Origin of the sequence: Paraburkholderia fungorum, from assembly GCF_003610895.1 — a bacterium.
GTDB lineage: Bacteria > Pseudomonadota > Gammaproteobacteria > Burkholderiales > Burkholderiaceae > Paraburkholderia > Paraburkholderia fungorum_B.
The window spans coordinates 171,757-229,427 of sequence record NZ_MCAS01000003.1 but is presented as its reverse complement, the minus strand read 5'-3'; the positions used below and the strand labels follow the sequence as shown (position 1 = coordinate 229,427).

General features: G+C 60.5%; 51 protein-coding genes (1 of these 51 running past the window's edge). 23 read left to right on the top strand and 28 right to left on the bottom strand.

Annotated elements, in window-relative coordinates; genetic code table 11:
* Nucleotides 1-44: 44 nt before the first annotated feature.
* The 5 genes from BCY88_RS05035 to BCY88_RS05015 all read right to left on the bottom strand — a co-directional run bounded on the left by BCY88_RS05035 (nt 45) and on the right by BCY88_RS05015 (nt 6,840).
* Entirely contained in the window at nt 45-2,225 is a 2,181-nt protein-coding gene (locus BCY88_RS05035) for a xanthine dehydrogenase family protein molybdopterin-binding subunit (RefSeq protein WP_120343188.1), read from the bottom strand.
* 3 nt (nt 2,226-2,228) lie between these two features.
* Complete coding sequence (locus tag BCY88_RS05030) at nt 2,229-2,723, bottom strand: (2Fe-2S)-binding protein (protein WP_120343187.1); 495 nt, start codon at nt 2,721-2,723, stop codon at nt 2,229-2,231.
* 34 nt (nt 2,724-2,757) lie between these two features.
* The gene (locus BCY88_RS05025; RefSeq protein WP_147408499.1) at nt 2,758-3,822 is read right to left on the bottom strand and encodes a porin; all 1,065 of its coding nucleotides are present in this window, start codon (nt 3,820-3,822) and stop codon (nt 2,758-2,760) included.
* Between the two features lie 372 nt (nt 3,823-4,194).
* Nucleotides 4,195-5,577 (bottom strand): MFS transporter, encoded by a 1,383-nt coding sequence (locus tag BCY88_RS05020; RefSeq protein ID WP_120343185.1) that lies wholly within the window; start codon nt 5,575-5,577, stop codon nt 4,195-4,197.
* A gap of 102 nt (nt 5,578-5,679) precedes the next feature.
* Nucleotides 5,680-6,840: an alpha/beta hydrolase family protein gene (locus BCY88_RS05015; protein ID WP_120343184.1), complete on the bottom strand. Its 1,161-nt coding sequence runs from the start codon at nt 6,838-6,840 to the stop codon at nt 5,680-5,682.
* Nucleotides 6,841-7,053: 213 nt separating this feature from the next.
* Here BCY88_RS05015 and BCY88_RS05010 point away from each other — a divergent pair, with 213 nt between their 5' ends.
* From BCY88_RS05010 to BCY88_RS04995, 4 genes are all read left to right on the top strand, one after another.
* Nucleotides 7,054-7,983 (top strand): IclR family transcriptional regulator, encoded by a 930-nt coding sequence (locus BCY88_RS05010; protein WP_120343183.1) that lies wholly within the window; start codon nt 7,054-7,056, stop codon nt 7,981-7,983.
* A 194-nt stretch (nt 7,984-8,177) separates the two neighbouring features.
* Nucleotides 8,178-8,465: a high-potential iron-sulfur protein gene (locus tag BCY88_RS05005; protein ID WP_259461242.1), complete on the top strand. Its 288-nt coding sequence runs from the start codon at nt 8,178-8,180 to the stop codon at nt 8,463-8,465.
* A gap of 108 nt (nt 8,466-8,573) precedes the next feature.
* Nucleotides 8,574-9,596 carry an XdhC family protein gene (locus BCY88_RS05000; protein ID WP_120343181.1) on the top strand — a complete coding sequence of 341 codons (1,023 nt, stop codon included), beginning with the start codon at nt 8,574-8,576 and terminating at the stop codon, nt 9,594-9,596.
* A 125-nt stretch (nt 9,597-9,721) separates the two neighbouring features.
* Nucleotides 9,722-10,627, top strand: a complete 906-nt coding sequence (locus tag BCY88_RS04995) for a LysR substrate-binding domain-containing protein (protein ID WP_120343180.1) — start codon at nt 9,722-9,724, stop codon at nt 10,625-10,627.
* Nucleotides 10,628-10,733: 106 nt separating this feature from the next.
* Here the strand turns inward: BCY88_RS04995 and BCY88_RS04990 are convergent, their stop codons facing one another.
* The gene (locus tag BCY88_RS04990; RefSeq protein ID WP_120343179.1) at nt 10,734-11,033 is read right to left on the bottom strand and encodes a DUF4148 domain-containing protein; all 300 of its coding nucleotides are present in this window, start codon (nt 11,031-11,033) and stop codon (nt 10,734-10,736) included.
* A gap of 383 nt (nt 11,034-11,416) precedes the next feature.
* Here BCY88_RS04990 and BCY88_RS04985 point away from each other — a divergent pair, with 383 nt between their 5' ends.
* Complete coding sequence (locus BCY88_RS04985; protein WP_120343178.1) at nt 11,417-12,052, top strand: isochorismatase family protein; 636 nt, start codon at nt 11,417-11,419, stop codon at nt 12,050-12,052.
* A 128-nt stretch (nt 12,053-12,180) separates the two neighbouring features.
* Here the strand turns inward: BCY88_RS04985 and BCY88_RS04980 are convergent, their stop codons facing one another.
* Together BCY88_RS04980 and BCY88_RS04975 are read right to left on the bottom strand one after the other, a co-directional pair.
* Complete coding sequence (locus tag BCY88_RS04980; protein WP_120343177.1) at nt 12,181-13,734, bottom strand: methyl-accepting chemotaxis protein; 1,554 nt, start codon at nt 13,732-13,734, stop codon at nt 12,181-12,183.
* Between the two features lie 74 nt (nt 13,735-13,808).
* On the bottom strand, nt 13,809-14,144 hold the full coding sequence (locus BCY88_RS04975; protein WP_120343176.1) for a MoaF-related domain-containing protein: 336 nt from the start codon (nt 14,142-14,144) through the stop codon (nt 13,809-13,811).
* Nucleotides 14,145-14,469: 325 nt separating this feature from the next.
* Here BCY88_RS04975 and BCY88_RS04970 point away from each other — a divergent pair, with 325 nt between their 5' ends.
* Complete coding sequence (locus tag BCY88_RS04970; protein WP_120343175.1) at nt 14,470-14,787, top strand: DUF4148 domain-containing protein; 318 nt, start codon at nt 14,470-14,472, stop codon at nt 14,785-14,787.
* A gap of 84 nt (nt 14,788-14,871) precedes the next feature.
* Here BCY88_RS04970 and BCY88_RS04965 read toward each other — a convergent pair whose 3' ends face one another.
* The 8 genes from BCY88_RS04965 to BCY88_RS04930 all read right to left on the bottom strand — a co-directional run bounded on the left by BCY88_RS04965 (nt 14,872) and on the right by BCY88_RS04930 (nt 20,619).
* Nucleotides 14,872-15,207 carry a cupin domain-containing protein gene (locus BCY88_RS04965; RefSeq protein ID WP_120343174.1) on the bottom strand — a complete coding sequence of 112 codons (336 nt, stop codon included), beginning with the start codon at nt 15,205-15,207 and terminating at the stop codon, nt 14,872-14,874.
* Nucleotides 15,204-16,181, bottom strand: a complete 978-nt coding sequence (locus BCY88_RS04960) for a quinone oxidoreductase family protein (protein ID WP_120343173.1) — start codon at nt 16,179-16,181, stop codon at nt 15,204-15,206. Before BCY88_RS04960 ends, BCY88_RS04965 begins: the two co-directional genes overlap by 4 nt.
* Before the next feature lie 11 nt (nt 16,182-16,192).
* Nucleotides 16,193-16,729 carry a gamma carbonic anhydrase family protein gene (locus BCY88_RS04955; protein WP_120343172.1) on the bottom strand — a complete coding sequence of 179 codons (537 nt, stop codon included), beginning with the start codon at nt 16,727-16,729 and terminating at the stop codon, nt 16,193-16,195.
* Nucleotides 16,726-17,607: a beta-keto acid cleavage family enzyme gene (locus BCY88_RS04950; protein WP_120343171.1), complete on the bottom strand. Its 882-nt coding sequence runs from the start codon at nt 17,605-17,607 to the stop codon at nt 16,726-16,728. Before BCY88_RS04950 ends, BCY88_RS04955 begins: the two co-directional genes overlap by 4 nt.
* Nucleotides 17,608-17,631: 24 nt before the next feature.
* Complete coding sequence (locus tag BCY88_RS04945; RefSeq protein WP_120343170.1) at nt 17,632-18,381, bottom strand: SDR family NAD(P)-dependent oxidoreductase; 750 nt, start codon at nt 18,379-18,381, stop codon at nt 17,632-17,634.
* A gap of 14 nt (nt 18,382-18,395) precedes the next feature.
* Nucleotides 18,396-19,310, bottom strand: coding sequence for a dioxygenase family protein (locus BCY88_RS04940; protein ID WP_120343169.1), 915 nt, complete (start codon nt 19,308-19,310; stop codon nt 18,396-18,398).
* A gap of 278 nt (nt 19,311-19,588) precedes the next feature.
* Nucleotides 19,589-19,891, bottom strand: a complete 303-nt coding sequence (locus BCY88_RS04935) for a DUF3331 domain-containing protein (RefSeq protein ID WP_120343168.1) — start codon at nt 19,889-19,891, stop codon at nt 19,589-19,591.
* Nucleotides 19,892-19,914: 23 nt separating this feature from the next.
* On the bottom strand, nt 19,915-20,619 hold the full coding sequence (locus BCY88_RS04930; RefSeq protein ID WP_120343167.1) for a response regulator transcription factor: 705 nt from the start codon (nt 20,617-20,619) through the stop codon (nt 19,915-19,917).
* Nucleotides 20,620-20,908: 289 nt separating this feature from the next.
* On the opposite strand from BCY88_RS04930, the gene BCY88_RS04925 reads away from it, so the two are divergent.
* Nucleotides 20,909-21,355: a nuclear transport factor 2 family protein gene (locus tag BCY88_RS04925; protein WP_120343166.1), complete on the top strand. Its 447-nt coding sequence runs from the start codon at nt 20,909-20,911 to the stop codon at nt 21,353-21,355.
* A 152-nt stretch (nt 21,356-21,507) separates the two neighbouring features.
* On the opposite strand, the gene BCY88_RS04920 is transcribed toward BCY88_RS04925, so the two are convergent.
* The 4 genes from BCY88_RS04920 to BCY88_RS04905 all read right to left on the bottom strand — a co-directional run bounded on the left by BCY88_RS04920 (nt 21,508) and on the right by BCY88_RS04905 (nt 27,349).
* Nucleotides 21,508-22,290 carry an alpha/beta fold hydrolase gene (locus BCY88_RS04920; RefSeq protein WP_120343165.1) on the bottom strand — a complete coding sequence of 261 codons (783 nt, stop codon included), beginning with the start codon at nt 22,288-22,290 and terminating at the stop codon, nt 21,508-21,510.
* A 238-nt stretch (nt 22,291-22,528) separates the two neighbouring features.
* Entirely contained in the window at nt 22,529-25,246 is a 2,718-nt protein-coding gene (locus BCY88_RS04915; protein WP_183081282.1) for an ATP-binding protein, read from the bottom strand.
* 493 nt (nt 25,247-25,739) lie between these two features.
* A complete protein-coding gene (locus BCY88_RS04910) occupies nt 25,740-26,240 on the bottom strand; it encodes a MarR family winged helix-turn-helix transcriptional regulator (protein WP_120343163.1) in 501 nt (166 codons plus the stop codon).
* A 203-nt stretch (nt 26,241-26,443) separates the two neighbouring features.
* A complete protein-coding gene (locus BCY88_RS04905; protein ID WP_120343162.1) occupies nt 26,444-27,349 on the bottom strand; it encodes a LysR family transcriptional regulator in 906 nt (301 codons plus the stop codon).
* 154 nt (nt 27,350-27,503) lie between these two features.
* Between BCY88_RS04905 and BCY88_RS04900 the strand changes: the two genes are divergently transcribed.
* The 9 genes from BCY88_RS04900 (at nt 27,504) to BCY88_RS04860 (ending at nt 35,059) form a co-directional block, all read left to right on the top strand.
* Complete coding sequence (locus BCY88_RS04900; RefSeq protein WP_120343161.1) at nt 27,504-28,466, top strand: dioxygenase family protein; 963 nt, start codon at nt 27,504-27,506, stop codon at nt 28,464-28,466.
* A gap of 46 nt (nt 28,467-28,512) precedes the next feature.
* Nucleotides 28,513-28,728 carry a tautomerase family protein gene (locus BCY88_RS04895; RefSeq protein WP_120343160.1) on the top strand — a complete coding sequence of 72 codons (216 nt, stop codon included), beginning with the start codon at nt 28,513-28,515 and terminating at the stop codon, nt 28,726-28,728.
* Between the two features lie 5 nt (nt 28,729-28,733).
* The gene (locus tag BCY88_RS04890) at nt 28,734-29,555 is read left to right on the top strand and encodes a 2-keto-4-pentenoate hydratase (RefSeq protein ID WP_120343159.1); all 822 of its coding nucleotides are present in this window, start codon (nt 28,734-28,736) and stop codon (nt 29,553-29,555) included.
* A complete protein-coding gene (locus BCY88_RS04885) occupies nt 29,555-30,322 on the top strand; it encodes a 2-keto-4-pentenoate hydratase (RefSeq protein ID WP_120343158.1) in 768 nt (255 codons plus the stop codon). Before BCY88_RS04890 ends, BCY88_RS04885 begins: the two co-directional genes overlap by 1 nt.
* A gap of 54 nt (nt 30,323-30,376) precedes the next feature.
* Nucleotides 30,377-31,336 (top strand): acetaldehyde dehydrogenase (acetylating), encoded by a 960-nt coding sequence (locus BCY88_RS04880; protein ID WP_120343157.1) that lies wholly within the window; start codon nt 30,377-30,379, stop codon nt 31,334-31,336.
* Complete coding sequence (dmpG, locus tag BCY88_RS04875) at nt 31,336-32,376, top strand: 4-hydroxy-2-oxovalerate aldolase (RefSeq protein WP_120343156.1); 1,041 nt, start codon at nt 31,336-31,338, stop codon at nt 32,374-32,376. The genes BCY88_RS04880 and dmpG overlap by 1 nt, the downstream gene beginning before the upstream one ends.
* 70 nt (nt 32,377-32,446) lie before the next feature.
* Nucleotides 32,447-33,898 (top strand): aldehyde dehydrogenase, encoded by a 1,452-nt coding sequence (locus BCY88_RS04870; RefSeq protein WP_120343155.1) that lies wholly within the window; start codon nt 32,447-32,449, stop codon nt 33,896-33,898.
* An 86-nt stretch (nt 33,899-33,984) separates the two neighbouring features.
* Nucleotides 33,985-34,482, top strand: a complete 498-nt coding sequence (locus BCY88_RS04865; RefSeq protein ID WP_120343154.1) for a RidA family protein — start codon at nt 33,985-33,987, stop codon at nt 34,480-34,482.
* 124 nt (nt 34,483-34,606) lie between these two features.
* The gene (locus BCY88_RS04860; protein WP_183081281.1) at nt 34,607-35,059 is read left to right on the top strand and encodes a DoxX family protein; all 453 of its coding nucleotides are present in this window, start codon (nt 34,607-34,609) and stop codon (nt 35,057-35,059) included.
* Between the two features lie 141 nt (nt 35,060-35,200).
* On the opposite strand, the gene BCY88_RS04855 is transcribed toward BCY88_RS04860, so the two are convergent.
* From BCY88_RS04855 to BCY88_RS04845, 4 genes are all read right to left on the bottom strand, one after another.
* Nucleotides 35,201-36,355, bottom strand: coding sequence for an ABC transporter substrate-binding protein (locus BCY88_RS04855; RefSeq protein ID WP_120343152.1), 1,155 nt, complete (start codon nt 36,353-36,355; stop codon nt 35,201-35,203).
* A 38-nt stretch (nt 36,356-36,393) separates the two neighbouring features.
* Nucleotides 36,394-37,764, bottom strand: coding sequence for a DUF6351 family protein (locus tag BCY88_RS04850; protein WP_183081280.1), 1,371 nt, complete (start codon nt 37,762-37,764; stop codon nt 36,394-36,396).
* A 552-nt stretch (nt 37,765-38,316) separates the two neighbouring features.
* Entirely contained in the window at nt 38,317-38,445 is a 129-nt protein-coding gene (locus BCY88_RS40245) for a hypothetical protein (RefSeq protein WP_259461241.1), read from the bottom strand.
* A gap of 135 nt (nt 38,446-38,580) precedes the next feature.
* Nucleotides 38,581-39,162, bottom strand: coding sequence for a PaaI family thioesterase (locus BCY88_RS04845; RefSeq protein WP_259461240.1), 582 nt, complete (start codon nt 39,160-39,162; stop codon nt 38,581-38,583).
* A gap of 22 nt (nt 39,163-39,184) precedes the next feature.
* Here BCY88_RS04845 and BCY88_RS04840 point away from each other — a divergent pair, with 22 nt between their 5' ends.
* A complete protein-coding gene (locus BCY88_RS04840; RefSeq protein ID WP_120343150.1) occupies nt 39,185-40,525 on the top strand; it encodes an aminotransferase-like domain-containing protein in 1,341 nt (446 codons plus the stop codon).
* A gap of 221 nt (nt 40,526-40,746) precedes the next feature.
* Here the strand turns inward: BCY88_RS04840 and BCY88_RS04835 are convergent, their stop codons facing one another.
* The 3 genes from BCY88_RS04835 to BCY88_RS04820 form a co-directional block, all read right to left on the bottom strand.
* Nucleotides 40,747-42,144 (bottom strand): aspartate aminotransferase family protein, encoded by a 1,398-nt coding sequence (locus tag BCY88_RS04835; protein ID WP_120343149.1) that lies wholly within the window; start codon nt 42,142-42,144, stop codon nt 40,747-40,749.
* A 41-nt stretch (nt 42,145-42,185) separates the two neighbouring features.
* Nucleotides 42,186-43,709, bottom strand: a complete 1,524-nt coding sequence (locus BCY88_RS04830; RefSeq protein ID WP_120343148.1) for an NAD-dependent succinate-semialdehyde dehydrogenase — start codon at nt 43,707-43,709, stop codon at nt 42,186-42,188.
* Nucleotides 43,710-44,679: 970 nt separating this feature from the next.
* Complete coding sequence (locus BCY88_RS04820; protein ID WP_120343147.1) at nt 44,680-45,384, bottom strand: winged helix-turn-helix domain-containing protein; 705 nt, start codon at nt 45,382-45,384, stop codon at nt 44,680-44,682.
* Between the two features lie 617 nt (nt 45,385-46,001).
* On the opposite strand from BCY88_RS04820, the gene BCY88_RS04815 reads away from it, so the two are divergent.
* Nucleotides 46,002-46,625, top strand: coding sequence for a cold shock domain-containing protein (locus BCY88_RS04815; protein WP_120343146.1), 624 nt, complete (start codon nt 46,002-46,004; stop codon nt 46,623-46,625).
* A 71-nt stretch (nt 46,626-46,696) separates the two neighbouring features.
* On the opposite strand, the gene BCY88_RS04810 is transcribed toward BCY88_RS04815, so the two are convergent.
* Complete coding sequence (locus tag BCY88_RS04810) at nt 46,697-47,587, bottom strand: alpha/beta fold hydrolase (protein WP_120343145.1); 891 nt, start codon at nt 47,585-47,587, stop codon at nt 46,697-46,699.
* A 135-nt stretch (nt 47,588-47,722) separates the two neighbouring features.
* Here BCY88_RS04810 and BCY88_RS04805 point away from each other — a divergent pair, with 135 nt between their 5' ends.
* From BCY88_RS04805 to BCY88_RS04785, 5 genes are all read left to right on the top strand, one after another.
* The gene (locus tag BCY88_RS04805) at nt 47,723-48,604 is read left to right on the top strand and encodes a LysR family transcriptional regulator (RefSeq protein WP_120343144.1); all 882 of its coding nucleotides are present in this window, start codon (nt 47,723-47,725) and stop codon (nt 48,602-48,604) included.
* 107 nt (nt 48,605-48,711) lie between these two features.
* Nucleotides 48,712-49,212, top strand: coding sequence for a hypothetical protein (locus BCY88_RS04800; RefSeq protein ID WP_120343143.1), 501 nt, complete (start codon nt 48,712-48,714; stop codon nt 49,210-49,212).
* 839 nt (nt 49,213-50,051) lie between these two features.
* Entirely contained in the window at nt 50,052-51,299 is a 1,248-nt protein-coding gene (locus tag BCY88_RS04795; protein ID WP_120343142.1) for an efflux RND transporter periplasmic adaptor subunit, read from the top strand.
* Between the two features lie 15 nt (nt 51,300-51,314).
* Entirely contained in the window at nt 51,315-54,446 is a 3,132-nt protein-coding gene (locus tag BCY88_RS04790) for an efflux RND transporter permease subunit (RefSeq protein WP_120343141.1), read from the top strand.
* Nucleotides 54,443-57,671, top strand: the 5' portion of a protein-coding gene (locus tag BCY88_RS04785) for an efflux RND transporter permease subunit (RefSeq protein ID WP_120343140.1). 83 nt of this gene lie beyond the right edge of the window; only the first 3,229 of its 3,312 coding nucleotides appear in the window; the start codon lies at nt 54,443-54,445; its stop codon lies beyond the right edge, outside the window. Before BCY88_RS04790 ends, BCY88_RS04785 begins: the two co-directional genes overlap by 4 nt.

The following is a 57,671-nucleotide window of genomic DNA, read 5'->3' as shown; positions in this document are numbered from 1 at the left end:
AAGTAGCGTGATTGCAAAGCAATTCGTACAGCAATTCGAAACCGTCAGGCGAGCACATATCCGTGCTTCGCCAGCGGCAGCGAATGTATCCGCTCGCCCGTGGCAGCACCTATTGCGTTAACTAGCGCAGGAATCAGTACGGACAGCGGCGGTTCGCCGACACCACCCCAGAAACCGCCAGACGGCATCAGGAGCGATTCGACAGGCGGCATGTGGTGCATCATCATGACGGGGCAGTCCGCAAAGTTGCTTTGCACAACTTTGCCGTCCCGAATGTTGACTTCACCGAGAAACGCCGCACTCATCCCAAAGACCGCGCAAGACTCGATCTGCGCGATTACCGTATCCGGATTGACGATATATCCACAGTCGATTGCAACGATTGCGCGCTCCACTTTCACCGTCTTGTCCGGCGACACGGAGACCTCGACAGCGGCCGCTACAAAAGTGTTATCCATTTCGTTGACAGCGACGCCTGCACCCCGCCCCGTGTCGCGCGGCATATTCCATCGCGACGCGTTTGCCACGGCATCCAGTAGAGCAACGAGTTTCGGGCGTTCAGCGAGTAACTTTCGGCGATAGGCAACCGGATCCTGCTGCGTGGACACGCAGATCTCGTCGATAAAACATTCGCGCGCAAACGGATTCTGCGAGTGGTACACGGCGCGCCAGAAACCGACTGGAACCGCGGTATTACGCATCGCATACCTGACATCGAGATTCGACACCGTGTAAGGCATGTCGCGAAAGCCATCGGTCGGCATCAGGTCAACTCCGTCTTTCAGTGCCGCGGGCCGCAAAACACCGAGCACTGACGGTGACACCACGTCGATTTTCCACGCCGTCATCTGCCCGTTTTCATCGAGCGCGACACGTTGCCGAACGATTGACGCGGGCCGATAGAAGTCGTGTTGTACGTCCTCTTCCCGGCTCCAGACCATTTTGACGGCCCGGCCCGGCATCTGCTTCGCGATCAGCATGGAGAGCCGGACGTAGTCCTGACTGATTCCGCGCCGACCGAATCCTCCGCCAAGATAAAGACGGTGAACCGTCACGTTCGCCTTCGGTACGCCGGCAATATCCGCAGCGATGCCAAGCGATATGTCGGGACCTTGGGAAGGCGCCCATAAGTCCACCTTGTCCCCATCGATGCGAGCGGTGCAGTTTTGTGGCTCCATCGTCGTATGCGCGAGGAACGGCGAGAAATATTCGCTTTCAAACGTTCTGGCCGCGTTGCTGAAGACGGCCGTGGCGTCCCCGTCCTGTCGCATGGGTTTCAGATCACCTGCAAACCCCGCTTCAAGAAACGCGCGAATACTTGCGTCGTCGGTTTTCTCGTGCCCGCCGAAATCCCAGGTGATCTTCAGCGACCTGGTTGCCTGCTGTGCCCGCCACCAGTTGTCGCCGATCACCGCCACGAAATTATCGATCTTCAGCACCTTCACGATGCCCCGCTTGCCGTCTACCTCGCTGCTGTCAACCGAAACCACTTTCCCGCCGAACACAGGACACTGCACAACCGCGGCGTAGAGCATGCCCGGCACGCGAACGTCCATGCCGAACTGCGCCGTACCGTTCACTTTTGCCGGCAGATCGAGACGCTGATGGGACTTCCCCAGCAAGGTCCACGTGGATTGATCCTTGAGCTTCACATCTTTGGGAACCGGCAGCGCGCCGGCCATCGCGGCCAGTTCTCCATAGCCGAGATGGCGCCCACTTTTTGCATGAAGCACCCGGCTTCTGCTTGCGGTACATTCTTCAAGGGGGACATGCCAGCGCTGCGCCGCAGCCTGCCTGAGCATGACGCATGCGCTCGCGCCCGCCTGCCGCAGATATTGCTGTGAATCGCGAACGCTGCGGCTATCGCCCGTAATCATCGTCATGAATACATTGTTGCGCGCGACGTTCTCGGACGGCGAGGCGAACACCATCCGCACGTCTTTCCAATCGCACTCGAGTTCTTCGGCGATCAGCATCGGCAATGCGGTGGCAATACCCTGCCCCATCTCGACGCGGGCAACCTCAAGGGTAATATTGCCGTCAGGGGCAATGCGAATCCACGCATTGATTTCCACCGGATCGCCGTCCGCGGCAACGGCCGTGCCCGCTCTTCCAGCCAACGCGGCGGGCAGGTGGAAACCGAGCACGAGGCCCGGAACTGCAGCGGCCGAGGCTTTGAGAAAGCGCCGACGGGACCGCCTGACTGATTCAGGGTTCACCGTCATGCTTTATCCTTTGACCCGTTTTTTCACGGCGCTTTTTTCGTGGCCCGAGGCAGAGTCCTTGCCGCTCGCCACCAGATGGATCGCCGCCTTGATTCGGGCATACGTGCCGCACCGGCAGATGTTCGCCATTGCGGCGTCGATCGCCGCATCGTCAGGATGCGGGTTACGGGCCAACAGGTCGGTGGCGGCCATCAGCATGCCACTCTGACAATAGCCGCACTGCGGCACCTGAATGCTGATCCATGCTCGCTGCAGTTCGGCGCCTTTTCCCGAGAGCCCTTCGATCGTAGTGATCTTGCGGCCCTCGGCGCTTGATGCCGGAAGAATGCAGGAACGCACGAGTTGGCCGTCGAGATGAATTGAACACGCACCGCACGCGCCGATGCCGCAGCCGAACTTCGTACCAGTTAGTCCGACTACATCCCGTATGGCCCAGAGCAAAGGCATTTCTGGTTCAATATCAGCCTCATACCCGTCGCCATTGATGGTCAATTTCATCCGCCGCTCCCACCCGTGCCGATTCCGTCCAGCGTTAAAAGAAGTGCCGCACGCCAATCATCAACCCAGTCTGATTGATACCCGGACTGGAAGGAAACACGCTTGCGATACCGACCTGACCTTTCGAATGGTTGCGTGCGATGCCGCCTTCAGCGTACAGATCCGTCAGCTTCGACAGGTAGTGATGTATGCCGAGTTTGAAATAGCTGCCGTCTCTAGCCGCAACCTTGTCCGCGAGAAAGGTATAGTCCGCGACGATATCGTTCACTGGAGAGAGGTGGTAGGTGCCCCCAAGCGAATAGAACGTCTGATTCGTATCGAGCACGGGGTTCTTGAAATTCGCGGCATTGAGGCTGACCTTGAAATGATCGCCCGTGTACACCGCACCCACCGTAAAGGATCGTGCCACCAGCTTGTCATCGCTGGTGCCTCCCGGATCGTTGGCGTCGAGGTACGCTCCGTTCAATGCAAAGGGACCATACGTGTAGAAAATCGCCGCCGATCTCACGCGTCCGGCCGCGAAATCGCCGGCCACGCCACCGAGACTTTGCATCAATTCAGCGCTCAGACCGCCGAATGTCGGCGAGATGTACTTGATCGCATTGTTGCTCCACGTGTACTGCGCGCCGGTTATCCCTGTCAGATTCTGGTAGATCGTGTTGGAGAGCGACGCGAAATTCGCATAGCCGCTCGCGTCCGATCGATACAGCACATCGGCGAGAGGTGTAAAACTGCGGCCCAGCTGCACGGATCCGAAGCTACCTCTAAGACCGACCCACGCGCCGCGATCGAACATGTATGTTCCCGCGGAGGCAGGAAGACGGGCATTGGTGTATGCCCCATTGCCGAGCAGGAAACCGGAAGCAAGGTAGAAGTACGCTGAATAGCCGGCGCCCAGATCTTCTGTACCACTGAACACGATCTGACTGGTTTGCACGGCACCTGACTGGAAAGCCCATTGGGTGCTATTGTTGGCGCTCGCGCCGGTCCGAAACCCGATCCCTCCATCGATAATGCCCGCGAGCGTTACGCTCGACTGCGCATTTGCCGTCCCGATCAATGGAACCAGGACTGCCGATGCTAGCAGACACTTCCTCATCTTGATCTCCGATATGCTTTTGGTTTTACTTTCGTCGTTGACGTCGGAACGCTGAAATTCATCCTGCCGATAGCGTTCCGTCTGTTTGCTACGATTCAAAGGTACGCTAGCGAATAAAACACCATTAGCCCGATTGTCTGGAAAGTTACCATCTGGTCCGATTGCCAATCGAAATGTCTTTGTCTGACAAAACTGCACCAGTACATGACGTGAAATGCCCGCCTGCTTCGCCCGAGAGACGCATTACGCAAGCTGGAAAAGCGATGTGAAGTGCAGCGGATGGCCTTCAGAAAACAGCTCACGTGACTCAGTGCCCAGTGCGGCAAAACATGCACCTGACGTGCGGCCAATCCGCAGGTGAATTCGCCATCGTCAACCGACAGAGAACGCGTCACGGCCTGATCTGGCGCGGCTGCTTGCGCTGTGCCGCAGGAGTATCACCAGAACCGCAGCACACAGACACGGGACACTCAGCGCGAGATAGATGTCGCGAACGCTCCAGTCGAGCGAGAGCAGGTGCCCAGCAAGCAACGGGCCGACAATCGAGCCAATTCGACCTACGCCGATTGCCCAGCCAATACCCGTCGATCGAATCGACACTGGGTATGAACCCGCGGCGATTGCAATCAGGCCCGCGCAACTCGCCGACAGGAAAAATCCCGCGAGCGTCGAACTGATTGCCACGTGGCTGAAAACGGCGGTGAACACGCCGAGCGCGCCGACTGCCCAGGCCGATGCAAAGAAACTCAGGATCAGAACTCTAAAGTGACCGAAGCGGTGCATCAGCGATCCGATCAATACCGTGCCGACAACGGCGCCAATATTATTGAACAGCAAGGTAGCGGCTGCCGCGGACGCCGAGAAGCCAACGTTCTGAATCAGCGTAGGGGTCCAGAACGAAACCACGATCAGCGCCATCCATGCCATGAAGCACAACGCCCACAAATACAGCGTCGGTACCGCACGCCCGCGCGCGAAAAGCTCTTTCAGCGAAGCACCCTGTGCTTCCGGTGTGTCGACGATGAATCGATCTTCATGCTTTATCGCAGCGCGCGTCAATTTCTCGACAATGGCGCGCACTCTCGCAGGCGAAGCACCTTGCGTTACAAGAAAGCTGATCGATTCGGGCAGGAAGAAAATCAGCAGCAGCGCAACAAGAAGCGGGACAATGCCGCCGATGTAAAACGACGCCTGCCAGCCCGCGGTCTGAATCAGCGCCGTACTTGCGGCCGAACCCAGCATGCCGCCGAGCGGTACAGCGGCCCACAGTATCGTGACGAATTGAGTGCGCCGTTGCAGCGGTAAATACTCTGCCGCGAGGCCGATGAAACTCGGCGAAGCACCGCCCAATGCCAGGCCAACAATAAACCGGTACAGCAGGAGCGAGCCAAACGAATGGGCCAGTGCCGTGAACAGTGTAAAAATCGCAAACACCGACGTTGTCGCGATAAGCAGCCGGCGGCGCCCCCAGCGGTCGGCGGCAGGCCCAAAAACCAGCGCTCCGATGAAAAACCCGACCTGTGAGGCACTGAATATGGAGCCAAAATCGGCTACCCGAAGATCGAGCGATTGAGCAATCGAGCGCGCGGCCGGCCCGAGTAGCTGGCTATCAAAACCATCAATCAACGCCACCAACGCACAAAGACCGAAGACCCGGATCTGGAAGGCGCCCAGCGGGCTCTCTTCGATCAGCTTGACGACATTCACACCTTCCGTGCTCGCCAAAGCTGCGGCTTGTTCGGATTCGTAGTTCAATGCTCAATCCCTCGATTCTGATCGCGTGACCCGACGGCCCCGCACTGCCGACTAGCGCCGGAAGGCAAGACCGCCGGGACGAACCTCACGGCACCTCGGGAATCAGAGGTGATCCACCATCCAGTCCGCAATCAGGCTCACCGCCGGCTCCTGCCGATCCAGCTGGACGTGCGCCGCACCGCCTTCAGCACGCGTAAACACCCGCAGCGCCTTGTTCTTCGACCCGATTTCATCATAGAGTTTTTGCGCATCCGACAATGGTGTTTGCTTGTCGTCCTCGCCGTGCACGAGCAGGATATCGCACGAGATATTGTGTGCCACACCCTTCAGGGTGAACGATTCGAACTTCTGCAGAGCCTGATCGAAATCCGTTGCGCCGATAATATTCAGCAGGTGCTTGCCGGTCGTTCCCAGCGCGGCGCGATAGTCGACCGTTGCCTTGGCGCCCGGTTGCAGATTGAGTCGGCGCAGCCAGACAGCGTGATAGTCATAGATCGCGCCCCACGCAACGCATGCCTTGACACGCTTCTCGAAAGCAACCGCACGCGGGGCGTAATATCCGCCCATGCTCGCCGCAATCAAACCGACCCGCTTTGCATCGACGACGTCGCTGCGGCTCGCGAGGTAGTCGTACGAAGCACCGGCGGCCACCTCTGAATCGTGGCGCGCTTTAAGCCCCTTTAGCCGCAGCGTCGCGCCCTGCCCAGGATTGTCCACGGCCAGGCAGGAAATACCGCGCGCGGCCAAAGCCTGCGCCATCAACACCATTTCCTCTTTGGTGCCGTCCAGACCGTCGGAAAGGATCACCGCCGGCGCCGGGCCGGACACGCCCTCGGCCTTGACGAAGTAAGCTGAGAGGCTGGTGTCTCCAAACGGAACTTCGACCACTTCGATCGGATTCGGCAGCAAACTGCCTGAATCGCGGAAGCAGGTCAGGTGACGCTCGTACGACTTCGCAGCACGGTCATCGTCCGGATCGACAAAGGCTTCCGCCCATTGCCAATAGTGCGTAGCACGCATCAGCGCTGACGCGGCGGTCTGTTTCTTACCCGATTCCAGCGCGGTACGGCCGATCTCTTCCACTTGAATCGCAAGCTTTTTCCATGCGGCATGCCACGCTTCGTTGTCGCCTTGCGGGGCAACGTTGGCTGCGTCCTGCAGATCTTGCAGCGCCCAGTGAATCTCACCGAAGTGACCGCCGCTGGCAAGACAGCGCATTACCGCGAGGGACCACATGTAGTTATCGGGAAAGTATTTAAACATTTCGAAATCCTTATATATATCTTGGAAACCAGGTGCGACAGCCGTTGCTGGGACCGTTGAACGAGAAGTCGAGTCCATCGTACGGGACGTGGTCCGTCGAACGCTTACCCGAATGTCCCGCGACTGCTCCGATTGTCCTTTTTACCTTTCCCGAACTCGCGTCTGCGCCCCGATGGCTGGGCCTCAAACGCGACAACTCATGATTTCCACCAGATGGACATCAATGTGAAATCGCGAAACACCATATTCCATGGGGTTTCAAATCGGTCTCTCCACTCACCCGTACCTTCGGCCACTTCTCAATCGCTCGAACCGGCACTAGACTTCCGCGCTATAGAAGCACTGAGGAAGTACTGGGGGAGAGACATGGTTGCCACCTCGAGATCGGTAGAGCGCGCGTTGCATCTTGTGCGCCTGCTGGCCGCGTCCGGACGTCGAGGCCTTGCGTTAACAGACCTGGCGCGTTTGACGGACATGCCCCATTCAACTGTCCATCGTCTGCTGCAGCGTCTGATATCCGAGCGGCTCGCGCAGCAACTGGAAAGTAGCAAGCGCTATGCGCTTGGGTCGCTCGCGTTCGAACTCGGAATCGCCGCAGCCGCGCAATTCGACATCTGGCAACCCGCCCGTGCCTTACTGCGCACATTCGTCGATGAAGTGGGCGACACCGCGTACCTGGTCGTTCGCAGCGGGATGGAAGCTGTGTGCATCGAACGTGTAGAAGGCCCCTCTCCTGTGCGCGTTCTGACGCTCGAAGCCGGCAGTCGCCACCCGCTCGGACTCGGCGCAGGCGGCCTTGCAATACTCGCGGCGCTACCGGACGACGAACGGGAAGACACGATAAGCAGCATTGCGCCCGATATTCTCGTGCAAGGAAAGTTGACCGAAGCAGGTTTGTATGCATCGATCGCCGACTGCCAGCGCAACGGATACGCGCATGTACGCAACCGGGTGACGCTTGGAACATCTGCAGTTGGAGTTCATATCCGTGACGCACTGGGAAACCCGATCGCGGCCATCAGTGTTGCAGCGATCGACTCACGCATGAGCCGCCAGCGCATCGCCACTTTGGCAACGCAATTGCAAGGCACAGCAAAGCAGATTCAACATACCTTGAAGAATGCTTCGACATCGCTGGGCTAACTGTACCTTCAATGATCGTTCAATTCGCCGGACGATGCGTCCAACGATCTGTACGTTTCGCATGGAAGGAGCCCCCTTTATCATCGAATTCGGTCCTCGTAGACGCATCCATTCATTTCTGGTCGTACCCCCCACAACTACATAGGTATATCAACATGAAGAGTGTAGATTCGCATCGCCGCAGTTTCCTGCTCATGAACGTCGCTATCGTTTCGACCGCGCTTCTTGCGAAGCTCCCCCAGGCCCACGCCGCGGACAATCAGGTTCAGGACAGTGACCCGATGGCTCAGGCCATGGGCTATCGCACCGACGCGGCCAATGTCGACAAGGCCAGGTACGCCAAATTTGCCGCCGGTCAGAACTGCGGCAACTGTTCGCTATACCAGGGACAAGCTGGCGCTGCTTCAGGCGGATGCCCCATATTCGCGGGGAAAACTGTCGCGAGCACGGGCTGGTGTAGCGCCTACGCAAAGAAAAGCTGAACCTTGGGGAATCTGCGAACCCTCCCAAATGGAGGTTCGCAGATTCGCAAAAATCGCCGCGGCCATGGTTCCGGAGTTCATCGGCACTCAGGCGAAAGGGAGTAAATCATGGACAGCGTAGATCTCGAGGTCATAAGGTCGTGCGCGCGGTGGCTCGAAAACGGACATCGCGCGCTGCTGGTGACCGTTGTGAAAACATGGGGTTCATCACCGCGTCCTGAAGGCGCGATGCTCGCCGTGCGCGACGACGGCATCGTTGTCGGCTCTGTCTCCGGCGGTTGCATTGAAGACGATCTGATCGAGCGTGTGCGGCAACGCGGCATCGAGCAAGCGCGACCCGAGACGATCAAATACGGCATCACCGCGGAAGAAGCGCATCGTTTCGGTTTGCCGTGCGGCGGTACGATCCAGTTAGTGCTCGAACCGCTATCACGGAATAGCCGCATGGCCGACCTGTGCCGCCTGGTGGAAGACGGCCACCTCGTCGCACGTCACGTCGATATGACAACCGGCGCTGTACGGCTCGTCCCTGCACCGGTTGTCGGCGGCGTCGATCTGAACGAGCAGCGGCTGCTGACCGTTCACGGCCCGCGCTATCGGATGCTGGTGATTGGCGCAGGGCAGCTATCGCACTACCTCTGCCAGATCGCCGTGGGTCTCGACTATCAGGTGACCGTCTGTGATCCACGCGAGGAGTACACCGATGAGTGGGATGTTCCGGGAACGAAGATCGTACGCACAATGCCGGACGATACGGTACTCGACATGAAACTCGACGCGCGCTGCGCGGTAATCGCCCTGACTCATGATCCGAAGCTTGACGATCTCGCGCTTATGGAGGCATTGAAGACAGCCGCATTTTACGTAGGCGCACTGGGATCACGCCGCAATAATGCTGCGAGGCGCGAGCGACTCAAGGAATTTGATCTGGACGATAGTGAACTGGCAAGATTGCGTGGGCCAGTGGGTATCTACATCGGTAGTCGCACACCACCGGAAATCGCCGTGTCTATTCTGGCCGAGGTGACCGCGGCGAAAAACGGCGTATCGTTGCCGACGCTGCTGCAGGTCGAAGGGGCGAAGGCTGCTCGCGAGATTGCTTCGAGCAGAGCGACGGCCTGCAGCGTGTAACGAAAGTCCTGGTGCACAAACTCTCTTTTATTAGGTAAAAGCAGAGAACATCCGCGAGGAGAGGCGCACCCGGGCCGATGCCCCGGGTCACCCACTGGCATGGCTCACACAAGGACTGTTGCTCAATGCTCGATCTGAACGCTTTCTATTACTTCGTCCAGGTGGTGGATCACAGGGGCATCACAGCGGCTGCACGCGCGCTCTCTGTCCCGAAGTCGACGATCAGCAATCGCATCCAGCAGCTTGAGACCGCCCTCGACGCCCGCCTGATCAATCGCACGTCCCGGCAATTCGCCGTCACCGACGTCGGCGCCGAGTTCTATACGCAAGCGGCATTGGTGCTCCAGGCAGCAGAGGTTGCGGAGAGCGGAGTCAGACGCAGGATGACGGAACCCAGCGGCCCAATCCGACTCTCCGTGGCGGTGGCCATGGCACAGTTTGCAATGCGGGATCTGCTGCCGGAGTTCAGCCTGAGGTATCCGAAAGTAACCATTGTGCAGCAATCGTCTGACCAGGAAGTAGACATCGTTGCCGAGGGTTTCGACCTCGCAATCAGAGCACATACTGCACCGCTGCCTGATTCCCAACTGGTCCAGCGGCCACTCGCACTTACCCCGTGGATGCTGTTCTGCGGCGCAGACTATGCCGCACAGGCCGGCCTGCCCGCCGCGCCGGAAGAGTTGTCGAAGCGCCCCGCTCTTTTCATGGTGCGTGAAGGTGTCCCCCACCAATGGACCTTACGTCACGCGGATCAACGAGAATGTACGGTGCGTCTGGAGCCACGACTGATGACGGACTGCATGGCGAGCCTGAAGCAGGCCGCAAAGATGGGGCTGGGGATCGTGGCGTTGCCAGGCTATGTGTGCCGCGACGAGGTTCGCGCAGGCAGTCTGGTTCGCGTTCTTCCGGAGTGGACAGCCGCCGAAGCCAGGATCACTGCGCTGGTGCCAAACCGCCAGGGGCTGCTGCCGTCTGTGCGCGCATTGCTGGATTTTCTTGTGACTGAGATGCCTAAGGCAGTGGCCATCTAGCACGCGATCCTTCGCTCAGCGGCATTTTTCCGATATCGCCAATTCTTCAGTGCAATTAGCCTGCTTCGCCGGCGCGCAGTCCGCGCCGGTCGATCTGCTCATACGGTTACTGTACGCCGGCAGGCGTGGCTGAAGCGCCGGAACGGGACGATCCATCCATCGCCGCACCATAGCCGCTTGCGCCGCCCGCCGCGGCCATTTTCTTCACAGCGACCTGGTTCTCCGCAGCGCGAAGGTTCGAAGGATAAGTGGGATCGTTTTGAGTGGGCTCATATCCTGCCTTCTCAAGCTGGACCAGTTCGTCGCGAACTTGAGCGCGGCTCACCGGTGCCGAAGATTGTGCGAACGAGCTGAAAGAAGCGGCAAGTGCCGAAGCAAAGACCACGGTGTAAGCGAGTTTTTTCATTTTTACGTACCTCTGATGGTTTTGAAGTTTGGGCAGGCGGCGAACGTCGAATCGATCCGCCGCAACTGTTAGCGGCAGTTTAACGAGGCCCCGACATCGGGTTAATACGTAAACGAATAACGCATCGTTGCGCAGACGACGTCAATGCGCTTTTGCGACCGACTTACTCGTTCTCCTTATCCTTTCCAACGTCAAAATTTCGCTTTTCCGCTTGCTTTTTCGCATGACCATTCGATATCCGAACTTAAATCCGCTTCCGAATGCTTCCTGCTTCTATCGTCCAGAACTTAGGAAACTGAGTCCGGTACGTTGGCCGACAAAGACACGTTCCGGCATAGATGGCATGTCAGAATTATCGCTACCTACAACCCAAGGAGAACGTCATGACAGGACAGCTGCCGGTTAAAGAAAAGCTCACCAGGCACAACGCAGTTCTACTACACGTCGATCATCAGGAAGGGCTCTACACGGGCGTGCGCGACATTACTCCCCTGGAGCTCAAGCATCACGTGGTCGGCCTTACCAAGGCTGCTCTCGCGCTCGATATTCCTATCGTTGTAACCACCACGACTGAAAGCCTTTGGGGTCCCATGATTCCTGAGTTGGCCGCCGCGCTCGAGAACCACGAGGTTATCGAACGAACGACTGTCAGCGCATGGGATGAGCCCCGGGTTGTCCGTGCAGTTCAGGCAACCGGGCGCAAGCACCTCATCGTGACGGGCGTCTCCACCGACGTATGTTTGGCTCTCCCGGCACTCGCCGCGCTACGCGACGGATATACGACCTACGCCGTCATCGACGCTTCCGGCGGTTTTTCGCAGGCACAGGTGGACCTTGGCGTCGCCCGTATGGTGCAAGCCGGTGTTGTCCCGGTGGGATACTCGACGGTTGCCGTCGAGTTGCTCGGCGACAACGCAGCACCGGAAGCTCAGGCTGTCTACGCGGGTCTGAGCATTCCGTTCAGCAACATGGTATTTGGCTTGAAGCAATACTGGGAATCGTCGAAGCAGACGCGCTGATCGGCCAATAAAAAACTGGCCCTCAGGCAGGGTGATCCGGCGAGATTGCAGCGCAACGCGCTCGCCGGCCTGTCCTTTTCACGTCACCATTTTCCTTGACTCGATGTCGCAATCGAGCGGGCAACGTGCTACTCAAGCCTGAATATGCCAACCGCTTCAGACAGACTCTGCACCTGAGCGTCGAGTGACGCTGCTGCTTCGGCCACCTGCAGCACCACGTTGGTGTTTCGCTGGGTCGCCTCGTCGATGTATGAGATTGCCTCTGACACCTGAGAGATTCCCCGGCTCTGCTCTGCCGACGCCTCCGATATCTGCGACAGATTCGATTCGATTCCCTTGATGTGCCGAACCAGGCTGGCCATGCCCTCTCTCGCGCGCTGCACCATGCCATTACCGCTTTCGACGTTGACCAGCGCCTCGTCGATCAATCCGGAAATGGCAGTGACCGATTCGTTTGCGCGCCGTGCAAGCTCGCGCACTTCCGATGCGACTACTGCAAAGCCTCGCCCCTCCACACCCGCACGGGCCGCCTCGACCGCCGCGTTCAACGCAAGGATATTTGTCTGCGCTGAAATTCCCGACACGACGGAAACAAAATCGCGCATGCGCTGCGCGCTGCCGGTGATCCTGGACATGCCCACGACAATCTGATCGATGTGCTCGTCCGCTGTCGACACCTGCTTGACGGCCACCCTTGCAAGATCCGTGGCGTGCACGACGCTTTCGGCATTCTGCTGTACCGTCGCCGTCAATTCCTCGACACTTGCTGCGGTCTGCTGGAGTGCTGCCGCCTGTTGCTCGGAACGATGCGAGAGATCGTCGTGTCCTTGACGCAATTCTCGCGTACCCGCCGAAATCGATTCGGTGGCGTGGTGAATCTTGCGGAGCATGGCATACAAATTGTCGGACATGCGCAGCACCGACGAGGCAATGCTCGAGTCCTGCGATGGCTTGCCGCCCTCCATAGGGCCGCGCGCAACCGATGCACTGGACAGATCGCCCTGCGCGATACGACGCGCCACATCCGCCACATCGCGCGGTTCACCGCCGATCGCACTCTGGACGTTTCCGATCAGCCGATAGCCCATCAGGAACAGCAGCACGGCGGTGACCGTCAAAGCGATAAGTGTTTGCCTCGCAGCACCGTAAAACTCGGCGTCCATATCGTCCGTGAAAAAGCCCGTGACGATCCACCAGTTCCACGGCTTGAATTCGGTCATGCCGTTGAGCTTCTCCGAGAAGCCGGCTTCGCCCGGTTTTTTGAAGGCGACCGAAATAATCGATACGCCGTTCGAACCCATCGCATCGCGCCATGCGTCGTAATCGGAATGGCCGTCGAGTGTTTTTCCAAGGGAAACCGTTCCCACCTGCTTTGGATCGGGATGCTCCAGCATCACGCCGTCAGGTGAGCGCACGATGTAATAGCTTTTTGGTGCGTTAGCCAACCTGGCCAGCGTGTCCAATGCCGCTCGCTGCGCCTCGCCGTGCGTCAATGCCCCCCGCTGCTCCTGTTGAGCATAGTAGGTAACAAGATTGCGCGCCGAGTAGAGCATATTGGTAATCTCGGCTTTTCGCGCGTCACGCATCGAGGTCTTGAGCGTCCAGAGCGACGACCCTCCGAGGCCGGCCAGACCGACCATGGCAATGCCGATCAATAGCCAGAGCCGGGTAGACATTTTCATTCCTGGTTTTCCTTCGGAGAGCGGTGCATCAGACGGGCACCTTTTTTATAACGCCCCGGTTTTGTCCGGAGGTATTACGCGAGCTCGACAAGCGAGCCGAGCATTCGCACAAATTCGTGAGTTGCCGTTGTATAGAAGGCACGCGAAGTGCCGGCGGAAAAATCATCCAGATGCACCACGGTTCCCTTGTCCGCCTCTTGCCACGACAGAACATAGGTACCGTCTCCAACCTGGAGCGCTTCATACACCACTTCGGCGGTTGCGCCTTTGAACGGACCCTCCGTCACTTCATAACGCATCGTCTTTCCATCGTCTGCGTAAATATTGAGTGCAGTCAGATGGTCGCCGTAGCTGACGAGAAATGTTCTGCCTGCAAACGGCAGTGTTGTCGACGTATCCTGATTGCTCATGGAGTACTCATCCGGTTCGTGATGCCACAGTTAAAACATTCGGCGACAAGTCGACGGGCATGCACATTCCAGTGCACTACTGGCGACTTCGCCGCCATCGTAATGCATGGCGCGGCGGCATGATCGTCCAGAATGACGAACGCTGAATCCGCCCAAAGTGACCTCGCTGGCCAGCTATCCGCCTGTTGGGGATTGTCCCAATCCCTGGCATGATTCGTATTGACCCGCTGTTAGGCGTTCTGATGGATTGCGATCGGGTCGTCAGTATGTGAGACTTGATCTCGCCGCAATCATTTTTGGTTCCCGGCTTAAAACGGAGAAAAACATGACGTTATTGCAGACAAGGAAACTGTTGGTGTTGCTCGCATCAGGCATCTTGATGGCAGGTTCAGTCGCTCCCGCACTAGCCCAGTCTGGCGGCAGTTCCGCAACCGACAGCGCGCCCGCTTCAGCGTCTGCTACCAAGGCGCAACGAAAGGCGGAGCGAAAAGCGGCCCGCAAGCAGGCGCGTGCGAAGAACACGGCGGAACTGAAAAAACTGGAAAGCAACGGATATCAACCGGCTCAGAACGATCCGAACTACCCGCAGAACCTGCAAAACGCACAAAAGAAGGCAAATGCAGGACAGGCGGCGAGCCAATAGACCGGCGTGCAGGCGCGTTTAAGCCACGCGCCTGACTTCAGCGCCTGCACGAAGCACAGCGCGTGCTGACCACTGGCCGCAAATTCAAGCGAACGGCATGGCCAGCAATACGGATACGGGCGCGGAAGACCGATTGTGCAATGCGCGCCGCTCACCCGGCGCGAGCCGGCAAGAGTCGTGCGCGCGTAGCACCACCGTGCCCTCGTCTGTCTGCACGGTGAGCTCGCCCGCCAACACAACATAGTGCTTCTCGACTGCGGAAGCAGATAGCGTCGTGTAGCCACCAGGCTCGATAGTTGAAACGCCCATCCACAGCGATTCCGCCGGCCCCGCTTCGTGCCCCTGAAGCCTCACACAACGCATCAGGAAATGGTTGTCCGGGAAATACTCCGGCGCCGCATCAAAACGGGTAACGTTCATGGTTTAAGCAACACACGGTTGGTGCTGCCACGCAGCACGGCCTGATACGCAAGCGCGGCGTCGTCGAGCGAGAAGACCGATTCACGATCAATCGGAAATGGCTTCAACGCACCGCTTTCAAATGCAGGCAGCAACTGGTCCAGAATTTGCGCGTTATCAATGCAATCAAACGCAAGCGTGTCGACACCGACATACGTGTGTTGACCGCGATAGAACGAGAAGATGTCGAACGGTACTGCACGGTCGATCGTCGAAATGAAGATCTGCGTGCCGCGTGTTGCCAACGCCTTGTTAGCCTGCTCGAAATAGGGGCTGCCAACCGTGTTGTACACAATGTCGGCGCCATGGCCATCGGTCAACTCGCGAACAACCTCATCGATTTGCTGTGACGATGCGTCGATCATCGTGACCTCGCCGCTCGCATGGCCCTGATACGCCTGACGCGTACGCTCAACGCCGAACACTTTCGCGCCGGCCATGGTTGCGAGTTGGATGGCTGCTTGTCCGACTTTGCCATTCGCGCCGAGCACGAGGAGAACGTCACCCTTCTTGGCGCCGCCCGCGCGGCGCAATCCTTCAAACGCGGTGGTGAACGGCACGCCGATCGAACCCGCCTCCTCCATCGTCAGACTTGCCGGTTTCACACGCACGCCGGTGGTAGGTACGATGAGATAGTGTCCGTGCGATCCGTTTCGCCGAATACCCAGTTCGCCGCCGATCCCCCACACCTCCTTGCCTACGAGATCCGCCGGCCCTTCGAGCACAACGCCCGCATATTCGCGGCCCGGCGTGCGTGGCCACACGGCATGCGGCATCGCGCCAAGTACGGCCTTGACATCGCTCGGATTGACGCCGGCGCTGACAACCTGCACCAGGCACTCATCCGAACCGACATCCGGCTTCGGTTGGGTCGCAATATTGAGCTCAAGCGAATCGACATTGGCGCTCGGCGCCGTGACACGGACTGCCTTCATTTCGAAATTTCCTAAAAAGTCAGAGTAACAAATTGAGCGCTTCTGTAGCGCTCCGCGAGCGCCACATAACGTGCGCTAGCCGTAACCATTCCTTCGCGCTCCTGATCGGTCAGCGTGCGCAGAAGACGTGCGGGATTGCCAGCCCACAATTCCCCCGGCCCTACCACCTTGCGCGGCGACAATACGGCGCCAGCGGCAAGCATGCCGCCCGAGCGCACAACGGCACCGTCCAACACCCGTGCTCCGAAGCCGACAAAGCCACTGTCTTCGATCGTGCACGCATGCAGAATCGCCCCGTGGCCGACAGTGACGTCATTTCCCACGATGGCAGGCAGGCCGTTAGTGGTGCCATGAATAATCGTGCCGTCCTGAATGTTGGTCCGGCTGCCGATCACGATCTTCTGCACATCACCGCGCAACACGCAGTTGAACCAGATGGACGCCTGCGCTCCGACGCTTACGTCTCCGATCAGCTTGGTGCCTTGCGCGACGTAAGCACTCGGGTCCAGCGACGGCGCAGCTGTCGCGGATGAAAGCGCCGCGTTCATCGGTTCAGCCCCAACAGATCGCGCGCCTCCCGAGCCGAAGCCAGTTCGCCGCCGAGTGAAAGCACAATGTCGCGTGCGCGCTCGACTAGCGCCGCATTGCTTTCGGCGAGGACGCCCTTCGAGATATAGATGTTGTCCTCAAGACCAACACGCACGTGACCACCCGCGAGCCACGCCTGGGCAACAATCGGGAATTCGAAACGGCCAACGCCAAACGCTGCCCAGGTCGCACCGGCCGGCAGCAGACTACGCGCGTACAGCAGCGTTTCCGGTGACGCAGCAAAGCCATATTTCACGCCCATCACGAAGGTCCACAGACCGGGGCCATCCAGCACGCCGGACTTCATCAGATCCAACGCGAGGTGCATGTCGCCGGAATCGAAAATTTCAATTTCCGGCTTGACGCCGGCTTCGCGGATAACGGCCGCCATACGCGTCACGTTCTTCGGCGTGTTGATGACAACGTCGCCGCCGGAGTTCATCGTGTTGAGGTCCAGGCTGCAGATGTCGGGGCGCAGCACGAGGATATGCTCGACGCGATCTTCCGGCCGCATCAATGTCGTGCCGGCAGCAGCAACCCGTGGCTCGTCGTCGCTGGGGATGAAGCGGCCGCCCGGGCCCGTGGTCAGGTTGATGATGAGATCCGTGTTGACCGCGCGGATGCGTTCAATCACTTCACGATAAAGTGCGATGTCCATCGACGGGCGCCCCGTCTTCGGGTCCCGTACGTGAATATGGACGACCGCCGCGCCGGCGCGTGCCGCGTCGAGCGATGCGGTCGCGATCTGCTCCGGCGTAACCGGCAGGCCCGGGTGCTGCTCGGGTTTCGTCAGATTGCCGGTCACCGCGCAGGTGATGATGGTCTTGCGTGCGTGCATTTCGTTTCCTTAAACTGGGTCAGGCTAGTTCAGCCGCCGGCCGCCGTCGACAACAAGCGTGACGCCGGTGGTGAACGTCAGGTGTGTGGCACACGCCTCAACTGCGGCGGCAATATCGTCGGGTGTGCCGATGCGGCCAAGTGGCGTGGTCGCCGCGACCTTGTCGTTGAAATCCGCGCCACGTCCTGGCACAAAGGACGTATCGACCACACCGGGCGATACGTTGACCACGCGAATGTGCGGTGCAAGTGCGCGGCCCAGCGAGGCGGCCATGATGTCCAGCCCGGCTTTTGCGGCACAGTACGCAATGTTGCTGCCGATACCCGTGGTCGCCGAGATCGACGACACATTGACGACCAGTCCGTCGCCCGAGGCAGCAAGCAATTCGCGAAACGCACGGATGACCGCGAACTGACCACGCCAGTTGACCTTGAACATGTCGTCGATCAGTTCGTCCGTCAGCGCGTCGAGGTCTGCGTGCGTGACCGGTTTCGTAAAGCCCGCGGCGTTAACCACGATGTCGGCGCGGCCGTAGCGGTCACGAACAGTTTGTGCGAGCGCGTTCAGCGTGTCGCTTTCGGTGATCGACGCGAGCGCCGCACTGTGTCCCTCGCCTGGCAGACCGCTGGCGAAGCTTCGCGCACCGTCGAGATCGTGCTGACTCACCACGACTACGCGAGCACCCACCCGAGCAAGACGCTGTGAGACGGCCATACCGATACCGCCTGTGCCACCCAGAACGATTGCCACTTTTTCATCGAGAACGTTAGACATGCGACTGATCCTTGTTATTTGATGGGCGGCGTGGGGTACGTCGGTACGCCTTCCGCCAGCACAAAGTCATATTCGAGCGTGTAGTACGCCTCATTCATATCCGGCCTCGGGCCCGTGCCTGCCTCATGGCGCTCGAATCTGCCGACGAGATCGCGGGTTACGCCGAACACGACATCTGAGTCGAGATATTCGGCGTCGTCGGCAAAGATCTGCGAAATGAGCGTTGAGTAACCCTCGGCAATCACAACAAAATGGAGGTGGGCCGGCCGATACGGATGGCGATTCTGTTCGCGCAACAGAACACCGACGGGCCCATGAGTCGGCACCGGATAGCCTGCCGGCCTTACGCTCCTGAAATGAAACGCACCGTTTTCGTCGGTGAAGAAATGGCCTCGCAGATTCATCTCGGGCTGTTCCGGGTCCTGGTTCTCATACAGGCCCACAGGCGAGGCCTGCCAGACGTCGACCATCGCGTTACGCACCGGTTCGTGGCGGATGTTGCGCACCTGCCCGTGAACAAAGAGCGGCGAACCCGGTGCATGACCCTGCACCAGGGATTCCCCCAGTTCGTAGCGGGGTGAGCCACCGCGATAGAACGGACCCAACAACGCGCCGCCCGTGCGGTCGTCATGCGCCGAATTGTTCAGCGCCTTGACGAGCGTGGAGAAGCCAAGCACGTCGGCCAGAAGCACGACTTCGTTGTGGCTGTCCGTACAGGTGAGCCCTACTTGTCTGACGAAATCCAGACCCTGCTCGAATTCTTCGTCAGTCAGTCTGATCTGCTTAAGAAACGCATGGCCATGCTCAACCAGCGCGCCCACGATTTCCTTAAGACGCGGGTTATCGGTGTTGCTCATCGCCGCGAGGACGATCTGGGTAACCGATTCGGCGTCGGTGACGATACTGCTGCGCTTTGTGACATCTGGCATGCTCGATCTCCTATGCAATCGATTGCATAATATAGCGAAGAAACGGACTTGTCAAAGCGGGATGTGTTACGTCCGATGCCGTCTAATTCGGCATTTTTACCCTATTTATCGCGGATCTCATCCATGCATCCGTTTGCATCATAGTGGATTAAGCTCGCCACAGAAGGCGGCTGCGCGGGTGACGTTCGCGGCGCCGGAGAATCAGGAATTGGTCACCTGCAAGATCGATCAACTCCTTCGTGGTCAACGACTCCGCAGGCAAACGATCTTCGGCGGCGTTACCAGATTTCATCGGTACGCGGGTTTTCGAGCACCTTCGCGATCTGATCTACCCGGATCTGCACGTCCGCATTGGATGGCGGGGGACGTCCGGCCGGTTTGAAGACCCGGTCGCCGCGCCGGATCAGCGTGCCGGACAATGCGCACTTGCCGATGCACCTCGCAAATGCGACCGACCATCTCTGCTCGCCGTAATGACAGCGCCCCGGCTCCAGCCAGCGCACCCACAGGTGCTCATCGTCACAGTCCAGTATCGAGACTTCCGCCTCCAGTCCCACCAAACGACGTCGAATGAAAGTCATGGAACCTCCTTGCGATCGGTTAGCTAGGCATAGCTGGGAGAAGGGAGCGAGGAGCGCAGCCAGGCCGATGCCTGAAGGTGCGGCTTTTTTATTCCCGACGATACGTCCGGGAGGTCGACGAGTCCGCGCTCTGTCGCGATGCGCGCCGCCTCGGTTCGGCAACTGGCATCGAGCTTGGACATGATCGATTTGACGTGGGCCTTCACGGTCCCGACCGCGATCTCCAGGTCACACGCAATCGACTTGTTGCATTGACCCATGCTCAGAAGCCGGAGCACCTCGCCTTCCCGGCTCGTCAGCGCGTCGCGCCCGGAGATTTGGGCTAGCTGCTGCGCGAGTGGCGGGCACAGGTAGATGCCACCGCGCCCAAGCGCCCGGACGCCCGCAAGGAGGTCGCACACAGGGGAACTGGTCAGCACGAAGCCGTGAATTCCCTGCTCCAGGGCACTGCGTACCGCATGCTCGCGGACCTGATCGGAAATGGCGAGGATGCGGGCATATTGAAGGCCCGGGCAGAGTTCGACACGCTGGCTATCTTCCGCAATCCTCGCCGCCGTCGAGCTTTCCGCCACCACAACATCGACACTCCGATCAACAGCAATGTAAGTTTCATTGAGGACCTCGATGTCAGGCACATCCGCAAGGGATGCGCGAACACCGGCCTGTAGCAGCGGCGCCGCAATGGACACGAGTACCGTGACCCGGCGCGCGGTTTGATGCTGACTCATTTCACCCTCTCCGGTTATGGCAAGTGACTTCGCCGTGCCTTAATCTTTGTCGAGGAAAGGAGATAGAGCGAGTTATCCGTTGTTGAGTCTTGCGAGGCCCGCGCAAACGCCAGAACCCTCACCGCTCGTGCCGTGCCGTATCGGACAAGGCTGGAAGCGCCGCACGGCCGCTCAGGCCGACAGGGTTCTGTTAGGAATAGGTCTCGGGGCATAGATGCGCTTTGACTTGAACCGGGGCGCGCTAACCAGGCATAACAATCCATAGCGTCCGTTTTGTCCGGATTGGTCCATGATGGCCATGTGTATTACTGGGCAGATCATGATGCAGCCTAATCAAGCTTCGAAGACCTGGCAGGAAACTGCCGGCAACGTGGTGGTTTCCTTCGTGGAGGCGGTGAACGCCTTTGACGCGGATAAACTCGCCGATCTCTTTGCGCAGGACGCGCACGTGAACGATCAGTTGCGCGACTTCTGGGGAATCGACGCGATCGGCAACTGGATTCGCGAAGAGATCGTCGGCATGCATTTCAGCATGGACGTGTTGCACGCCCGGAGGCATTTCGACGACCTGATATTGTCAGCCAAGGTCGCCGGGGATTTCGATAGCACAGGCCTGCCTGATCCCATGATCCTGAGCTTTATCTTCTACGTTCATACGGGAAAAATAGCGCGGCTTATCATTTTGCTGACTAGAACAGAGGAAGCGGAGCCTGACATCCGGAAGGCATCGCGATAGCTCGCGAATGGCGCGCAGCAATCTGACCGCGCTTGGTATGGCGTTTGGTGAAGTGTTCGGCACGGCATTCGGCACGACGGCACTAACGCTCGCAACCAACCGCCACGCAGGCCGGAAACGGCACGCTAGCCATGCTAGCGTGCCTGTCATGCTTACTTTGCCGAAGTGGCGGCCTTCTCGATGAGTGCCGCAACATCTGCCGGCCTCGACTCGTACACCGCATGGCTGCCCGGCGATTCCACGATGACGGCACCGGCGCGCTGGGCCATGGCACGCTGAGCGTCTGGCGGAATCATCCTGTCCTGGGTGGTCAGCAAATACCAGCTCGGCTTTGCGTGCCAGGCCGCCGTGGTGACGTCACCCCCCAGCGCATTCACTCCCCAGGGCACCTGAGCACTCGCGAGAAACGCGGCACGTGCAGGTTCCACATCACCTGCGAATGCCTGGGCGAACTTCGCTTTGTCCAGCATCAGAAAGCCGTTGACCGGCGGCAGAATCGGCGGAATTGCGGCGCCAGGAGGCGGATTGGCAATCAGTTTTTGAACAGATTCACCGCTATCCGGTGCAAACGCCGCGATGTAGACGAGGCGCGCAACTTTCGGGTCGTTGCCGGCCTCCGTGATGACCGCGCCACCGTACGAGTGTCCCACCAGAATAACCGGGCCATCTTGCGCGTCGATCACCGCTTTCGTCGTCGCCACGTCATCAGCGAGTGAGACGGTGGCGTTCTGCACGATGCTGACGTTATAACCCTTGGCCTTCAGGAGCTTGAATACGGGTTCCCACCCACCACCGTCGACGAAACCGCCGTGGACCAGCACCACATTCTTGACGGGTTGCGCTGCAGCGCTTTGCTCCACAACACCGAGAGTCGACGAGCCAATGGTCAGCAGACCAACCAGGGCGCGCCAGGAGGAGAAAGATTTGAGTTTCATTTTGTTCCTCATCTATAAAGGGTGATGGACGTGCATGGCCTCACGAATCAGTTCCGGCCGAGGGGCCAATCGCACATCTACAGTTTGGTGGAATGAGGAACGGTATTCATCGCCCAGATGGAATAGGTCTTTTGGCATAGGCCGCGGGGTGACCTTGACCTCGTCTTTAACCTTGAACTGCGCGTGCAGAGACAGCACGTCCCTCTACGTGCGATCCGTACCCGTTCGTTGAAGCGATCTAGGCGAGCAGGCTTCGCGCCAAAGAAAGGTCTACTGACGTTTCGTCGCCGGCGTCCTCCACGAGCGGACGAAGCAAGCGGTGGGCATCTTCGCGTCGCCCTGCGCCAATCAGATGCTGGGCAAGCGCGACCGCGGCCTGAACCTCCCCTGACTTCACCCCTTGCGAACGGGAAAGTTCGATAGACGCCAGATAGGTTTTCTCGGACTCCTCTGCCCGGCCTGCCGCCGCGAGACAATGCCCTCGAATAGCCAGAAGCCCCGGCATGCGGAGGAAATCACCGCAGGTCCGGATGAGTGTCTCGACCTCATCGCACATTGCAAGCGCAGCAGAATGCAGCGACATGTCGGAAAGCCCGCGCGCCAGGATGCCCATTGAAAGGCTCGTCACCATCTCGTAGCGGCACTGATGGAGTACCTCCACCGCTTTTCGAATCAGCTCGACGCCTTCAGCGGGTCGACGTCTGGCGATCAGCAACTGCCCATGCGTGATGCGTGCAACTGCGAGATATGGTGTGAGCGAATGTTGCCTCGCAACGCGCTCGACCGTATTGGCGATCTCCTCCAGGCGCTCGGCATTTCGAGCCCAGACATGCACTGAACCGGCCCAGATGAGCGCGATGCAATAGGTCACCACGTGGCCCGATTCGCGCGCCTTTTCGATGGTTTCTTCGGCAACGGCGATAGCCCTTGAATAGTGCCCGGTGAGCCACAGACTACGCGCGAGACCACACAGCGCCCGAATATGGAAGTCAAAACCGAGCGTTGACGTCGTACTGGGCGACGCCCCCCCGCTCTGAGCGAAGCATTGCTCCCAGTGCCGCATCGCCTCTCTCACATCGCCCACGAGGTGGAGCGCCACACCCATGAGGGAGGCGACGATGGCGTGCGACTCCGGATCATCGAGTTCGGACAAAAGCGACTGTGTCTTGCGAGCGGTCGCGAGGGCTTCCGTATACCGTCCATCCCGATGCAGCAGGACCACGTAGCCGTTGAGAAGATGCAAGGTGCTCCGGAAATCGCCCAACTGTTCCGCCACGTCGATGCCGCGGCGGTACGCTGCTTCAGCTTCAACGCCGCCACCCTTCGAAAACATCAGCGATTGACCCAGCGCCTCCTGCAGCCGCATTTCCACATGCGATCCGACCACCGCCGGTGGCATGCGCGAGAGCGCAGCCTGAGCCCAACGAGCGCATTCAGCCACTTTCGACAATTGAAGGAGCAGCAAACAGAATGAGGCAGCAAACCCGACAGCATCCGCGCCAGTTTCACTACCCTGGAAAAGCCATTCCAGCGCTGCCCGCAGGTTAGCCAGTTCCGGCGCCACGAGGTCCCGCGCATTCCTGTCCGGGTTTCCGGTTTCGTATTGCTGCGCCCAGGCTTTGAAGTAGGCTGCGAAGCGCTGCGAAATGGACGTTTCTTCACCGGTAAGGCATAGCTTCTTCCAGCAGTAGGACCGTGTCGTATCCAGCATCCCGTAACGAAGCGTTGCTTCGCCTGCATCCACCGTGACCAGCGACTTCGACACCAGACCCGCAATCAACTCGATAGCCAGAGATTTGTCGTAGTCAAAGCAGCAGACCTCGATCGCCGCATCGAGAGAAAACGTTCCGGCGAATACCGAGAGCCGGCACAGAACGCGCTTCTCCTCGTCGGACAGCAGGTTAAAGCTCCAGTCGAGTGTCGCTCCCAGTGTTTGCTGGCGCGGAACTGCGGTACGCCTGCCGTGCCACATCAGGCGAACACTGGCATCGAAGTGACACGTAAGCGCCTCGAGGCCTAAAGCCTCGACACGGCCGGCTGCCAGTTCAATGGCGAGCGCAATGCCGTCCAGTTCGCGGCACAACTGTGAGGCCAACGGCGCATCACTGTCCTTGAGCTCGAAGCTCGAACAGCTTGCGACCGCGCGGTCCACGAACAGCCTGACCGCCGGGTAGGCAAGTGCCTCTTCGGCGGTCATTCCTGCGCCTTCCGGCGGGAATGCCAAAGGCTGCAGGCGATAGACAAGCTCACCCTCGGCGCGCAGCGGCTCGCGAGTGGTGGCGAGAATGTGAACATTGGGGCAGTTGCGAATCAGCACCTCGGCAAGCTCCGCCGCGCCGGTGATGACATGCTCGCAACAGTCCAGAACGATCAGCGTGGTGCGGTCGGCCAGATGGGTGGCCACAGCCGGCAAGTCGTCCGAACGATTCTGCAACCCGACCGCGCTTGCTACGGACGAGCGCACGAGCTCCGTCTCCGAGATGGACGACAGGTCGATAAAGTGCACGTCGCCGCCGAATTGCCGGGCTACGGTCTGGGCGCATGCTATTGCGACGGTGGTTTTACCGATGCCACCGGGCCCGACGATCGAGACAAGGCGCCGCTGCAGGAGGTTCGCGACGAGCACCTCGACCTCTTCGTCACGCCCGACTACCGCAGTTGACGGCGCCGGCACCGATTTGAAGGTGTTGACAGAGGCAGCGCGAACTGGCGCGCTCAGCTCCAGGCGCTCGACCGGAGCAACGAACGTGTAACCCTTGCTGGTCGTGTTGATGATGTAGCGGCTGCCCCCCTCCCCCTCCCCAAGCGCCCTGCGGATGGCGACCATGTGGAAGCGCAGGCTGCCCTCTTCCACGAGCACATTCGGCCAGACGCGAGCGATCAGATCTTTCTTGCTGACGGTTTCGCCGGCGGAATCGACAAGTGCGATAAGCAGGTCGAGGGCGCGCCCGCCCAAGCGGACAGGTACACCATGCCGCTCCAGGAGGCGCTCCGTGGGCGATAAGGTGAACGGGCCAAACGAAGCGCGCCATTCGGTACGACGTCTTGGCTCTTGGTACATGGCAGAAAAAACGAGTGTCCCACAGCGATTTGCCGCCGACGTGCACTGCGCCCGTATCCATCCGGACGGTCATCACCGGCGTCATCATGGTTTCGATCAACAGCCTACACCAGACGCAGCGATGGCACGTCTCACGTACCCGAGCGATCCCGTTGACATGGTGGTCGCGCGCCCCTGGTTTCCAGTACTTCGACATGCAGAAAAGCGCGGTATGCAGGCACTTCCCGTTTTCGTCGCCGCGGACTATATCATATGCTTTATTGCATACAATGCGCCGGCAAACATACTTCTGCCAATACTTTTAGTACTTTACGCTATCGCCAATACTGACGCGCTTATTGTCCAATGGGTTGGATTCTGCGTTCACTCTGAGCCCTGCGGCACGCCATCAACTCTGACGGCGTAAGCGGGGCTTACGTGGAGCGTCTCCGTGTTCTGCCTCAGAGGGAATCAGGTATGGCTCAAGCTCCACCAGTATTTCCTGGAATTTTATGCGCAGTTCTTTGGGTACTTGCGCCATCAGTTGCGCATAAGCCTCTGTGGTGACCTGGCGCATCGCTTCTATCTTTTTCAGACCGTCAGGTGTCAGTTCGACACACTTCTGCCTGCGATCCCCGGCGGCCTCACGGCGGTCGACCAGGCCCTCCCGATACAATCCGTCGACCATGCGGCTGGCCGCGGCATGGCTCAAGCCCGTTGTCCCGGCAATTTCGGCAATGGTCTGCGAATCATGATGATTGAGGTGGAACAGGGATATGACGCGCGCAAAGGTCACGTCGCCGGTCAACATCGTCGACGCATGGTGAAACACCCGCGAGGCGACCATGCCATGCAGGAGTTCGAGTTTGCGCCCGATGCCGGTTGCACTACCTTTTGTACGTCTATCCATTTCCAGAAAATACCTGTGTGTGGCTGTTGAATCCCGAAGGCAGCCCGAAAACTTCGCATTCCGCCGCTCTTCGATATACGGAAAAACCCTTTAACCTTGATTTTCGCAGATATTCGTATGTAATACTTCAGTAGATGCGCCTGTGCATCTTATACAGATTACTCTTCCTTGCACGTCGGCATATTTATAGTTCGCCACGCTGCCTAGTATTCGATCTCGCCGCGCCTTGAGCGGGAGCATTTGACGAGCGCGAGGAATGCCTGCAAGACAGCAGACGAATCTCCACGCCGATAAAGGCAACTCAATTCGATCTGCTTGAGCGTTGGTGATTTCAAACGCTTGTACACCACGCCGGGAAGGCGAAGGTTTGCGGCTGATTCAGTTGTCACGCATATGCCGAACCGGCTGGCAACCAGCGCGATACAGGTCACCACATCCTCGACCTCCTGCTCGATGTTCAGGTTGCACCCTTCCATGCGAAATGCAGCGGCTACTTCCTGCGCCAGTCCGTAGACGGGCGCGTTGGGATAGAGAATCATCGGCTGGTCATGCAGATCTTTTAGCGTGATGATTTTCCTGGAGCACAGCGGATGCCCTTCGTAGAGCGCGACGAGGAATGGTTCTCGCTGTACCCAATCCACTGCGATATCGGGTTCATCCGGTACGAGCCGGTTGAAACCAATCGTGATACGCCGTTCCCGAAGGGCCACGATCTGTTCGGCCTTCGACATATTGTGCAGACCGATCTTGACGTTCGGGCGCTGCGTGTGAAATTCGGCAAGCAACCTGGGAATGACGTTCAGCACACCCGAGCTGAAAATGCCGACGTCGAGCCTCCCGCTCAACCCCTGCCCCGCCAGTCTGGCCAGATCGGCAGCACGCCTCGACAGCCCGAGTATGTTGGGAACCTCGGCCAGCAGCGCCTTGCCCGCCTCCGTCAATTCCGTGCCTTTGGGCGAACGCACGAATAGCGCCGTGCCAAGCTCTTCTTCGAGCGCATGGATGTTGCGCGTGAGCGGAGGCTGTGTGATGTGAAGACGCTCGGCAGCCCGGCCGAAGTTGAGTTCTTCGGCCAGCGCAAGAAAGTAGCGCATCTGTTTCAGTTCCATGATTTCGCTCCCCTGCGCCCACCGCCGTCGGGCATATGGCTCATACCGTTCCGGTATCGATTTCTCCAAATATAGCATTGGACTGGTTAGCGTCGCGCACGCACCATTGATGCCAGCAAGACGTCCATGACCCGATGCCGACAGGAGGCAGCACGTGATCATTAGCAATCAACAGGAAGTGACCGCCGCGGTACTTTCGGAGCTGGCCCGTTCGACGAATCCCCGCTTTCGCGAAATCATGTCGGCCGCAGTGCGGCATCTGCATGGATTCGCACGTGAGACGCGGCTGACCGAGGCGGAGTTTCACCAGGCATGTGCCGTGATTGCGCGGCTCGGCCAACTGAGTACGGCATCTCACAACGAAGTTGTCCTGATCGCGGGCTCGCTCGGCCTCTCTTCGCTGGTTTGCCTGCTCAATAACGGCGATAGCGGACAGACCGACACCACCGCCAATCTGATGGGACCATTCTGGCGCATGGACTCGCCACACACTGCAAACGGCGCGTCGATCGTGCGCAGCCCGACGCCCGGTGCGCCGATCTTCGTGAATGCCTGGGTGCGCGATCGGCATGGGCGTCCGGTTGAAGGCGCGGAAGTCGACGTATGGCACACCTCGGCCGACGGTTTTTATGAAAATCAGGACCCGCAGCAAGCCGATATGAACCTGCGGGGCAAGTTCACGACCGACGCGAACGGTCATATCGCATTTCGCAGCGTAAAACCGGCCGGCTATCCGATTCCCGTCTCGGGTCCCGTCGGTGACCTGTTGCGCCTGCAGGGACGCCATAACATGCGGCCGGCGCACATCCACTTCATGATCTACAAGCCCGGTTTCAAGACCCAGTTCTCGCAGGTGTATTCAAGCGACGATCCGAATCTCGACACCGACGTGCAGTTCGGCGTGACACGTGCGCTGGTAGGACAGTACGTGCTGCACGATGGCGAGAAGGCGCCGGTCAACGACGTCAAGGGACCGTGGTACTCGCTGGACCACAACTTCGTCATCGAACCCGGAGAGGCGAAATTGCCCAAGCCGCCCATTACGGGCAAGGCAGACGGCGCGCGTCCCGAGCAGATCATCCTCGAGCGGAACGCATCGCCCGCGCACAACAGTTAAGGCCACGCCGGTCTCGATCATCTGACACCAGGAGAGTATTCAAGCCATGCCCATCGTACACATTGCACTCGTCGAAGGACGGGACGACGAAGCCGTCAAGGCCTGCATCAAGGCCGTCGCCAGAACCGTTCACGAAACGCTCGGTGCGCCGCTCGCCACGATTCGCGTCTATGCGACGTCGACCCCGGCCGCTCACTGGGCCGTTGGCGATCAAACCAAGGACGAACTCGCCGAGGTTCGTCAGCCCGGCACCCGGGAGTAAGCGCCATGACGCCACAACAGATCGAACAGGCAGCGCACGCGCTTGCCGATGCGGAGCATAGCGGCATTTACATCGCGCCGCCTCGCGAAACCTACGACGGCATAAGCATCGAAGAGGCTTATGCGATTCAGCGGATCAATACGGAACGGCGTATCGAATCGGGTGGCCGTCTGGTGGGTTGCAAGATCGGCCTGACGTCGGTTGCCGTGCAGAAACAGCTGGGCGTCGACCAGCCCGACTTCGGCATGCTGTTTGACGACATGGGCTACGGCGATGGCGAACCGATCTCCATGTCGCGGCTCACGCAGCCGAAGATCGAAGCGGAGATCGCGTTCGTGATCGGCCGCGATTTAACGACGTCGAATCCGACGCTGCACGAAGTGATGAACGCAATCGACTACGCTCTGCCCGCTCTTGAGATCGTCGGCAGCCGGATCGCGAACTGGAATATCCGTATCGCGGACACGATTGCCGACAACGCATCGTCCTCGGCTTATGTGCTTGGCACGTCGCCGCGCAAGCTATCCGAATTCGATGTGCGCCTGTGCGGCATGGTGATGGAACGGCGCGGCGAACCGGTATCCGTGGGCGCGGGTGCGGCATGCCTCGGTAATCCGCTGAATGCGGTCGTATGGCTCGCCCGCAAGATGGTGGAAATCGGCACACCGTTACGCGCGGGCGATCTGGTGTTGTCGGGCGCGCTGGGTCCGATGGTCACGGTTGCGGCGGGCGACATTTTTCAGACGCGCATCCACGGCCTCGGCTCGGTGCGGGCAGTGTTCGAATCTGACATATCGGACATATCAGACGGTAAGGAGGCACGCTGATGAACCACCTCACGGAGTACGCAAGCTTGCTCGACAAGGCGGCGAGCAACGCGAAAGACGTCGCGCAGTTCGACCCCGAAGGCCGGTTGTCGCTCGACGATGCCTATGAAATCCAGTCGCAATCGATCCACCTGCGTCTTGCACGTGGCGAACGGCGAGTCGGCGTAAAGATGGGCTTCACGAGCCGCGCGAAGATGATTCAGATGGGGCTGTCCGATGTGATCTGGGGCCGGCTGACGAGCAGCATGCAGATCGAGGAAGGCAGCGTGGTCGAGTTTTCCCGTTTCGTGCGCCCGCGTGTCGAACCGGAAATCGCGTTCGTGCTGAAGCACGCCCTGAACGGCGACGTGACCGGCCCGCAGGCTCTCGCAGCAGTGGAAGCGATCGCGCCGGCGCTGGAGATCATCGATTCGCGCTATCGGGATTTCAGGTTTTCGCTGCCCGAGGTCATCGCGGATAACGCGTCGTCAAGCGGCTTTGTGATTGGCGCGTGGCAACGCCCGTCGCTCGATTTCAGCAATCTCGGCCTCACGCTCAACCTCGATGGCCGCGTCGCCCAGGTGGGGTCGACCGCCGCGCTGCTGGGCCATCCGCTGCGCTCGCTGGTCGCCGCAGCGCGCCTGTCGGCTGCCGCGGGCGAACCGCTGCAGGCGGGTTGGATCGTGATGGCGGGCGGCGCCACCTCCGCCGAATGGATTGCGCCCGGGCAGTATGTCTCGGTCGAAATGGACCAGCTCGGCAGCGCGGGTTTCCACGTCAAGGGGTAACGCCGTGCCGATTTGTGTGAGCGAGATTCTCGAAGCTGTCAGCCGGGAGGCGAGATGAGTGACAAGGTAAAGGTAGCGATTATCGGGCCGGGCAATATTGGCACCGATCTGATGATCAAGGTGATGCGCAACAGCCGGCAACTCGAAATGGGCGCAATGGTCGGCGTCGATCCGAACTCCGACGGCCTGGCTCGCGCGCAACGCATGGGCGTGGCGACGACCTCGGACGGAATCGACGGACTGCTTGAGCTCGAGGTGTTCAGGGACATCGACATCGTATTCGACGCGACGTCGGCAGGCGCGCACCGCAAACATAACGATATCCTGCAGCAACATGGCGTGCAGGTGATCGATCTGACGCCGGCTGCAATCGGGCCTTATGTGATTCCCGCAATCAATCTCGAGGATGAGAACGCGGCGAACATGAACATGGTCACCTGCGGTGGCCAGGCAACCATTCCGGTGGTGGCCGCCGTGTCGCGGGTCGCGAAAGTGCATTACGCCGAGATCGTCGCGTCGATCAGCAGTAAATCGGCTGGCCCGGGAACGCGCGCGAATATCGACGAGTTCACCGAAACGACACGCAGCGCGATCGAACAACTGGGTGGTGCGACGCGCGGCAAGGCCATCATCGTCCTCAATCCCGCCGAGCCGCCGCTCATCATGCGCGATACCGTCTTTGTTCTATCGGACGTGGTCGATGCGGGCAAGGTCGAGCAAAGCATCGACGCGATGGTGAAACGCGTGCAGGCCTACGTGCCCGGCTATCGCCTGAAGCAGAAAGTGCAGTTCGACCTGATCCCGCAGGACAAGCCGCTCAACGTGCCCGGACTCGGCCCGCAGCACGGTCTGAAAACATCCGTGTTTCTCGAGGTCGAAGGGGCGGCGCACTACTTGCCTTCGTACGCCGGCAATCTGGACATCATGACGTCGGCCGCGCTTGCGTGCGGCGACATGATGGCGCGGCGCAGGGTAGCGGCGGGCATTGCGCGTGGACACAAGGAGGTGACCTGATGAATTCCGGTGATAAAAAACTCTACATTTCCGACGTGACGTTGCGCGACGGCAGTCATGCGATCCGCCATCAATACAGTATCGAGAACGTGAAGGCGATCGCCGCCGCGCTCGACCGGGCTGGCGTGGACAGCATGGAAGTCGCGCACGGCGACGGCCTCGAGGGCTCCAGCTTCAACTATGGCTTCGGCGCGCATTCGGATGTTGCGTGGATCGAAGCGGCGCGGCAAAGCGCGGCACGCGCCAAAATCGCCACGCTTCTGATTCCCGGAATCGGCACGATTCACGATTTGCGCAATGCGTTCGACGCAGGCGCCACCGTAGTGCGGGTCGCAACGCACTGCACGGAGGCCGACGTCTCGCGCCAGCATCTGGAGTACGCGCGCAACATCGGCATGGATGCGGTGGGTTTTCTGATGATGAGCCACATGACCACACCCCGGAAGCTTGCCGAACAGGCGAAGCTGATGGAGAGTTACGGCGCAAGTTGCGTGTATGTCGTCGATTCGGGTGGCGCGCTGGGCATGAACGATGTGCGAGACCGCTTCCGTGCCTTTAAAGACGTGCTCAAACCGGATACGCAAACGGGCATTCACGCGCATCACAACCTGAGCCTTGGCGTCGCCAATTCGATCGTCGCTGTCGAAGAAGGGTGCGACCGGATCGACGCCAGCCTGGCGGGGATGGGTGCGGGTGCCGGCAATGCGCCGCTTGAAGTATTTATCGCGGCCGCGGAACGTCTCGGCTGGCATCACGGCTGCGATCTCTACCGCTTGATGGACGCTGCCGACGATCTCGTCAGACCCCTGCAGGACCGGCCCGTACGCGTCGATCGTGAAACGCTCGCGCTCGGTTATGCCGGTGTCTACTCGAGTTTCCTTCGCCATGCGGAAGTGGCGGCGAACAAGTATGGCCTGAAAACCGTCGACATTCTTGTCGAACTCGGCCGCCGGAAAATGGTGGGGGGCCAGGAAGACATGATCGTCGACGTCGCTCTGGATCTGCTCAAACAAGTACCGCATGAGCAGGCTCGTGCCTAACCCGTGATCAGCGATGCCGGTTGCTGACACGATGCATCGCTATCCATAGAACCTCCCAGGAGATTGTGAAATGAGCACTATCGACATGTTGATCGGCGGCCGCAAAGTCCAGGCCGCGGACGGCGCCGCCTTCGAGCGCCGCAATCCGCTGGACGGCGAGGTGGCCACGCGCGCGCCGGCCGCCAAGGCTGCCGATGCGAGAGCGGCGGCCGACGCGGCGGCAGCGGCCTTCCCCATCTGGTCCGCGATGGGCCCCGGCGAACGCCGCGCGCTATTGCTCAAAGCCGCCCAGGCGCTGGAAGCCAAAGCACCGGCGTTGATCGACGCCATGGCGCGCGAAACCGGCGCCTCGTCGGTCTGGGCCGAGTTCAACGCGCATCTGGGCGCCGGCATGCTGGTCGAGGCGGCTTCGCTTACCACCCAGATCAACGGTGAGGTGATCCCCTCCGATATTCCCGGCAACCTCGCGCTTGCCGTACGCGTACCCGCCGGTGTGGTGCTGGGCATCGCGCCATGGAACGCGCCCGTGATTCTGGCAGTACGCGCGATCGCCACGCCGCTGGCCTGCGGTAACACGGTCATCCTCAAGGGCGCCGAAATGAGCCCGCATACCCAGGGTCTCGTGATCGAGGCACTGCATGAAGCCGGCCTGCCCCCGGGCGTGGTCAACTTCATCACCAACGCGCCGGAGGATGCCGGCGAAGTGGTCGAGGCCATCGTGTCCCACCCCGCCGTCAAACGCGTCAACTTCACCGGCTCCACACGCGTGGGCCAACTGATCGCCCAAACCTGCGCCCGATATCTGAAGCCGGTGATTCTGGAACTGGGCGGCAAGGCGCCGCTGCTGGTACTGGACGATGCCGATCTTGACGTGGCCGTTGCCGGTACGGCCTTCGGGTCCTTTGTCAACTCGGGCCAGGTCTGCATGTCGACCGAGCGCATTGTGGTGGACGAAAAGATCGCCAACGATTTCGTCGATCGTCTCGTGGCCAAGGCCCGTAGCTTGCCGCTGGGCGATCCGCGCAAGGGACCGGTGGTGCTGGGCTCGGTGGTCGACACCCGTACCGTGCAGCACGCCAACGAACTGATCGAGGACGCCCTGGCCAAGGGGGCCACGCTGCTGTGCGGCGGCAAATCCGAAACCACGCTGATGCCCGCCACGTTGCTGGACCATGTCACGCCCGGGATGCGTATCTACCGCGAGGAAAGTTTCGCCCCGGTCAAAGGTATCGTGCGCGTAAAGGGTGACGAGGAAGCCATCGCCGTTGCCAACGACAATGAGTTCGGTCTTTCTTCGGCGGTTTTCAGCCGCGACACAGCACGCGCGTGGAACGTGGCAATGCGCATCGAGTCGGGCATTTGCCATATCAACGGCCCTACCGTGCACGACGAAGCGCAGATGCCCTTCGGCGGCGTCAAGAACTCGGGTTCCGGTCATTTCGGCGGCCGCGCGGGGATCGACGCCTTCACACAATTGCGGTGGATCACCGTTCAGACCACGCCGCGTCAATACCCGTTCTGATCCACGCACGGAGTTCACGGCGATCCTGTCTCATCGCCGTGACAATCGAATTCGATTCGAACACATTTAACTTAGGAGTCTAAATTATGCCTTCGAAAAGTATCCCCGCAATCGCGCTAATACTTGCGCTCGGAACGTCGCTGGTTTCGCTGCCCCAGCTCGCCCACTCCAAACAACGGGTCGAACTTACCGACTACCAGAAACAGTGGGGTTTCTCGCCTCTCGTCGTCACCAAAGGCGGCGAGGTTGTCTGGCTCGGCGGACACACGACCACGACGGATGAGAACGGCAAAGACATTTCCTACGACTTCAAGGCGCAGGTACGCCAGATCTTCAGGAATATCGATGCCGATTTGCACCGCGTAGGCGGCAGCGTGTCGGACCTCGTTTCGATCACCGTTTACGTGAACGATCCGCGCATGAATCAAACCGAGGCGGAAGTCATTAAAGAAGTCTTCAAGGACGGTCCGTATCCCGGCTCCGCACTTCTGACGATCTCCAATTTTGCGCGTCCCGGGATCGTTGTCGAGGTTCAGGGGATCGCGGTCATCAATGACGAACTGAACCGGCCACCCGCGAAGTAAGCGTGGCACGGACGTGACACAACGAAAGTGGGCGCACGCCCGATTTGCAGTTCAGCCTTGTTGTTCAATCCTGCTTTTCAACCAACGCACGCGAAATACCGCGCGCGCAAGAATGGAGACCGCCATGACTTCGCAACCAACGTTCCTCGCTAACCAGAAAGATGTTTCCCTGCTTCTATCCCGTATCCTGCTCGTGATCCTGTTCCTGCTGTTCGGGTGGGAGAAACTGGTGGATTATTCCGGCGCCGTGCATCTCATGAGCATGGAAGGCGCCCCCTTGCCAGCCGTGTCCGCACTGGTGGCGATCGTCATGGAGTTCTTCGTCGGCATCGCCTTGCTGGTCGGTTTCCAGACCCGGCCGCTTGCGCTGCTGCTCGCGGTTTATACGATTGGCACGGCGATAATCGGCCATCACTACTGGTCGTCGCCGTCTGCCGAGCGGTTCAATATGATGATCCATTTCTACAAGAACCTCTCGATCGTGGGCGGATTGCTCGCACTGTACGCAGCGGGGCCGGGCCGCTACTCGGTCGATGAGGGACTGACGCGGCGCAGCGAAACGCGCAGCGCCGCGTAGATTGGGCGTTGATGCAGTGTGGCGGGAGGATCTATCCGAGCGCGAACGAGACGGCCGTCCCTAAAGGCATCACCTGCCAGCCTGAAAAAGACGCCGCGCCGTCGCGCCCCCTGTCTTAACCGTCCCGCGCCGATACACGGCTCAGTCGTTGCGCAGCTTCCATCGCCCGTCGACGATCTCGACGATGACTCTCGCTCTCCGATCAAGACCATTGTGATCGGCTTTGGTCGTATTCATGACGCCATGAGACAGGGGTAAGTCCTTCACATTCTCGAGCGCCGCGCGCAACGCTTCGCGAAACTCGGGGGTGCCAGGCTGGGCCTTTTTCAGGGCCTCCGGAATCGCCCGCTGCAACATCTGACCGGCATCCCACGCATGTCCGCCGAATGTCGCCACCGAGCCCACTCCGTACGCTTTCTCATAAGCGGCCTTGTAGGCAAGCGATGACTGCTTGACCGGATTCGAATCGGACAACTGGTCCGCAACGAGGATAGGTCCAGCAGGCAACAACTCACCCTCACAATCCTTGCCGCATACACGCAGGAAGTCGTTATTCGCTACCCCGTGCGTCTGGTAGATAAGGCCCTTGTAGCCGCGCTCCTTCAGTGTTTTGGCGGGCAGCGCCGCCGGCGTCCCCGCGCCGGCCACCAGCACGGCGTCCGGTGACGCCGCCATTGTCTTCAGTACCTGACCGGTCACCGACGAATCCGTCCGGTTAAAGCGCTCATTCGCGACGATCTTAAGATGATGAGCCGCTGCCGCCGCGCTGAATACGCTATACCAGCCATCACCGTAGGCGTCCGCAAAGCCGATGTAGCCCACGGTATGCACACCGTGGGCTTCCATATAGCCGGCGATGGCGTCTGCCATCAGACTGTCGTTCTGCGGCGTCTTGAACACCCACGCGCGCTTCGCATCCATTGGCGAGATAATCGCCGCCGAAGCGGCGAGCGAAATCATCGGCGTGTGCCCCTCGGACACGGTATCGATCATCGCGAGGGAGTTCGGTGTGACCGTTGAACCGACAATCGCGTCGACGTGCTCTTCGTCGATCAGCTTGCGGGCGTTCTGTACAGCACGGCTCGTGTCGGATGCGTCATCGAGCACGATGTACTGGACGCTCTTGCCGCCGATCTCCCTCGGCAGCAATGCGATCGTGTTCTTCTCCGGTACACCGAGCGACGCTGCCGGCCCCGTGGTCGACAGCGTCACACCTATCTTGATCTGCGCCTGCGCCGCGGCCGAAAAGAACAACGTGGTCGCGAGCAGGCTCAGCATTGAGCTAGCGAGTTTCATAGGATTGCCCCGTTTTATTGGCAGGTATTCACGCATGTCTAGCTTGCGGCACAGGTGTAGCTGGCCGCGGCGCTCACGCTGCCAGAGCCTGAATAGTGCGGCACGCTCGGGTACGGGCAGTCCGGCAGGGTCGACGTCACGTTGCCGTTGGTATCGAATTTCGTCAGTAGCAACTGCCCAGGTGCGGTACCCTGCTCGACCCACGCGATCATGGCCCCGAGATAGTCTGTCTGATCAGGACCGTTGCCACCGAGTACATGACCCACCCCCGGCTCGATATAGAAGCGTGCATTGCCTCCAGCGGACCCGGCGAGCTGTACGACGGTTTGCCAGTTGCGCAGATGGTCGCGCGGCGAAATCAGCGGATCGGCCCCGCCGTTGAACGAGATCAGTTTTTTGCCGGCCATCAGATACTGCGCGATGGCTTGCAGGTTGTGATCCGCTCCCACGTTTTGCAGCCCTGCGGCAATGACCGGATACGACGTGTCGACGTTGAAGTTCGCTTGCAGACTGCCTGGTACCGTGGCGGGCAGCAACCAGTTCGCGTTGCCTGTTGCAATCGCCGCGAAGCCGCCGCCCAGGCCGCCATATGAACCGACCCCGAACATGGAGCCGAAGTCGGCCCAGTTGTACCCGGAAAACAGCAACTGACCGCTGCTTGTCGATAGTGGCGCGACTAGCCGCTGCACGGTTTGCAACTGCGCGGGCGAAAGGCAGGTTGCCGCCGGTGCGCCAGACGCACCACACTGCAAGGTCGACGGATCGAAGGTACAGGCAGCAGGATTCAGGATCACGCCGTTGGCGTTGCCGCATTGCGCGACCGCTGCGGAATACGTCGCGGTCCATTGCGCACTTGAGGGCATGGCAGCGGAACCGGCAAGCGTCGCCGTATTCAGCATCGCCGTTACCTGGGTTCCCATGTTCATGCTCTCGTCGCCGGCAATGATGCCGTCGTAATCCCCCGGCTGGTTCTGGGCCGCAAGATAGCCTTCACGGCCACCGTTCGACGCACCGTTGAAGTACGTGTATTTCGGCGCAGACCCATAAAAGGCGGTAATCACGGCTTTGGCGAAATGAACCGTGATACCCGTCGATGCATACGCGTAATCCTTCTCCGCCGTTGCGTTCGTCAGCAGATCAGCCGGATTACCGGTGCGGTTCCCGCCATTCGAAGCGGTATAGGCAATCCCGCGCGCCAGTGGCTTGATGAGCGGGAACTGTGCGGATGTCGCTTCGACGGTTGGGATGCTGCCGTCGAAACCACCGCCGCCCTGCTGGAGCAGCCGATTCGACCAGTTGTCGGGAAGATCGACCTCGATGTCGAGCGTGGTGTTGGCGGCGCCCGTTGCACTGACCTTGCAATAACCCGGGTTGCCACCTGCGGCGGCTATGCGTGAAGTTGCCGTCACAGTAATGCCATTAAACTGCTGGCCGTTTATCTTCGTGCACAGCGCTGCATAGTTGACTGGCGTCGGCGACGCCACATTGTCCGAACTGCCACAGCCCGAAAGCGCCGGGACGCACCCGCCCACAGCCAGTGCGATGACGAGTCGCCTGGCACTGCATTCAATCCAGCTCTTCACGTTGGTATCTCCAGATATAGGTGTCGTATTTATTGCCGTCGTGGCCGGAGAATCGGGTTCTTCGCTTTCGTCGGCACGAGCAGGATCGCTGCCCGGCGACGGGAAGTAGATGGGTAATCTAAAGGAACACATCCGCCTGATCGATCGAGCCAGATATTAATAAACCGTCCGGTCGTTCAATCAATGTGTGTAACGTTAGGATCGTTTCGGCGCGCCGCCAAGCGGGGTTAACCCGCTTGAAGGGCGAAATATGCGATTACGCGGCGAATAGCCTTACCAGGCTTACCTGAAGAATGCTTATACACAAGTACCACCTTGACGCAGTATATGTGTCTATGCATGTAATTGAGGGAACCTGTCCGGCAGAGAGCCGGAGTCTCACGCGGCCTGAACGCCGCGAAATATCTTGCCGACCGTAACAATGCCGCTTCCTATACCGGCGCCTGCCTTAATAAAGAACATGTCTTCCACATGCGGGAAGTTCTGGCGATCTTCGTAGATCGTCATCAGGTTCACGCCGCTTTGACATGGATTCATGCGTCAAAGCACGGGAGCAGCCGGCCGAACGCGGCTCACTGCACGCCTACCCGTCGTTGCCCACACCCTCAGCACCAACACAATCATTTTCACCGGCCTAAGCGCTCAGCGTCCGTGGGCATGTTCGCCCCGCAGCGTCATCACTGCGCTGGCGATGCTCGCCACGACCTTGCCGTCTTCCCGCTGAATGTCGCACTGGTAATGGCTAATCGTCCTGCCCTGATGCGCAACCCGGGCATGGGCGCGCAGCCGGGATTGCCAGACCGGCCGCAGGAAGGTTGCTTTCAGGTCAATGCTGGTGAAGGTTTCGCCGATCTCCATCAGGGTCGAATGCGCCGTGCCGATGGCGGCATCGGCCAACTCGCACAGCAAGCCGCCGTGGACCGTGCCCTGCTGGTTACCGTGCCTATCGGCGTCGGTGTCAATTTCGACGACAGCCGAGGCTTTCCCGATCTCAACAATGCGAAACCCTAACAGGCGGGAAATCGCCGTGGGGTAATGCATGTGCGTAACGTCGTCGGCTGTCAGCCGGCCATCCAGTTGACGTTGCAGGTATTCCAGCACGGGCAAACGGTGAGGCAGGCTATCGGTCACATCGACTCCCATCAAGCGTTCGGGCACACTCAAGGCCCCGAATGGATCATCTGGTTCGATCGGAAAGATAATCCCGTACACTAGGACGATCAAAAAATTGTCCTAAGTACACTTCATGACTAGGTCTCCCGTCACCCTGCTGACTGAAACGCTGGCAGCCGACATCCGTAGCGGCAAGCTTCCTCCGGGCACAGCGCTGCCCACTCATCGGCAACTCGCGGCGCGTCACGGCGTGGCGCTCGCTTCGGCCACCAAGGTCTACGCGCAACTCAAGTCCATGGGACTGGTCGTTGGCGAAACCGGACGCGGAACCTTCGTGCGCGATCGACCACAGCAGCGCGAATGGGACAGTGGAGACGAGGCTCGTCTGAGCGTCAGCGCAGTGGATCTGTCCTTCAATCATCCCACCTGGCCCGGTCAGGCGGAATTGTTGCGGTCGATGCTCCGTGAACTGGCGGCCTCCGGCGATCTCGCCGCGCTAATGCACCAGCAGCCGCCCGGCGGACGGCTCCATGAACGGCAGATCGTGGCCGGGTTCCTCGCGAGGGAACGCGGCATCCGGGTCGAAGCGGATCGAATCTTTTTGACTAACGGCAGCCAGCAAGGCCTGGACATTGCCGCACGCTCATTACTGCGCCCCCATGATCTGGTTGCCGTCGACGCCCTGACCTATCCCGGCTTCAGGATGCTGGGCGAAATGCAGGGCCTCACGTTGCGGCCGGTGCCCTGTCTGGCCGACGGCCCCGACCTGAAGGCACTCGACGCCCTATGCGGTCGTCACAGGATTCGCGCGATCTACACCATGCCCACACTGCACAATCCACTAGGCTGGGTGCTGACGGCTGACCAACGCAGCCGATTGGTGGAGATTGCACGGCATCACGATTGTCTTTTGATCGAGGACGCGGCGTACGCCTACCTCGCCGGCAAGGTGCCGCCCGCGCTGGTGACACTTGCAGCGGAGCGCACGATCTACGTCTCCAGCCTGTCCAAAAGCCTGGCTAGCGGACTGCGTTTCGGCTACATGGTCGTTCCCGATAGCTGTGTCGGCCGGATCAAGGCCGCGATCCGCGCCAGCTACTGGAGCCTGCCCAGCGTGGTGACGGCCATGGCCACGCGCTGGATGGCCGGTGGCGCCGTAGCTCGTCACGAGGCCGTGCTGCGACGCGAGGCGCGCCGCAGGCAGACGGTAGCGAGGGAAGTCTTCGCCGGGATGGAGATGATCGCGCACCCGGCCTCGCTGTTTCTGTGGCTTCACCTGTCCGAAGACCTGCGCATGGACCGGATCGCCACCGCTCTGGCCGAGCGTGGCATCGCGGTGTCCAAGGCGGAGGCTTATGCGACGACCCGGCACGCCCCGCATGCGTTGCGATTGGGACTAAGTTCGGTTCCGATTAAGCAGCTCAAGGCGGTGCTGATGCAGGTGCGCGAAACCATCGAACAGTTTCCGATCTAGCTGCGAGTTCGTCCATGTGCGTGACATACAAGCCCGCCCTGCAAGGCGGGCTTTTTCGTGTCTGCACTCGTCAATTAAATCGCCACCCGACAAGCGATCCCGCCAAGTAGCCACGTGAATTCACACGCATCGACCTGGCGCAATGGAACGGCGCGTCACGCATCCATCACCAGCGCTAGTTGGCTCCCGCAAACACCTGCACGAACCGGCGCACCGCTTCCTCACGCGGAGGCGGCCGGAGCCAGGACCTGCGACGCGACTTCATCCACTGCCGCGCGCGCCAGCTTCACGATCTCGTCGACCTCACTGCGCGAAGTGACCAACGGTGGCGCGAAGCCGAGAATGTCGCCGTGCGGCATGGCGCGCGCGATCAACCCGCGCTGCAATGCGGCAGCGGAAACACGCGGACCGACCTTCAGCGCAGCATCGAAAGGCTGGCGGCCGTCCTTGTCGGCCATGAACTCGAGTGCGGCCAGCATGCCCACGCCTCGCACTTCGCCCACCAGCGGGTGAGAATCGAACGCCGCGTGCAACTGTTCAAGCAGATACGCGCCGGTTTGCGCCGCGTTCTGCGTGAGGTTCTCGCGCTCGAGAATGTCGAGGTTCGCGAGCGCGGCGGCCGCGCAGATCGGGTGACCCGAATAGGTCCAGCCATGCCCCATCGGGCCGAACTCCTGCGATGCCTTATCGATCACGTCCCACACGCCTTCGCTGACGATCACACCGGAAAGCGGCGCATACGCACTGGTCAACCCCTTTGCCACCGTGATCAGATCAGGCGTCATGCCGTAGTGTTGCGCGCCCATCTTCGAACCGAGCCGGCCGAAACCGCACACCACTTCGTCGCTGATCAGCAGGATGTCGTGCTTCTTCAGCACTTGCTGGATCGCCGGCCAGTAACCCGCCGGCGGCGGCAGGATGCCGCCCGTTCCCATCACCGGCTCCGCGATGAAAGCAGCGACCGTACCGGCGCCTTCCTGTGCGATGAGTTTTTCCAGTTCTTCCACACAGTACGCAACAAACTGCGCCTCGTTCATGCCGGTGGGCGCGTGCCGGTACCAGTGCGGACATACGGTATGTTTGACGCGCTCGGTCGGCAGATCGAAACACTGATGGAAACTGGGCAAACCCGTCAGGCTACCGGTGACGATGCCCGAACCGTGATACCCGCGTTGCCGCGAGATGATCTTCTTCTTGTTCGGACGGCCTTTCACGTTGTTGTAATACCAGACGAGCTTGATCTGCGTTTCGTTCGCGTCCGAACCGGACATGCCGTAGTACACCTTCTTCATGCCCTGCGGCGCCCAGTCGATAATACGCGACGATAGTTCGATGATCGTGTCCGTCGAGTGGCCGACATACGTGTGGTAATAGGCAAGTTTCTTCGCCTGCTCGTAGATTGCCTCGGCAACCTCGGTGCGGCCGTAGCCGATGTTGACGCAATAGAGCCCCGCGAAAGCGTCGATATACGACTTGCCCTGATGATCTTCGATGCGGATGCCCTTCGCGCCGGTCACGATGCGGCCCGGCAGCGCCCCGCTCACATGGTCGTGAGCGTGCGTCGAGGGATGCATGAAGTGCGCACGGTCGGCGTCGAAAAGTGAGTCGAGTTGAGTCATTGGAAGCTCCTTCGTGTGATCGGTGAATGAGTCAGGTTGGCTCACGCCGCGGCAGCCGCTGTCGCCGTATCCGTCGTGCGACGCGTGGAAAAGGTGTCGGTTACCGGCAAGCCGAGCTGGCCGAGGCAGAAATAGCGGGTTTCGACAAACGGCTCAAACCCTTCGGTCCCGCCTTCACGGCCGAGCCCGGATGATTTGATGCCGCCGAATGGAATCGGCGCACCGGTGAATTTCGCGCCATTCACGGACACCATGGCGAACTCGAGACGGCGAATCAGTTGAAATACCGTGTTCAGGTCTTTCGCGCAGACGTAAGCGGCGAGGCCGTATTCGGTGTCGTTCGCGCGTTCGACGACTTCGTCGAGTGAATCGAACGGCGAGACCGCGGAGATCGGCGCGAAGTTTTCCTCGTCATAGATACGCATGCCGGGCGCAGCGTCCGCGACCACGGTCGGCACGAAGAACCAGCCGCCGCGTTCGTGGGCCGCGCCACCGGCGGTAATGCGCGCGCCCTTCTCTTTTGCATCGGCGACACGCTGTGCCGTAGTGTCAAATGCGGCCTGATGCATCAAAGGGCCGACATCCACGTCCGCCTCGAATGCAGCGCCGACTTTCAGTGCGCTCACCGCCTCGCTGTATTGCACGACGAACGCTTCATACAGCGGCCGGGCGACGAGAATACGATTTGCCGCACAGCAGTCCTGACCCGAGGTCTGAAACTTCGCGGCAAGCGCCACGCGCACGGCCTGTTCGAGGTCGGCATCTTCCGTCACGATGAAAGGCGCATTGCCACCGAGTTCCAGTGCGGTCTTCTTGATGCCGGCCTGGGCCGCGGCCTGCATGACCAGCGCACCGACGCGCGTCGAACCGGTGAAACTCACCGAGCGCACGCGGGTATCGCGCACCAGTGTTTCCATCGCCATTTGCGGCTCGCCCAACACGACGTTGAATACGCCGGCGGGAAAACCCGCCTCTTCCGCAAGCTGGGCGAGCGCTAGCGCGGAGAATGGGGTTTCATGCGCAGGCTTCACCACCACCGTGCAACCGGCGGCGAGCGCGGCGGCCGCCTTGCGCGTAATCATCGCGCAGGGGAAATTCCACGGCGTGATCAACGCGGCCACACCGACTGGTTCGATAACGGTACCGAGATGTGCGCCGTCAATATGCGTGGGAATCGTGCGGCCATTGAGGCGGCGCGCTTCGTGCGCGAACCATTCCACAAAGCTCGCGCCGTAAGCAATTTCGCCGCGTGCTTCTGCAAGCGGCTTGCCCTGTTCCAGCGACAGAATCGCCGCCAGATCGTGCTGATGGCGCAGGATCAGTTCGTACCAGCGCAACAGCAGCGCCGAGCGTTGAGCCACCGGCAGCCAACGCCATGTGGAAAATGCACGCTGTGCGGCATCGACTGCTTCGGTAATCTCCCCGGCGTCGAGCATCGGCACGTGACCGAGTACCTGCTGATCCGCCGGATTTTGCACCGCGATACTCGCGGCGCTCGCGCTGTGCACCCAGCGCCCGTCGATATAGCACAGTGATTTGAATAAGACCGGATGGCCCAGCAACATGACGACACTCCTGTGTGGGATGGTTGTCTGTCACTGTACGTCCGGTGGCGGTGCGGTTTTTTTTGTTGTAGTGCCGCGAAGTGAGCGTTTTTTCTGGAGTTCGCCGCGATATATGGCGGTTTTCCGGCGGGGACCAGGTGGGGGCTATGGTCCTCGCGAATTTCAAACAAGAAAGTGTCGGAAAAAAGCCGGCCCGTTTCGGGCCGGCGAAGGGGTTCCGGCCCACTCCGAGGGCCAGTGCCGGAACCGTGTGCAACTCGTCACACCCAAAGATCCGCGCGATCGTGGGGTATCTGGCCGGGCTACCCCGCCATCACAACAACACGTACCTGCAGTCACCACCGCCAGATGAGAGGTCTTCGGCAGGCTCGTAGCAATAACGAAACTCCCGGTCGCTCATCGGCCACGAGTTTCCCGAGCCATCCGTCAGTATCCAGTCGCCAGGGTTGACCTTGCGCCAACCCTCCGGGGTGGCAATGGCCCACATCTGCCCCCGGCGTTCTACTCGCAGATGGTCTCCTGGTCCAAACCATCGGCTTGCTTCCAGCATTGAATTTCGCTTCCTGAACTGCATCCTTGCACCCTGTCCGTCAATCTCGCGAGCAGGCCTGTAGTACATACAGGACCACAACAGACTGCCTGTTCAAACAAAGCCGGCGTCTGCAGCACACGCGCCGATTCCCCAGCAGCTACCGAGCGCGCCAGGATCATGGCGCGGGCCACCCAAACCATGAATCATCAACATGGCATGGACGGAAAGCGGGAAAGCGGGAAAACGCGAATGGGCATCGCTAAACCTGTGATTGCACAAGCCTGCGATGCTAATCATCCTCATCTCGCATAACTGTCGATTTGCTACCGCATTTGTGGAGTTTTGTCGGTCGATATTTCGATGTATTACGCGCTCGAAACTCAAATCCAACTCGTCTGAACCGCAGTAGAACCTGCGTCGTGACTGCTGCGTATGCGGTCAATCCCACGCCAGCTTGCTGAACTGGTAGCCCTTGCCGCGGACCGTCTTGATGCGCTGCGGGGTGCTGGCGTCGTCATGCAGCTTGCGGCGCAGCTTGGAAATGCCGCCGTCGATCGTACGGTCGAGTCCGTCGAATTCGACACCATGCAATCGCCGCATCAACTCGTCGCGGCTCACCACTTCGCCGGCACAACTCACCAACGTCCACAGCAAATCGAATTCGGCCGACGTCAGATCGGGCAGGCTGCCGTCCGGAAGCTTGACCGTGCGGCTTGCCCGGCTGATCTCGAACTTGCCGAACGTGTAGCTCTCGGGTTGGGCAACCTCCGCGCTGCGCGCGATCACGCGGCGCAGCCGCGCCTTGATGCGCGCCAGCAGCACGCGCGGCTCGACCGGTTTATGCAAATAGTCGTCCGCGCCGAATTCGAGGCCCAGTACTTCGTCGAACTGCTCGTCGCGAGCGGTCACCATGATGATCACGCCGTCGAATTGCTCGCGCGCATCGCGGCAAATCTGGAAACCGTCCTTGCCCGGCATCTTCACGTCGAGAATCACCAGGTCCGGGCTGCGCTCGAGAATCGCCGGCACGGCGTGGCCGCCGAGCGGCACGGTCTCGATTGCGTAGTCGTCTTTGCTCAGATGGCCGGCGACCAGCGCCGACAGATGGTCATCGTCTTCGACAAACAGGATCCGGAATGGCATGGGACGAATCGTTCAGGGCTAGTTGTTTGAATAGCGGCGGGCACCGGTATGGCGCGACGGACGGCCGGCAAGCGACGGCACCGCGCCGCACACCCATCCGCACGACGCGGACTGACCGGAAACCGCCCGACGCGCGGGCTCGACGCGCAGCATAGCCGATGCACCGCGCATCTTGCGACACGCCAGACAAAACTCGACAAACGCGCACGCAATTCGACACGAACGCGCGATCCACGTAGCTAGCATCCACCCGGTTGAAATAGCCATGGCTCTGCCATGGCGACTGTTTATTCCCTATGGGAAGACCAACGAAGGTGTGGAAACAAAATGCCGACTCAGTGGACTGCGAAGTATCTGCGCGAAACGCCTGAACAACCTTTCCGTGCACAGAGAGAACACGGCCTGCGCACTTTCCGGATTGCTCTGCATTGCTAATGACGCCATATCTGCCGCGCGCAGATCCGGCCGGCACGGATCGACTTTCGTACGCGACGCTTGTCTTCGGGGGCAAGCAACGAATCTTCGCGAGATTGTCTCCGTGTCGCTTTCTTACAGCCACTTAGCTATCGACGGCAAAACGTTCGACGCATCGATAAAAATCAACGAAAGGTAACGCAATGCGTGGAACAGTCAAATGGTTCTCTCAAAAGAGGGGATACGGCTTTATTGTCGGGCAGGACGGAATCGACTATCACGTTAGTGTGCGGGACGTTTCGGGTGTGACGCTTCCCGCAAACGGCGATACAGTCGAATTTGAAGTTACACAAGGAAGGCGCGCGTCTCGTGCGACCAAAGTGACCGTCCTCGAGCGTGCTGCGAGCCCCAGGCAAGCCGCGCAGTCCGCCGACGATCGCGTCGTCTGCGCAAGCTGCCAGAAACGAATGGTCCCGCGAATGATCTCCTATCGCGGAGAACCTAAGAAATCGGTTTGTCCCTTCTGTGGCGCGACCTATCGGAAGTTCGGCTGCTTCCTCGCCACTGCTGTGTACGGCGATTACGATGCGCCGAAGGTACGCTTGCTCAGGAACTTCCGCGATCACGTCTTGAATCGGTCGTTCGTTGGCCGGGCGATGGTCCGCTTGTATTACCGCCTCTCTCCCCCGCTCGCCAACTTTCTCCGTACGCATCCAGGCTCTGCGGCAGCCGTTCGTTTTGTGCTTGACATGCTAATTCGCTCCATCGCCCTTGTTAACGCCAGGTCTTCCTGGGTCAACGCGGATCGGCGAAGCGATAAGCGATAGCCAGGTTGAACTGCCGGCTCGATAGCACACTGCCCCGGTACTGTTGCGCGACTCGCCAACCCGGCGACGATTCAAGGCTGCGCGCAAAACGCGAGAATCGCGTCCGCGACCTGCTGCGGCGACTCACGTTGAGGAAAATGCCCCACGCCGTCGAGAATCTGGCGTGTGTAACGCCCTGTGAAAAACGGCTCGCGTCCGGCTGAGCTCTGCGGCGCATTGCAACTATCCGCCGCACCGTGCAGCACGAGCGTCGAAACGCCGAGCACAGGCGCCGGGTTCAGCCGCGCTTCGTCCTCCGCGTACGCGGGATCGCCTGCAACAAAACCCCAGCGGTGCCGATAGGAATGCAGCACCACGTCGGCCCAGTCCGGGCCATCGAACGCGGCAGCGGCTTCATCGAAGTCGCGCTTCGTGTACCAGCCCTGCGGCGACCATGAGTCCCACATCGATTGCGCAAACGCACGGCGATCTTCGCGTACCGTCTTGTCGCCCCGCGGCGTAGCCATGTACCAGTGGTACCAGTAATTACGCGCCTGCTGCAGGGAGAGCGTCTGATGGGGATCGTTTGTGCCGTAGCCGACCGAGAGCATGACCAGGTGCGACGCGATCGAGGGTTCAAGCCCACATGCGTTCGCGACCGCACGCGCGCCCCAGTCGTGCCCGACGAGCACCGGCGATCTCACGCCCAGCCTGTTCACAAATGCGATCAGGTCGCGACCGAGCGCAGCCAGCTGCCCGCTTCGTGGCGTCGCGGCGTCGAGGAAACGCGTCGGGGCAAAGCCGCGCAATGTGGGAGCCAGGACCCGATACCCGTGTGCCGCGAGCGTCAGCGCCACGGGTTCCCAACCAGCAGGATTGTCAGGCCAACCGTGCTGCAGCACGACAGCGCGTGCACCTTGCGGGTTCCATTCGAGATACCCGATCTCGAGCCGGTCAGTGTTGATGTATTGGTAATCGGTCATATTCGCCTCCTTGAGTACACACCCATGGTAGAGCGCTACGACATGATGATTCACAAAGAATCATTAGCTATTATGTTCATATCGCGTTTAATCGAGGAGTGGACTTTGGTCGCCCCAACAAGCACGAGCACAGGCATGAGCACGACGGGACCTGGATTCGACATCGTCCTGCTGCGAACTTACCTTGAGGTGATCGACAGCCGCAGCTTCGCCGTCGCTGCCGAGCGTCTTGCGCTGACGGCCTCGGCTGTGAGCGGCCATATCAGGCGTCTGGAGCAGTCAGCCGGAACCTTGCTGATTGCACGGACAACCCGCCGCTTGCATCCCACCGAAGCCGGAAAAACGCTGTATATGTACGCGCGGGAAATCGTGGCGCTCGAGCGCGAAGCGTACGCAAACATGCACGGGCGCCCGGCGCAGGGCCGGCTCCGGGTGGGCGCATCCGAAGACTTCGCCGGTTCCTGGCTGCCGCGCGTATTGACCACGTTCCGGCGCCGGCATCCCGAGTCGTCGCTGGAACTGAAGGTTGGAATTTCCGCCGACCTGATAAGGCAACTGGAGCGCGGCCGGCTCGATGTGGTGTTCGGGAAGCAATGTTCGCTTACCGACGGCGGCGGCGAACTGCTCTGGAGTGAGCCGCTGGTCTGGGCGTGCGCCGCCTCGGCGCACATCGATCCCGATGCGCCTGTGCCCCTTGCGGTTTTCCCCGAACCCTGCGCGTATCGGGAAGCCGCCCTCGGCGCGCTGGCGGCTGCCGGCCGCACAGCGAAGATCGTCTTCGAAAGCGCCAGCATGGCGGGCTGCCTGTCGGCTGCTCTCGCGGGGTTCGCCGTTGCGCCGGTGGCGCAAAGCCAGATGCGGGAAGGCCTCGCCGAAGGCACCGAAACATGCGGATTGCCGCCGCTTCCGGAGGTCCGCTTCTATGGTTTCACGCGGCCCGATTTCGCGGCGGGCGCCGCGCTGGTCAGGGCGGTGCGCGACGCCGGGCGCAGCACCCGGTTCGCCGCGGCCTGGTAAATCCGGGTGAATTTAACGGGTCGCCCCCGGCCGCCAGTTTTCAGTGTCCAATACCCGGCGCGGATATCTGCGAAATGTGAGCCGCAGCTGTCCAGATAGAAAAAGCTTTGAAACAGGACTATGATCCGCAAATTGCGGCGACCCTAAACCTGAAATTGACGGAGGTTCCTTTGAAAGCAAAAACCAGGTTTATCTTTTTCCCGGGAAACAATACTCCAATCTCAGTCCGAGCCGCCGTCGCTATTTTCTGGATTACATTTTCAGTTTTTCTCGTCCGTATCTGTTTTGATGTGGGCGTTCCGCCTTTCAGTACTCCCCAGCAGGTGGAAGGGGCGATCACGGCTTATGTGCTGTTCGGCGCACTTTTAATCTTCGATGCATTCACCATCATGCGCATTTCGGCCGGAAAACTTTGGGCCAGAAACGTTGCGCTCTTCTTGACGGCATTGGTCATCGTGGCGACCGCCCATCGCCTGTTCACGGACGGGCTATCCTTGGAGCATAACAATGTCGTAGGGTTGGTAAACGTCGTCGCGGTCACTGTCGCCGGGTTATTTTTGCTGACCCCGGCAAGCAACGCATGGTTCAAATCAAGGCTTAATGCTTAACCGGGCTGGGATTGGCTGCTTTGGGGCGGCAATTGTCCTTAATCCGTACCGCGGGAGCTTTGAATAATCAACGGCTAAAAACCGGAGCCAATAATTCACTCTGGTTCCAGCGCTTCACGCCCGAGCGGCAGCGCCGCCGCTTGCCAGCGCTTCCAGGCGCTGGCAGGCATCCCGGCAACTTGAAGAACACATAACGATCGCCTGCCCTGACAACGTCATCAGCATTCCTCTGCAAGCGCCGGGATATCTGGCAAAGGAATGTCGCGGCGCGTGACCTGCTGCGTGGTCCGAATAATTTCACCAGGCTTTCAATGCGGACTGCCGCTCGCCCTACCCGTCACCTATAGAAAACCCCAACATTCAACCGCCCACCGACGCCGGTTGCGGACGAAAGACGCCCGCCGGAGTCTTTCAGACCCCAACATGTTTCACACCGGTAACTCAAGCTTTGCGTGTACCTGGTACATTTACGCCATGCCCGTTGTCTACCCGCTTCCACCAAGCCAAACATGAACAACACACGGTATGTCAGCAAAGCCGCCGCGGCAGTCAGCGACGCCTCACACACGCTATTTCGCCAGACCAGCGCGATAAAACATTACCGCCAATTTCACGGCGTGTTCATTGTCGGGACCCCGATCATCAGGCCATAACCTATCCCTGAGCCGGTCACGACCAATATGTTTTGCGCAGCCCAATTTCTTTCAATTAGATAACGTCATGCCAAAAGGCGATTGTGTTGTGACAACGCGCGAGAACCATGGCATGTTGCCAAAATCCCAGCAGAGAATGACTCACCGTCCGATCATCAACGGCAGCATCTGTTTCCGGAGATACCTATGAGCGAAGCCGTGTCCAAGCAACCAAAGCGCTCCCGACGCGGGCTCATTCTATTGACGATTGTCGTGCTGGCGTTGATCGCGCTTGTCGTGGTCCATCTGGTGACCCGGAAGAAACCCTCGCGCGACGTCGCGCCCATCGTCGTCACCGTGGCGAGCGCGACACTCGGTTCGATGCCGGTCACGCTGAGCGAGCTCGGCACGGTCACGCCGACCGCCACTGTGACCGTGTTGCCGCAACTAAGCGGCTACCTCACGGAAGTCGGTTATCACGAAGGCGAGGAGGTACAGAAAGGCCAGTTCCTCGCCCAGATCGATCCGCGTCAATATCAGATCAGCAAGCAGCAGGCTCAGGCGGCGCTCGCCAAAGACCGCGCGTCGCTCGCCCAGGCGCGTGCCGATCTTGCCCGCTACACGCAGTTGAACGAGCGCAAGTCGATCGCCCAGCAGACCTTCGAGGACCAGAAATTTCTCGTGCAGCAGGACGAAGCCGCGGTCCAGTCCGATCTCGCCAACATCGCCCAGTTCGACCTCGACCTGACCTATTGCCGCATCACCGCGCCGGTCGCCGGCAAGGTCGGCCTGCGCCTCGTCGACCCGGGCAACTATGTGACCGCGTCGTCCTCGACCGGCATCGTCGTCATCACCACCATCAAGCCGACCACCGTGCAGTTCACGGTGCCGCAGGACTCGCTCGCCACCATCGTGCAGCGCCTGAACGGCGGCGCTACCTTGCCCGTCACCGCGTACAGCAGCGACAACGCACGCGAGGTCGCTACCGGTACGCTCTACGCAGTCAGCAACCAGATGGCCACGTCGACCGGCACGGTCACCTTACGCGCCACGTTCGCCAACAACGACGAAGCGCTGTTCCCCAACGAGTTCGTCAACGTCAAGCTGCTGGTCGACACGATGCAAAATGCCGTGCTGGTGCCGACCCCCGCCGTGCAATCCGGCGCGCCGGGCGACTTTGTCTATCTGGTCAACGCGAACAATACGGTCTCCGTGCACAAGGTCAAGCTCGGTCCGAGCGACGGCAAGAACACGGTCATCCTGTCCGGCCTCGCCGAAGGCAACAAGGTGGTCACCGACGGCACCGACCGTCTGAATGACGGCGCCAAAATCGAGGCGGCCAGGCCCAAGCCCGCGGCAGGCAATCGGCCGGCGAGCGGCGCCGTGGCGCAACCCTCTGCCTCCCAGCCCGCTGCGGCCTCCGCGCCGGCGGCGGCCAATGCGGCTTCGTCGTAGCGGGCTCACGCGCCGATGAATATTTCACGCCTGTTTATTCTTCGACCGGTAGCCACGCTGCTGCTGATGATCGCCCTCGTGCTGGTGGGCCTCGTCGCCATGCGCGTGCTGCCGGTTTCGTCGCTGCCCAACGTCGACTATCCGACCATCCAGGTGCAGACGTTCTATCCGGGCGCGAGCCCGGACGTGATGGCCACCACGGTCACGGCGCCACTCGAAGTGCAGTTGGGCGAGATCCCCGGCCTGCAGCAGATGACCTCGTATAGCTCGGACGGCGCCTCGGTCATCACGCTGCAATTCGATCTGTCGCTGAACCTGGACATCGCCGAGCAGAACGTCCAGCAGGCCATCAACGCCTCCAACAGCTACCTGCCCTCCGGCCTGCCCGCGCCGCCCACCTATGCCAAGGTCAATCCGGCCGATCAGCCGATCCTGACGCTCGCGGTCACCTCGAAGTCGATGTCGCTGACCCAGCTTGAAGACGTCGCCAACAACCGCCTCGGCACCAAGATTTCCGAAGTGTCGGGCGTGGGCGTGGTCACGACGAGCGGCGGCAATGTACCGGCCATCCGCGTCGAAGCGGACCCGCACAAGCTGGCCGCCTATGGGCTGAACATCGACGATCTGCGCACGTTGCTCAGCTATGTCAACGTCAGCCAGCCAAAGGGCAATTTCGACGGCCCGGATCTCGATTACACGATCAACGGCAACGATCAGATCACCGATCCGAAGGACTATCTGGACACGGTGATCGCCTACCAGAACGGTGCGCCGGTATTCATGCGCGACGTCGCGCGGGTCAGCCAGGCCGCCCAGGACGTCGAGCGCGGCGCCTGGTACAACGGCACGCCGGCCATCGTGCTCAACGTGCAGCGGCAACCGGGCGCGAACGTGATCGCGACCGTCAACCAGATCATGAAGCAGTTGCCTCAACTCGAATCCACCTTGCCGGCCGGCATGAAAGTGACCGTCGTGTCGGACAGCACGGGCGTGATCCGCTCGTCGGTCTCCGACGCGGCGTTCGAGTTGATCCTCGCCATCGTGCTGGTGATCGCGGTGATCTTCGTGTTCCTGCGCAACGTGCCGGCCACGCTGATTCCGAGCGTCTCGGTGCCGGTGTCGTTGATCGGCACGCTGGCCGTGATGTACCAGATGAATTACTCGATCGACAACCTCTCGCTGATGGCGCTCATCATCGCCACCGGCTTCGTGGTCGACGACTCGATCGTGATGATCGAGAACATCGTGCGTTATCTGGAGGAAGGCAAGACGCCGCTCGAAGCGGCGCTGGAAGGCGCGGGCCAGATCGGCTTCACGATTCTGTCGCTGACCATTTCGCTGATCGCGGTGCTGATTCCGCTGCTCTTCATGGGTGGCGTGATCGGGCGTCTGTTCAGCGAATTCGCGGTGACACTCGCCGTCACCATCGTGATCTCCGCGGTGGTCTCGCTGACCGTCGTGCCGATGCTCTGCGCGCGCATGTTGCGCGCCCAGGCCGAACGTCATCCGAGCCGCTTTGAACGGATCAGCGAGAGCCTGTTCGACAAAACGCTCAGTGCCTATGAACGCGGCCTGCGCTGGGTGCTGGATCACCAGGTGCTGACGCTCGTGGTGGCCGTCGGCACGGTCGTGCTGACCGGCGTCCTGTATGTGGTGATTCCGAAGGGACTTTTTCCGGTGCAGGACGTCGGCGTGATCGAAGGGATCAGCGTGGCCGACAACTCGGTCTCGTACGCCGCGATGGTGAATCGCCAGAGCGCGCTCGCCGATGCGATCCTGAAAGACCCGGATGTCACCTCGCTGACCTCCTACGTGGGGATCGACGGCACGAACTCCACGCTCAACAATGGCCGCTTCCTGATCAATCTGCGCGACCACGACAAGCGCTCCGATACCGCGCAGGAGATTGCGCGGCGTCTGCAGCAGGAAGTCGCCCAGGTGCCGGGTGTCAGGCTCTACATGCAGCCTGAGCAGGATCTGACGCTCGACACGACGGTCTCGCCGAACCAGTACAGCTTCGTGCTGCGTGGACCGAGCCAGCAGGCGTTCCAGAAGTACGTGCCGGAGCTGGTGGCGAAGCTGAAGCAGATCCCGTCGCTCGCCGACGTGCAAAGCGACATGAACACGGACGGCCTCAGCGTGAACGTGGAGGTCAACCGGCAACTGGCCGCGCGCTTCGGCATTACGCCCGCGACGATCGACAACGCCCTGTACGATGCGCTCGGCCAGCGGATCGTCTCGACCATTTTCGAGCAGTCGGCTCAGTACCGCGTGATTCTCGTCGCCAAACCGGAAGCGCTGCCCAATGTGCAGTCGATCGGCAACCTGTATCTGCCGAGTCAGACCAGCAGCACGGGCCAGGTGCCGCTGTCGGGCATCGCGAAGATCCAGATCACGAAGTCGCCGCTCGTGATCAGCCATCTCGCGCAGTTCCCCTCGGTCACCATCTCGTTCAATCTCGCGAAAGACGCCTCCCTGAGCACGGCGGTCAAAGCCATTCATCAGGCCGAACAGTCGGTGAACCTGCCGCCCTCGATCACCTCGTCGCTGCAGGGCGCGGCGCAGGCATTCGAGGATTCGCTGTCGAGCGAAGTCTATCTGCTGATCGCGGCGCTGGTGGCCGTGTATATCGTGCTCGGCGTGCTGTATGAGAGCTTCATCCATCCGGTGACGATTCTGTCCACCCTGCCCTCGGCGGGGATCGGCGCGCTGCTCGCGCTGATGATCGCCGGCAGCGACCTGGACGTGATCGGCATTATCGGCATCGTGCTGCTCATCGGGATCGTCAAGAAGAACGCCATCATGATGGTGGACTTCGCGCTGGACGCCGAGCGCAATCACGGCAAAGCGCCGCGCGAGGCGATTTTCGAGGCGTCGCTGCTGCGCTTCCGCCCGATCCTGATGACCACCCTCGCCGCCATGCTCGGCGCGCTGCCGATGCTGCTCGGCACCGGCACGGGGTCCGAATTGCGCCGGCCGCTGGGGATCGCGATCATCGGCGGCCTGACGCTGAGCCAGATGCTGACGCTCTTCACCACGCCCGTGATCTATCTGTTCTTCGACAGAATGGCCGAGCGCACAAGACGCTGGCGTAACCGCAACAAACCGCAGAATCCGCCTCCAGGCGGTACGGAGGAAACGCCGTGAACATCTCGGCGTTATTCATCCGGCGGCCCGTCGCAACCACGCTTCTGGCCATCGCGATCCTGATCTCCGGGGCGCTCGCCTACTTCCGGCTGCCGGTTGCGCCGTTGCCGAACATCGCCTTTCCGGTGATCGTGGTGCAGGCGAACATGGCGGGCGCGAGCCCGGAGATCATGGGCACCACGGTGGCCGCACCGCTCGAGCGGCGGCTCGCCACGATTGCCGACGTGGAAGAACTGACGTCGACCAGTTCCGTCGGCACCTCGCTGATCGTGGTCGAGTTCGGCCTGAAGCGCGACATCAACGGCGCCGCGCGCGACGTCGAAGCGGCCATTCAGGCGGCGCGCGCCGACTTGCCGACCACCCTGCGCAGCAACCCGAGCTATCGCCAGTACAACCCGGCGGATGCACCGATCATGGTGCTCTCGCTCACATCGGACACCCTCACCAAGGCCCAGCTCTACGATTCGGCGGATTCGGTGATCCAGCAGCAACTCTCGCAAGTCCAGGGGGTGGGCCAGATCACGCTCGGCGGCGGCGCGCTGCCTTCGGTGCGGGTCGAGTTGCAGCCGGGCAAGCTGAGCAGCTACGGCATCGGCCTGGAAGACGTGCGCGCGGCGATCAGCGCAGCCAACGCCGACAGCGCCAAGGGCCATCTCGACGAGGGCGGCCAGCGCTACGTGGTCACCTCCAATGACCAGATCACGCATGCCGCGCCCTATCGCGACCTGGTGGTCGCCTACCGTAACGGCGCGCCGGTCCAGTTGCGCGACGTCGCCGAGGTCAGGGATTCGAACGAAAACATCCGCAATGCCGGTCTCTTCAACGGCAAGTCCGCCATCCTCGTCATTGTGTATCCGATGCCTGGCAGCAATGTCGTGAGCACCGTCGCGCAGATTCGCAAGGTGCTGCCGTCCATCGAGGCGACGCTGCCAAGCAGCGTGCACGTGGGCATCGCGATCGACCGCTCGGAGTCGGTCAGATCCTCGGTAGGCGACACCGAGCGCACATTGTTCATCGCCGTGCTGCTGGTGGTGGGCGTGGTATTCATCTTTCTGCAATCGCCGCGCGCCACGCTCGTGCCGGCCGTCGCGCTGCCGCTGTCGATCGTGGGCACCTTCGGGCCGATGTACCTGCTCGGCTACAGCATCGACAATCTTTCGCTGATGGCGCTGACCATCGGCACCGGCTTCGTGGTCGACGATGCGGTGGTGGTGCTGGAAAACATCGTGCGTCACATGGAACTCGGGCTCAGCCCGAAAGAGGCCGCCTTGAAAGGCAGCGGCGAGGTGGGCTTCACGGTGATCTCGATGAGCCTTTCGCTGATCGCGGTGTTCCTGCCCATCATGCTGATGCCGGGCGTCGTCGGCCTGCTGTTCCATGAATTCGCGGTTACGCTGTCCGTCGCCATCCTGATCTCGCTGTTGATTTCGCTCACGGTCACGCCGGCCATGTGCGCTTATGTGCTGAGCCGTGAAAACGCCGGGCATTCGAAGGCCCGTTGGGCGACATGGGTCGAACGGCAGTTCGATCGCTTCAAGAATGCCTACTCGCGCTCGCTCACGGCCGTACTGGACCATGCGCTGCTGATCATCCTGTTGTTGATCGCTCTGCTGGTGGGCAACGTGTTCCTGTTCAAGCTCGTGCCGGCCACCTTCTTTCCCGAGCAGGACACGGGCATCCTGATCGGACAGATCATCGCCGACCAGAGCATCTCTTTTCCGGCGATGCAAAAGAAGCTCACGCAATTGCAGGAGATCGTGCAACGGGATCCCGCAGTGGCTTCGGTGGCGGGTTTCACGGGGGGCCGCGCGCTCAATACCGCGAACGTGTTCGTCGAACTCAAGCCGCTGGCGCAACGCCACGCCACGGCCACCGAGGTCGTGAACCGTCTGCGGCCCAAACTCAACGAGGTCTCCGGCGCCCGCCTCTTCATGCAGGCGCAGCAGGATCTGCGCATCGGCGGACGGCAATCCGCCGCCGAGTATCAATACACGCTCACCAGCGACGATTCCGCCGCGCTGTTCAAGTGGACACCGCTACTCGTCGCCGCGCTCAGCAAGGAGCACGCGCAGTTGCTCGACGTGAACTCGGACTTGCAGCAAAACGGTCTGCAGACCTACGTCACCATCAATCGCTCGACGGCGGCGCGCTACGGCTTCGCGCCGAACCAGGTCGACAACGTGCTGTACGACGCATTCGGCCAGCGCACGGTGTCGACCATCTACAACCCGCTCAACCAGTACTTCGTGGTGATGGAAGTGGCGCCGGATTACTGGCAGTACCCGCAGACGCTCAACCAGATTTATCTGAGCACGGCGGCGGGCAACCCCTCAGGCACGGCCGGCACGCAGATGCCGGGCAAAACCGTGTCGGGCGTGACGGTGGCGACCGAAGCCAGTGCGGCCACCAACACGCTCAACTCGAACGCGCAAGCCAACGCCACCACCAACAGCATCGCCAATAGCAAGGGCGGCAGTTCGACCGGCAGCGCGGACAGCACGTCGGCGGAAACCATGGTGCCGCTGGCGGCGCTGGCTTCGTTCTCGAACAGTCACACGTCGACGCAGGTGAACCACCAGAGCGGCCTCGTGGCCGCGACGATCTCGTTCAACCTGCCGGCGGGCGGGTCGCTCAGCAAGGCGGCCGTGGCGATCAACAACACGATCCGCGACATCGGTATGCCCGCGAGCATCCACGGCTCGTTCGCCGGCGCGGCGGCGGCCTACTCGCAATCCATGGGGACCATCCCGCTGCTGATCCTGGCGGCGCTCGGCGTGGTGTACATCGTGCTCGGCGTGTTGTACGAAAGCTCGATCCACCCGCTGACCATCCTGTCGACGCTGCCGTCCGCGGGCATCGGCGCGACACTGGCTTTGCTGATTTTCGGCACGCCGTTCTCGGTGATCGCGCTGATCGGCATCATCCTGCTGATCGGTATCGTCAAGAAGAACGGCATCATGATGGTCGACGTCGCGATCCAGTTGCAGCGCAGCGAAGGCATGCCGGCCAAGGACGCGATTCACTCGGCCGCCGTGGTCCGTCTGCGGCCGATCATGATGACCACCTTCGCGGCCGTGCTCGGCGCGGTGCCGCTCGCGATCGGCATCGGTCAGGGCGCCTCGCTGCGCCAACCGCTCGGTATCACGGTCATGGGTGGCCTGATCCTGAGTCAGGTCTTCACCTTGTACACAACGCCGGTGATCTACCTCTACCTTGACCGCTTGC

Excerpts from the sequence above, each read along its gene's own strand:
- BCY88_RS05035 (WP_120343188.1), bottom strand. The coding sequence starts at position 2,225 with ATGACGGTGAACCCTGAATCAGTCAGGCGGTCCCGTCGGCGCTTTCTC.
- BCY88_RS05030 (WP_120343187.1), bottom strand. The coding sequence starts at position 2,723 with ATGAAATTGACCATCAATGGCGACGGGTATGAGGCTGATATTGAACCA.
- BCY88_RS05025 (WP_147408499.1), bottom strand. The coding sequence starts at position 3,822 with ATGAGGAAGTGTCTGCTAGCATCGGCAGTCCTGGTTCCATTGATCGGG.
- BCY88_RS05015 (WP_120343184.1), bottom strand. The coding sequence starts at position 6,840 with ATGTTTAAATACTTTCCCGATAACTACATGTGGTCCCTCGCGGTAATG.
- BCY88_RS05010 (WP_120343183.1), top strand. The coding sequence starts at position 7,054 with ATGGACATCAATGTGAAATCGCGAAACACCATATTCCATGGGGTTTCA.
- BCY88_RS05005 (WP_259461242.1), top strand. The coding sequence starts at position 8,178 with ATGAACGTCGCTATCGTTTCGACCGCGCTTCTTGCGAAGCTCCCCCAG.
- BCY88_RS05000 (WP_120343181.1), top strand. The coding sequence starts at position 8,574 with ATGGACAGCGTAGATCTCGAGGTCATAAGGTCGTGCGCGCGGTGGCTC.
- BCY88_RS04995 (WP_120343180.1), top strand. The coding sequence starts at position 9,722 with ATGCTCGATCTGAACGCTTTCTATTACTTCGTCCAGGTGGTGGATCAC.
- BCY88_RS04990 (WP_120343179.1), bottom strand. The coding sequence starts at position 11,033 with ATGAAAAAACTCGCTTACACCGTGGTCTTTGCTTCGGCACTTGCCGCT.
- BCY88_RS04985 (WP_120343178.1), top strand. The coding sequence starts at position 11,417 with ATGACAGGACAGCTGCCGGTTAAAGAAAAGCTCACCAGGCACAACGCA.
- BCY88_RS04980 (WP_120343177.1), bottom strand. The coding sequence starts at position 13,734 with ATGAAAATGTCTACCCGGCTCTGGCTATTGATCGGCATTGCCATGGTC.
- BCY88_RS04975 (WP_120343176.1), bottom strand. The coding sequence starts at position 14,144 with ATGAGCAATCAGGATACGTCGACAACACTGCCGTTTGCAGGCAGAACA.
- BCY88_RS04970 (WP_120343175.1), top strand. The coding sequence starts at position 14,470 with ATGACGTTATTGCAGACAAGGAAACTGTTGGTGTTGCTCGCATCAGGC.
- BCY88_RS04965 (WP_120343174.1), bottom strand. The coding sequence starts at position 15,207 with ATGAACGTTACCCGTTTTGATGCGGCGCCGGAGTATTTCCCGGACAAC.
- BCY88_RS04960 (WP_120343173.1), bottom strand. The coding sequence starts at position 16,181 with ATGAAGGCAGTCCGTGTCACGGCGCCGAGCGCCAATGTCGATTCGCTT.
- BCY88_RS04955 (WP_120343172.1), bottom strand. The coding sequence starts at position 16,729 with ATGAACGCGGCGCTTTCATCCGCGACAGCTGCGCCGTCGCTGGACCCG.
- BCY88_RS04950 (WP_120343171.1), bottom strand. The coding sequence starts at position 17,607 with ATGCACGCACGCAAGACCATCATCACCTGCGCGGTGACCGGCAATCTG.
- BCY88_RS04945 (WP_120343170.1), bottom strand. The coding sequence starts at position 18,381 with ATGTCTAACGTTCTCGATGAAAAAGTGGCAATCGTTCTGGGTGGCACA.
- BCY88_RS04940 (WP_120343169.1), bottom strand. The coding sequence starts at position 19,310 with ATGCCAGATGTCACAAAGCGCAGCAGTATCGTCACCGACGCCGAATCG.
- BCY88_RS04935 (WP_120343168.1), bottom strand. The coding sequence starts at position 19,891 with ATGACTTTCATTCGACGTCGTTTGGTGGGACTGGAGGCGGAAGTCTCG.
- BCY88_RS04930 (WP_120343167.1), bottom strand. The coding sequence starts at position 20,619 with ATGAGTCAGCATCAAACCGCGCGCCGGGTCACGGTACTCGTGTCCATT.
- BCY88_RS04925 (WP_120343166.1), top strand. The coding sequence starts at position 20,909 with ATGATGGCCATGTGTATTACTGGGCAGATCATGATGCAGCCTAATCAA.
- BCY88_RS04920 (WP_120343165.1), bottom strand. The coding sequence starts at position 22,290 with ATGAAACTCAAATCTTTCTCCTCCTGGCGCGCCCTGGTTGGTCTGCTG.
- BCY88_RS04910 (WP_120343163.1), bottom strand. The coding sequence starts at position 26,240 with ATGGATAGACGTACAAAAGGTAGTGCAACCGGCATCGGGCGCAAACTC.
- BCY88_RS04905 (WP_120343162.1), bottom strand. The coding sequence starts at position 27,349 with ATGGAACTGAAACAGATGCGCTACTTTCTTGCGCTGGCCGAAGAACTC.
- BCY88_RS04895 (WP_120343160.1), top strand. The coding sequence starts at position 28,513 with ATGCCCATCGTACACATTGCACTCGTCGAAGGACGGGACGACGAAGCC.
- BCY88_RS04890 (WP_120343159.1), top strand. The coding sequence starts at position 28,734 with ATGACGCCACAACAGATCGAACAGGCAGCGCACGCGCTTGCCGATGCG.
- BCY88_RS04885 (WP_120343158.1), top strand. The coding sequence starts at position 29,555 with ATGAACCACCTCACGGAGTACGCAAGCTTGCTCGACAAGGCGGCGAGC.
- BCY88_RS04880 (WP_120343157.1), top strand. The coding sequence starts at position 30,377 with ATGAGTGACAAGGTAAAGGTAGCGATTATCGGGCCGGGCAATATTGGC.
- dmpG (WP_120343156.1), top strand. The coding sequence starts at position 31,336 with ATGAATTCCGGTGATAAAAAACTCTACATTTCCGACGTGACGTTGCGC.
- BCY88_RS04870 (WP_120343155.1), top strand. The coding sequence starts at position 32,447 with ATGAGCACTATCGACATGTTGATCGGCGGCCGCAAAGTCCAGGCCGCG.
- BCY88_RS04865 (WP_120343154.1), top strand. The coding sequence starts at position 33,985 with ATGCCTTCGAAAAGTATCCCCGCAATCGCGCTAATACTTGCGCTCGGA.
- BCY88_RS04860 (WP_183081281.1), top strand. The coding sequence starts at position 34,607 with ATGACTTCGCAACCAACGTTCCTCGCTAACCAGAAAGATGTTTCCCTG.
- BCY88_RS04855 (WP_120343152.1), bottom strand. The coding sequence starts at position 36,355 with ATGAAACTCGCTAGCTCAATGCTGAGCCTGCTCGCGACCACGTTGTTC.
- BCY88_RS40245 (WP_259461241.1), bottom strand. The coding sequence starts at position 38,445 with ATGACGATCTACGAAGATCGCCAGAACTTCCCGCATGTGGAAGACATG.
- BCY88_RS04840 (WP_120343150.1), top strand. The coding sequence starts at position 39,185 with ATGACTAGGTCTCCCGTCACCCTGCTGACTGAAACGCTGGCAGCCGAC.
- BCY88_RS04835 (WP_120343149.1), bottom strand. The coding sequence starts at position 42,144 with ATGACTCAACTCGACTCACTTTTCGACGCCGACCGTGCGCACTTCATG.
- BCY88_RS04830 (WP_120343148.1), bottom strand. The coding sequence starts at position 43,709 with ATGTTGCTGGGCCATCCGGTCTTATTCAAATCACTGTGCTATATCGAC.
- BCY88_RS04820 (WP_120343147.1), bottom strand. The coding sequence starts at position 45,384 with ATGCCATTCCGGATCCTGTTTGTCGAAGACGATGACCATCTGTCGGCG.
- BCY88_RS04815 (WP_120343146.1), top strand. The coding sequence starts at position 46,002 with ATGCGTGGAACAGTCAAATGGTTCTCTCAAAAGAGGGGATACGGCTTT.
- BCY88_RS04810 (WP_120343145.1), bottom strand. The coding sequence starts at position 47,587 with ATGACCGATTACCAATACATCAACACTGACCGGCTCGAGATCGGGTAT.
- BCY88_RS04805 (WP_120343144.1), top strand. The coding sequence starts at position 47,723 with ATGAGCACGACGGGACCTGGATTCGACATCGTCCTGCTGCGAACTTAC.
- BCY88_RS04795 (WP_120343142.1), top strand. The coding sequence starts at position 50,052 with ATGAGCGAAGCCGTGTCCAAGCAACCAAAGCGCTCCCGACGCGGGCTC.
- BCY88_RS04790 (WP_120343141.1), top strand. The coding sequence starts at position 51,315 with ATGAATATTTCACGCCTGTTTATTCTTCGACCGGTAGCCACGCTGCTG.